48 protein-coding genes and 2 pseudogenes (2 of these 50 cut by a window edge) are annotated in these 57,098 nt (G+C 68.4%); 20 read left to right on the top strand and 30 right to left on the bottom strand.

The annotated features are described in order from the left end of the window. A protein-coding gene (locus ACQI5H_RS02925) for a TauD/TfdA dioxygenase family protein (protein WP_427077902.1) crosses the window boundary here: on the bottom strand, positions 1-76 show its 5' end (the start). It extends 818 nt beyond the left edge of the window; 76 of the gene's 894 nt are visible here — the first part of the coding sequence; its start codon is at positions 74-76; its stop codon lies off the left edge, out of view. 62 nt (positions 77-138) lie between these two features. Between ACQI5H_RS02925 and ACQI5H_RS02930 the strand changes: the two genes are divergently transcribed. After that, positions 139-705, top strand: a complete 567-nt coding sequence (locus ACQI5H_RS02930; protein WP_427077903.1) for a TetR/AcrR family transcriptional regulator — start codon at positions 139-141, stop codon at positions 703-705. A 3-nt stretch (positions 706-708) separates the two neighbouring features. Here ACQI5H_RS02930 and ACQI5H_RS02935 read toward each other — a convergent pair whose 3' ends face one another. The 10 genes and pseudogenes from ACQI5H_RS02935 to ACQI5H_RS02980 form a co-directional block, all read right to left on the bottom strand. Beyond that, positions 709-3,084 carry a glycoside hydrolase family 65 protein gene (locus ACQI5H_RS02935; protein ID WP_427077904.1) on the bottom strand — a complete coding sequence of 792 codons (2,376 nt, stop codon included), beginning with the start codon at positions 3,082-3,084 and terminating at the stop codon, positions 709-711. Continuing rightward, a pseudogene (locus ACQI5H_RS02940) lies at positions 3,081-3,867 on the bottom strand (beta-phosphoglucomutase family hydrolase). Before ACQI5H_RS02940 ends, ACQI5H_RS02935 begins: the two are co-directional and overlap by 4 nt. A 166-nt stretch (positions 3,868-4,033) precedes the next feature. Beyond that, a complete protein-coding gene (locus ACQI5H_RS02945) occupies positions 4,034-5,623 on the bottom strand; it encodes a PPE family protein (protein WP_427077905.1) in 1,590 nt (529 codons plus the stop codon). 246 nt (positions 5,624-5,869) lie between these two features. Next, on the bottom strand, positions 5,870-6,385 hold the full coding sequence (locus ACQI5H_RS02950; protein WP_427077906.1) for a DUF6632 domain-containing protein: 516 nt from the start codon (positions 6,383-6,385) through the stop codon (positions 5,870-5,872). 87 nt (positions 6,386-6,472) lie between these two features. Continuing rightward, positions 6,473-7,111 (bottom strand): NAD(P)-dependent oxidoreductase, encoded by a 639-nt coding sequence (locus ACQI5H_RS02955; protein ID WP_427077907.1) that lies wholly within the window; start codon positions 7,109-7,111, stop codon positions 6,473-6,475. A gap of 30 nt (positions 7,112-7,141) precedes the next feature. Then, entirely contained in the window at positions 7,142-7,567 is a 426-nt protein-coding gene (locus ACQI5H_RS02960) for a hypothetical protein (protein ID WP_427077908.1), read from the bottom strand. Continuing rightward, the gene (locus ACQI5H_RS02965) at positions 7,564-8,445 is read right to left on the bottom strand and encodes an alpha/beta fold hydrolase (RefSeq protein WP_427077909.1); all 882 of its coding nucleotides are present in this window, start codon (positions 8,443-8,445) and stop codon (positions 7,564-7,566) included. The genes ACQI5H_RS02960 and ACQI5H_RS02965 overlap by 4 nt, the downstream gene beginning before the upstream one ends. Positions 8,446-8,449: 4 nt before the next feature. Beyond that, a complete protein-coding gene (locus tag ACQI5H_RS02970) occupies positions 8,450-9,253 on the bottom strand; it encodes a class I SAM-dependent methyltransferase (RefSeq protein WP_427077910.1) in 804 nt (267 codons plus the stop codon). After that, positions 9,250-10,074, bottom strand: a complete 825-nt coding sequence (locus tag ACQI5H_RS02975) for a class I SAM-dependent methyltransferase (RefSeq protein ID WP_427077911.1) — start codon at positions 10,072-10,074, stop codon at positions 9,250-9,252. Before ACQI5H_RS02975 ends, ACQI5H_RS02970 begins: the two co-directional genes overlap by 4 nt. Positions 10,075-10,104: 30 nt before the next feature. Further along, positions 10,105-11,637: an MFS transporter gene (locus tag ACQI5H_RS02980; protein ID WP_427077912.1), complete on the bottom strand. Its 1,533-nt coding sequence runs from the start codon at positions 11,635-11,637 to the stop codon at positions 10,105-10,107. Positions 11,638-11,716: 79 nt separating this feature from the next. On the opposite strand from ACQI5H_RS02980, the gene ACQI5H_RS02985 reads away from it, so the two are divergent. After that, a complete protein-coding gene (locus ACQI5H_RS02985) occupies positions 11,717-12,358 on the top strand; it encodes a winged helix-turn-helix transcriptional regulator (protein WP_427077913.1) in 642 nt (213 codons plus the stop codon). Positions 12,359-12,362: 4 nt separating this feature from the next. Here ACQI5H_RS02985 and ACQI5H_RS02990 read toward each other — a convergent pair whose 3' ends face one another. Next, positions 12,363-13,472 (bottom strand): cytochrome P450, encoded by a 1,110-nt coding sequence (locus tag ACQI5H_RS02990; protein WP_427077914.1) that lies wholly within the window; start codon positions 13,470-13,472, stop codon positions 12,363-12,365. A 76-nt stretch (positions 13,473-13,548) separates the two neighbouring features. Here ACQI5H_RS02990 and ACQI5H_RS02995 point away from each other — a divergent pair, with 76 nt between their 5' ends. Further along, the gene (locus tag ACQI5H_RS02995) at positions 13,549-14,121 is read left to right on the top strand and encodes a TetR/AcrR family transcriptional regulator (protein WP_427077915.1); all 573 of its coding nucleotides are present in this window, start codon (positions 13,549-13,551) and stop codon (positions 14,119-14,121) included. A gap of 36 nt (positions 14,122-14,157) precedes the next feature. Next, positions 14,158-15,732 carry a glutamine-hydrolyzing GMP synthase gene (guaA, locus tag ACQI5H_RS03000; RefSeq protein WP_427077916.1) on the top strand — a complete coding sequence of 525 codons (1,575 nt, stop codon included), beginning with the start codon at positions 14,158-14,160 and terminating at the stop codon, positions 15,730-15,732. Positions 15,733-15,798: 66 nt separating this feature from the next. Here guaA and ACQI5H_RS03005 read toward each other — a convergent pair whose 3' ends face one another. Then, positions 15,799-16,407 (bottom strand): hypothetical protein, encoded by a 609-nt coding sequence (locus ACQI5H_RS03005; RefSeq protein WP_427077917.1) that lies wholly within the window; start codon positions 16,405-16,407, stop codon positions 15,799-15,801. An 84-nt stretch (positions 16,408-16,491) separates the two neighbouring features. Here ACQI5H_RS03005 and ACQI5H_RS03010 point away from each other — a divergent pair, with 84 nt between their 5' ends. Both ACQI5H_RS03010 and ACQI5H_RS03015 read left to right on the top strand, forming a co-directional pair. Next, positions 16,492-17,172 carry a hypothetical protein gene (locus tag ACQI5H_RS03010; protein WP_427077918.1) on the top strand — a complete coding sequence of 227 codons (681 nt, stop codon included), beginning with the start codon at positions 16,492-16,494 and terminating at the stop codon, positions 17,170-17,172. Between the two features lie 51 nt (positions 17,173-17,223). Beyond that, the gene (locus ACQI5H_RS03015) at positions 17,224-18,750 is read left to right on the top strand and encodes a DNA polymerase Y family protein (protein ID WP_427077999.1); all 1,527 of its coding nucleotides are present in this window, start codon (positions 17,224-17,226) and stop codon (positions 18,748-18,750) included. A 6-nt stretch (positions 18,751-18,756) separates the two neighbouring features. Here ACQI5H_RS03015 and ACQI5H_RS03020 read toward each other — a convergent pair whose 3' ends face one another. Together ACQI5H_RS03020 and ACQI5H_RS03025 are read right to left on the bottom strand one after the other, a co-directional pair. Further along, positions 18,757-19,911 carry an alpha-hydroxy-acid oxidizing protein gene (locus ACQI5H_RS03020; protein WP_427077919.1) on the bottom strand — a complete coding sequence of 385 codons (1,155 nt, stop codon included), beginning with the start codon at positions 19,909-19,911 and terminating at the stop codon, positions 18,757-18,759. 14 nt (positions 19,912-19,925) lie between these two features. Then, on the bottom strand, positions 19,926-23,075 hold the full coding sequence (locus tag ACQI5H_RS03025) for an FAD-binding and (Fe-S)-binding domain-containing protein (protein ID WP_427077920.1): 3,150 nt from the start codon (positions 23,073-23,075) through the stop codon (positions 19,926-19,928). 144 nt (positions 23,076-23,219) lie between these two features. On the opposite strand from ACQI5H_RS03025, the gene ACQI5H_RS03030 reads away from it, so the two are divergent. Continuing rightward, a complete protein-coding gene (locus ACQI5H_RS03030) occupies positions 23,220-24,332 on the top strand; it encodes an enolase C-terminal domain-like protein (RefSeq protein WP_427077921.1) in 1,113 nt (370 codons plus the stop codon). Here ACQI5H_RS03030 and ACQI5H_RS03035 read toward each other — a convergent pair. The 4 genes from ACQI5H_RS03035 to ACQI5H_RS03050 all read right to left on the bottom strand — a co-directional run bounded on the left by ACQI5H_RS03035 (position 24,295) and on the right by ACQI5H_RS03050 (position 28,944). Continuing rightward, positions 24,295-25,356: a nucleoside hydrolase gene (locus ACQI5H_RS03035; protein ID WP_427077922.1), complete on the bottom strand. Its 1,062-nt coding sequence runs from the start codon at positions 25,354-25,356 to the stop codon at positions 24,295-24,297. The two genes, ACQI5H_RS03030 and ACQI5H_RS03035, sit on opposite strands and share 38 nt — an antisense overlap. Positions 25,357-25,378: 22 nt before the next feature. After that, positions 25,379-26,119, bottom strand: coding sequence for a 2OG-Fe dioxygenase family protein (locus tag ACQI5H_RS03040; protein WP_427077923.1), 741 nt, complete (start codon positions 26,117-26,119; stop codon positions 25,379-25,381). A 47-nt stretch (positions 26,120-26,166) separates the two neighbouring features. Further along, positions 26,167-28,170, bottom strand: a complete 2,004-nt coding sequence (locus tag ACQI5H_RS03045) for an SDR family oxidoreductase (RefSeq protein ID WP_427077924.1) — start codon at positions 28,168-28,170, stop codon at positions 26,167-26,169. A gap of 72 nt (positions 28,171-28,242) precedes the next feature. Continuing rightward, positions 28,243-28,944, bottom strand: a complete 702-nt coding sequence (locus tag ACQI5H_RS03050) for a histidine phosphatase family protein (RefSeq protein WP_427077925.1) — start codon at positions 28,942-28,944, stop codon at positions 28,243-28,245. Between the two features lie 93 nt (positions 28,945-29,037). Between ACQI5H_RS03050 and ACQI5H_RS03055 the strand changes: the two genes are divergently transcribed. After that, entirely contained in the window at positions 29,038-29,922 is an 885-nt protein-coding gene (locus tag ACQI5H_RS03055; protein ID WP_427077926.1) for a MaoC/PaaZ C-terminal domain-containing protein, read from the top strand. A gap of 8 nt (positions 29,923-29,930) precedes the next feature. Here the strand turns inward: ACQI5H_RS03055 and otsB are convergent, their stop codons facing one another. After that, positions 29,931-31,187: a trehalose-phosphatase gene (gene otsB / locus ACQI5H_RS03060; protein WP_427077927.1), complete on the bottom strand. Its 1,257-nt coding sequence runs from the start codon at positions 31,185-31,187 to the stop codon at positions 29,931-29,933. A gap of 77 nt (positions 31,188-31,264) precedes the next feature. On the opposite strand from otsB, the gene ACQI5H_RS03065 reads away from it, so the two are divergent. Continuing rightward, the gene (locus tag ACQI5H_RS03065; protein WP_427077928.1) at positions 31,265-34,564 is read left to right on the top strand and encodes an error-prone DNA polymerase; all 3,300 of its coding nucleotides are present in this window, start codon (positions 31,265-31,267) and stop codon (positions 34,562-34,564) included. An 18-nt stretch (positions 34,565-34,582) separates the two neighbouring features. Here ACQI5H_RS03065 and ACQI5H_RS03070 read toward each other — a convergent pair whose 3' ends face one another. Then, entirely contained in the window at positions 34,583-34,993 is a 411-nt protein-coding gene (locus tag ACQI5H_RS03070; RefSeq protein WP_427077929.1) for a TIGR03667 family PPOX class F420-dependent oxidoreductase, read from the bottom strand. A gap of 33 nt (positions 34,994-35,026) precedes the next feature. On the opposite strand from ACQI5H_RS03070, the pseudogene ACQI5H_RS03075 reads away from it, so the two are divergent. Then, positions 35,027-35,673: pseudogene (locus ACQI5H_RS03075) on the top strand (nitroreductase family protein). 87 nt (positions 35,674-35,760) lie between these two features. Here the strand turns inward: ACQI5H_RS03075 and ACQI5H_RS03080 are convergent. Further along, a complete protein-coding gene (locus ACQI5H_RS03080; RefSeq protein WP_427077930.1) occupies positions 35,761-36,705 on the bottom strand; it encodes an NADP-dependent oxidoreductase in 945 nt (314 codons plus the stop codon). A 135-nt stretch (positions 36,706-36,840) separates the two neighbouring features. Between ACQI5H_RS03080 and ACQI5H_RS03085 the strand changes: the two genes are divergently transcribed. Beyond that, positions 36,841-37,326, top strand: coding sequence for a MarR family winged helix-turn-helix transcriptional regulator (locus ACQI5H_RS03085; protein ID WP_427077931.1), 486 nt, complete (start codon positions 36,841-36,843; stop codon positions 37,324-37,326). Positions 37,327-37,336: 10 nt separating this feature from the next. Here ACQI5H_RS03085 and ACQI5H_RS03090 read toward each other — a convergent pair whose 3' ends face one another. Further along, positions 37,337-37,801, bottom strand: a complete 465-nt coding sequence (locus ACQI5H_RS03090) for a tRNA (cytidine(34)-2'-O)-methyltransferase (protein WP_427077932.1) — start codon at positions 37,799-37,801, stop codon at positions 37,337-37,339. 277 nt (positions 37,802-38,078) lie between these two features. On the opposite strand from ACQI5H_RS03090, the gene ACQI5H_RS03095 reads away from it, so the two are divergent. From ACQI5H_RS03095 to ACQI5H_RS03115, 5 genes are read left to right on the top strand one after another with little or no spacing between them, the layout of a single operon-like run. Further along, the gene (locus tag ACQI5H_RS03095; RefSeq protein WP_427077933.1) at positions 38,079-41,030 is read left to right on the top strand and encodes an ATP-binding protein; all 2,952 of its coding nucleotides are present in this window, start codon (positions 38,079-38,081) and stop codon (positions 41,028-41,030) included. Next, positions 41,027-41,428, top strand: a complete 402-nt coding sequence (locus tag ACQI5H_RS03100) for a serine protease inhibitor (RefSeq protein ID WP_427077934.1) — start codon at positions 41,027-41,029, stop codon at positions 41,426-41,428. The genes ACQI5H_RS03095 and ACQI5H_RS03100 overlap by 4 nt, the downstream gene beginning before the upstream one ends. 6 nt (positions 41,429-41,434) lie before the next feature. Continuing rightward, positions 41,435-41,809, top strand: a complete 375-nt coding sequence (locus ACQI5H_RS03105) for a DUF742 domain-containing protein (protein ID WP_427077935.1) — start codon at positions 41,435-41,437, stop codon at positions 41,807-41,809. Then, on the top strand, positions 41,790-42,389 hold the full coding sequence (locus ACQI5H_RS03110; RefSeq protein WP_076122193.1) for a GTP-binding protein: 600 nt from the start codon (positions 41,790-41,792) through the stop codon (positions 42,387-42,389). The genes ACQI5H_RS03105 and ACQI5H_RS03110 overlap by 20 nt, the downstream gene beginning before the upstream one ends. A 5-nt stretch (positions 42,390-42,394) precedes the next feature. Continuing rightward, complete coding sequence (locus tag ACQI5H_RS03115) at positions 42,395-42,955, top strand: pentapeptide repeat-containing protein (protein ID WP_427077936.1); 561 nt, start codon at positions 42,395-42,397, stop codon at positions 42,953-42,955. 49 nt (positions 42,956-43,004) lie between these two features. Here ACQI5H_RS03115 and ACQI5H_RS03120 read toward each other — a convergent pair whose 3' ends face one another. Genes ACQI5H_RS03120 through ACQI5H_RS03130 form a run of 3 tightly spaced genes read right to left on the bottom strand, consistent with a single transcriptional unit; the run spans position 43,005 to position 49,391 of the window. Next, positions 43,005-45,518: an ATP-binding cassette domain-containing protein gene (locus ACQI5H_RS03120; protein ID WP_427077937.1), complete on the bottom strand. Its 2,514-nt coding sequence runs from the start codon at positions 45,516-45,518 to the stop codon at positions 43,005-43,007. A gap of 4 nt (positions 45,519-45,522) precedes the next feature. After that, a complete protein-coding gene (locus ACQI5H_RS03125) occupies positions 45,523-48,156 on the bottom strand; it encodes an FHA domain-containing protein (protein WP_427077938.1) in 2,634 nt (877 codons plus the stop codon). Between the two features lie 29 nt (positions 48,157-48,185). Next, positions 48,186-49,391 (bottom strand): NADH:flavin oxidoreductase, encoded by a 1,206-nt coding sequence (locus tag ACQI5H_RS03130; RefSeq protein ID WP_427077939.1) that lies wholly within the window; start codon positions 49,389-49,391, stop codon positions 48,186-48,188. 39 nt (positions 49,392-49,430) lie between these two features. Between ACQI5H_RS03130 and ACQI5H_RS03135 the strand changes: the two genes are divergently transcribed. Both ACQI5H_RS03135 and ACQI5H_RS03140 read left to right on the top strand, forming a co-directional pair. After that, positions 49,431-50,276 (top strand): bifunctional methylenetetrahydrofolate dehydrogenase/methenyltetrahydrofolate cyclohydrolase, encoded by an 846-nt coding sequence (locus ACQI5H_RS03135; RefSeq protein WP_427077940.1) that lies wholly within the window; start codon positions 49,431-49,433, stop codon positions 50,274-50,276. Continuing rightward, on the top strand, positions 50,273-50,566 hold the full coding sequence (locus ACQI5H_RS03140) for a DUF3017 domain-containing protein (protein ID WP_427077941.1): 294 nt from the start codon (positions 50,273-50,275) through the stop codon (positions 50,564-50,566). Before ACQI5H_RS03135 ends, ACQI5H_RS03140 begins: the two co-directional genes overlap by 4 nt. Positions 50,567-50,576: 10 nt before the next feature. Here ACQI5H_RS03140 and ACQI5H_RS03145 read toward each other — a convergent pair whose 3' ends face one another. After that, positions 50,577-51,083, bottom strand: a complete 507-nt coding sequence (locus tag ACQI5H_RS03145) for a DUF732 domain-containing protein (RefSeq protein ID WP_427078000.1) — start codon at positions 51,081-51,083, stop codon at positions 50,577-50,579. Positions 51,084-51,372: 289 nt separating this feature from the next. Between ACQI5H_RS03145 and ACQI5H_RS03150 the strand changes: the two genes are divergently transcribed. Together ACQI5H_RS03150 and ACQI5H_RS03155 are read left to right on the top strand one after the other, a co-directional pair. Then, a complete protein-coding gene (locus tag ACQI5H_RS03150) occupies positions 51,373-52,806 on the top strand; it encodes an FAD-binding protein (RefSeq protein ID WP_427078001.1) in 1,434 nt (477 codons plus the stop codon). A gap of 72 nt (positions 52,807-52,878) precedes the next feature. Beyond that, positions 52,879-54,255, top strand: a complete 1,377-nt coding sequence (locus ACQI5H_RS03155; RefSeq protein ID WP_427077942.1) for an HNH endonuclease signature motif containing protein — start codon at positions 52,879-52,881, stop codon at positions 54,253-54,255. Positions 54,256-54,282: 27 nt separating this feature from the next. Here the strand turns inward: ACQI5H_RS03155 and ACQI5H_RS03160 are convergent, their stop codons facing one another. The 3 genes in view from ACQI5H_RS03160 to metX (ACQI5H_RS03170) are tightly spaced (at most 28 nt apart) and all read right to left on the bottom strand, a layout consistent with a single transcriptional unit that may run on beyond the window. Then, positions 54,283-55,017: a class I SAM-dependent methyltransferase gene (locus tag ACQI5H_RS03160; protein WP_427078002.1), complete on the bottom strand. Its 735-nt coding sequence runs from the start codon at positions 55,015-55,017 to the stop codon at positions 54,283-54,285. Positions 55,018-55,033: 16 nt separating this feature from the next. Continuing rightward, on the bottom strand, positions 55,034-56,173 hold the full coding sequence (gene metX / locus ACQI5H_RS03165; RefSeq protein WP_427078003.1) for a homoserine O-acetyltransferase MetX: 1,140 nt from the start codon (positions 56,171-56,173) through the stop codon (positions 55,034-55,036). 28 nt (positions 56,174-56,201) lie between these two features. Next, a protein-coding gene (gene metX / locus ACQI5H_RS03170; RefSeq protein WP_427077943.1) for a homoserine O-acetyltransferase MetX crosses the window boundary here: on the bottom strand, positions 56,202-57,098 show its 3' portion. It continues 264 nt past the right edge of the window; the window shows 897 of its 1,161 coding nt (coding positions 265-1,161); its start codon lies off the right edge, out of view; it ends in the stop codon at positions 56,202-56,204.

Here is a 57,098-nt window from a genome sequence, read left to right on the forward strand (position 1 = left end):
CGCCGCCCAGGCGCACCCCGTCGACCCGGGCGCCGATGCGGCTGCCCAGCTTGGTAACGGTTACAGGCTGCGTCATTTTGTCGTCCTTTTGTGTCATCCTAGGTGTAGTCAACTGACTACATACGCTACTGTAGTCATATGACTACAGCTTCCGCAAGGGGCCGCTCGAAACCGCCCACCGGGCGGGAGGAGGTGGCGGCGGCGATCCTGGAAGCGGCCACCGACCTCTTCGCCGAGCGGGGCCCGGCGGCGACCTCGATCCGCGACATCGCCGCGCGATCGAGGGTCAACCACGGGCTGGTGTTTCGTCATTTCGGCACCAAGGAACAGCTCGTCGGCGCCGTGCTCGATCAGCTGGGGGCGAACCTGAAAGAGCGGCTGCAGTCCGGCTCGACACTCGACGTCTTGGACGACGTCCTGGACCGGCAGATGCGGGTCATGGCCCGTACCCTGCTGGACGGGTATCCGGCCGCCCAGTTGCAAAAGCACTTTCCGAACATCGCGGCCCTGCTGGACATGGTGCGGCCACTGCATGAGAAGGACACCGCCGCACGGTTAGCCGTGGCCAATGCCCTTGCGCTGCAATTCGGTTGGCGGTTGTTCGCGCCCATTCTGCGCTCGGCCACCGGGCTGGACGACATGCCCGAGCCCGACATCCGCGAGGCGGTCCGCGCCGAAGTGGCCCGGATCGTCCAGCCGCACTGACGCTCAGCTATCGGTCAGCTGCTGAAGCATGCTGCGCCGGTGCACGGGCTCGCGGCCCGGCGGCTGGGGTGGCGCCGGCAACAGCGGCTTGCGCCTGCGCACCGCGATGGTCGTCGGCTTCTCGGTGCTCAGCTCGAGGTCCTCGCCGGCATGCCGGATGGTCAGGTCGCCACCGGGCCCGTCGCGCAGGGTATAGGTGACATCGGAGTGGTTGGCGTCGATGGTCAACCGGAAATCCCGCCACCGCAACCGGAAACGAAGGCGCGAAATACCATCGGGCAGTTGGGGATCCAGGGCCAGGATGCCCTCGTCGTCGCGCAGGCCGCCGAAACCGTTGATCAGCGCCATCCACGCGCCGGCAAGGGAAGCCATGTGCAGTCCGTCGCGGGTGTTGCTGTGCAAGTCGCGCAGGTCGATCAGCGCGGCCTCGTACGCGTAGTCATGCGCGAGCTCCAGATGCCCGACCTCCGCGCACATCACCGCCTGGGTGCAGGCCGACAGCGACGAGTCGCGCACCATCCGGCGTTCGTAGTAGTCGACGTTGCGGGCCTTCTGTTCGGCGGTGAATGCGTGGCTCTGCAATTGCATCGCCAGCACCAGGTCGGCCTGCTTGATCACCTGCGCGGGGTAGAGCCGCACATACGCCTCGTGCAACAGCAGCGGATAGGTCGTGTTGGCTTCAAAGTCCCACTCCGCGAAGGTGGTAAAGCCTTCGCACTGCTGATGGACTCCCAGTTCTTCGTCGTAGGGAATGTTCACCGCCGCGGCCGCATCACGCCACGAGGCGGCCTCCTCGGTGGAGACGCCCAGTTCTGCTGCCTTCTCGGGATGGCGATTACACGCGTCGGCGGCGACGAGCAGATTGTGCGCGGCCATCAGGTTGGTGAACACGTTGTCGCGAACGATCGCCGTGTATTCGTCGGGACCGGTGACCCCGTCCAGGTGCCAGACGCCGTGGCGGTCGTGGTGCCCGAGCGACATCCACAACCGCGAGGTCTCGACCAGAACATTCAGACCGCACTCGGCCTCCAGCGATTGGTCGCCGGTGACCACGCGATACCGCTCGAAGGCCATCGCGATGTCGGCGTTGATATGCCAGGCCGCGGTGCCGGCCGGCCAGTACGCTGAGCACTCCTGGCCGCGAATGGTGCGCCACGGAAAGGCGACACCCTCCAGGCCGAGTTCGGCCGCCCGGTCCCGGGCCAGATCCATCGTCGAGGCCCGCCATCGCAGGGCATCGGCGACCGCGTGCGGCGCGGTATAGGTGAGCACCGGAAGCACGTATCCCTCGGTGTCCCAGAAGGCGTGGCCGTCGTAGCCGGTTCCGGTCAGCCCCTTGCTGGGAATCGCGCGGCGCTCGGCGCGCGCACTGGCCTGCAACAGGTGGAACAGTCCGAAGCGCACCGCCTGCTGCGATTCGGAGTCGCCCTCGACCTCGACGTCGGCGCTCTCCCAGAAGTTGTCCAGGTAGGCCCGCTGCGAGTCCAGCAGACCCTGCCACCCGGTGTAGCGCGCGCTGTGCAGCGCGGCGGCCGCCTGGTCGCGCAACGCCGGGCGCGAACGCAGACTCGACCAGCCGTAGGCCAGATATTTGACGATGCGCAGCTTTTGGCCCGGGCGCAGCCCGCAGATGACCGTGGTGCGCGCCAAGTCCTCACGCGCGTCGGTGGCGACCTCGACCCGCCCGGGCACGTCGATCTCGTGATCCATGGCGGCGGCCATCATCAGCGCGCTGCTGCGGGTCCGGTGCATGAGAAGCGCGCCGTACTCGGTCTTTTCGTGGTCGACGGCCTCCAGCGGGTTGTCCAGGATCGCCGCCACCCGCGGGTCGGCCGACGTCGTCGGCTGATCCTCGTTGGTGACCAGCTCGGACTGCACGGTCACGCGGACGAATTCGTCGACGGCCTCGACGACGTATTCGATGGCCGCGACGCTGCGTTGCGCCAGGGACACCAGCCGGGTGGACACCACCTTGACCTGCTTGCCAGAGGGCGAACACCAGTGCGCCCGGCGGGTCAGCGTCCCGGCGCGCAGGTCGAGGGTCCGCTCGTGGGATACCAGCTTGCCGTACCGGACGTCGAAGGGCTCGTCCCCGACGAGCAGGCGAAAGATCTTGCCGTTGGTCACGTCGACGACGGTCTGACCGGCCTCGGGGTAGCCGTATCCGGCCTCGGCGTAGGGCAGCGGCCGGATCTCGTAGAAGGAGTTCAAATAGGTGCCCGGCAGGCCGTGCGGTTCGCCCTCGTCGAGGTTGCCGCGCAACCCGATGTGCCCGTTGGACAGGGCGAACAGGGATTCCGACTGGGCGATCAGGTTCAGATCGAGCTTGGTCTCGCGGACCTGCCACGGTTCGACCGGGAACGCTTCCTGGGTGATCATGACTGCAGCAATTCGGCCAGATCGGTCACCACCACGTCGGCGCCGTTTCGCCGCAAATCCTCGGCCTGGCCCACTCGGTCGACGCCCACCACGAAGCCGAAGTTACCGGCACGACCGGCCTGCACGCCGGATAACGCGTCCTCGAATACGGCCGCCGCGTCGGCCGGGACGTCGAGCAGCTGTGCGGCCCGCAGGAAGGAGTCGGGGGCGGGCTTGCCGGCGATGTGCTCGTCGCGCAGCGTGATTCCGTCCACTCGCTGCTGGACGAACCGGTCGAGCCCGGTGATCTCCAGCACGTCGCGGGTGTTGGCGCTCGAGGACACCACCGCGATGCCGAGGCCCGCCGCCGAGGCCGCTTCCAGATAGCGGCGCGACCCTTCGAACACCTTGACCCCGTCGTCGTGCAGCACCTTCTGGAACATGTCGTTCTTGCGGTTGCCCAGGCCGTAGACGGTATCGGCGCCGTCGGGATCGTCGGGACTGCCTTCGGGCAGCTGGATTCCGCGGCTGCTCAGAAACGACCGGACTCCATCCTCACGTTTCTTGCCGTCCACGTACTGCCGGTAGTCCGCCGCCTCGTCGAAGGGGACGAACTTTTCGCCCGTGCTCTCGGCGCGTTGGGAAAGATAGGCGTCGAACATGGCCTTCCAGGCCTTGGTGTGCACGCTCGCGGTGTCGGTGAGCACACCGTCGAGGTCGAACAGGCAGGCACGCACCTTCTCTGGCAGACCCAGCACGGCGGATCCTCACTCTTGGGCTTGTCGGGCGATACCACTTCACCATGTCGACATGTTCGTCGCCACCGATCGGCGGGTATTGGGGTGGGGGACTGGACGCCGGTGTGCGCTGGCGGCGAGGATGCCGGAGTCGGCGACGAAGGCTTGCAGGCCCAGCGGCTTGGCGGCCGGGCCAGCATGACCGCATGAGTGCTGCCGCCGGATTGGTGACCTCAGCCCGCGCTGTCGTGCGCCCCTTTGCCGTCCTCCGGAGCCCAGGTGCGTGGGATCATCGGCATGCTGGGTCCGTCGCCGAATTCATCACCGGCCAGGGTGGTCAGGCCCGCCGGGGCGGCGGCTTTCTTGCGTGCCGTGCCGGCGAAGCCCTGGTTCCCGGCGCCGCGTTCTGACGCCGTCGTCGCCGGCTCATCCCATTCGGGATCGACGTCGACATTCATGTCCATGAACTCGGCGCCGTAACCACGCTGTCGCGCCCGCTGGCGCCGCCTGGTGCGCGCCGCTTCACGGACCGCCGCCGCGGAGAAGGCCGCAGCCGAATCGGGCTCCGGCGCCTTCTTTTTCGCACTGGCAGCAGCGCGCGCACTCATGTCCGAACCAAACCCGACACCGGGAGGCGCAACGGCATACGGAGGCACGGATGGGGCCGCACCCGAGGCCGCCGGCGCGGGCGGTGCCGGGCTGGCCGCCGTGGTCGCTGCGGGAGCAGGCGCAGGGGCGGGTGCCGACGCGGTGGCCGCGGCAGGCGCGCCGGCCGGGGTCGTGCCGAGCGCCGCCGGCGGGCTGGGCGCTGCAGCAGCGGGTGGGGCTGCCGGCGCCGGCACGGGCGCAGGCGGGGCCGAAATCCCCAGCCCCGCAAAACCGCCCAGCGCTCCGAAGGGGGCCACCGCGAGGAGCGCGGGAACCAAAAACAACTGTGGCTGCGTCGGGAGCCAACTACCGAGCTGGGCCAAGTGAGTCGGCCAGTCGAGCAGCACGAGGTTGGTGATGAACTCGAAAGCCGCCGCCGGGTTTTCCTGCAGCAACGCCCCAAACTGTTGAAAATCCGAAAAAAGTTCGAGGGCTCGAGCCACCCACCAGAGCAAGTCTCCCGGATTGGTATAGGCCTCGAAAGGCAGTCCGTTGAGCGTGCCCTCGACGGGATCCCAGTCGATTCCAAACACCCGCAGGATCTGGGCGACGAACTGATTGAGGGGGCTGTCGAACCCGTGGTCATGGTCATGGTGGTCATCGTCTTGCTCGTGGTCGTCTTCTACGGCGGCATCGGATTTCAGGATCTGCGGCGCCGGGGCTGTCGGCGGTGTGGCCGCCACCGCCGCCGTGGAGACGGCCTGATAAGTCGCCATCGTGGCGGCGGCCTGAACCCACATCCGCGCATAGTCGGCCTCGTTGACCGCGATCGGAATCGTATTGATACCAAAGAAATTCGTCGCCACCAGCGCGCCGTGGACGGCGTGGTTGGTGGCCAGCTCCGGCAGCGTCGGCATCGCTGCCAACGCGGCGGTGTAGGCCGTGCCCGCCGTCTCATGCTGTGCGGCCGCCGCGTCGCTGTGCGCGCTGGCCTGCGCCAACCACGCCAGATACGGGGCATGCGCGGCCACGTAGGACTCCGCGCTCGGACCCTGCCACGCCCCGGCCTGCGTCGAGGCCAACACCGCGCTGAGTTCTTCTGCCGCCGAAGCGTATTCGGCACTCATCGAGCTCCACGCGGCGGCCGCTGCGAACAGAGACGCCGGCCCCGGGCCGCTGCTCAGCAACCCCGAGTGCACCTCGGGCGGAAAGGCCATCCAAATCGGTGCGGTCATCGATGGACGCCCCCGCTGCGGGCGGCGATCAGCGGGGTGGTTGCGGCGGGCAACGTCATCACGGCAACTCCTGGGCTGGGCGCGCTTGCAGAATCATCGCGAAGGTAAGTGAAAATGATTGTCGTTATCAATGCCAGCCGCAAACCTCATACCAAAGGCATAAGCTCACCTCGGCCTCGACAATCCACAAGCGCTTCGGCGGAGGAAGCGCACCATCTCCGCCGGGCGCTCGAGAGCCGCCACAGATCACCTGCCGTTGCTCGGCTCATCCGTACCGAACGTGGACGGGACATCCCGGCCTGGCCGCTGGAGTTTCGCGCCGCGCGCCCACACAAAAATGCCCACAGCAAGAATCAGCACGAACGGTATGTCGGTGAGGAACTTGCTCCAGTATTTGTCCAATTCAGTGGCGGCCTGCACGATCATCAAGCCACCGTGTGCCAGGTTGGCCCACGCTGTGAAGCGCAGGAAGGACGCATAGCTGTATGGGTGTGCAGCGGCGATCAGGAGGAAAACACCCCAGACGATGTAGATCACCATCAGCATCGGCGGAACGTGCATATGCTCGCTGCCGCAACGAACGTCGTTCCAGATCGTCCAGTTCAAAGCCCCGCCGTGTTCGGCCAGCAGCGGGGATTGCGCGAGGAATCCCACGATGAGCAGACCGAAGATCGTCAGCGTCAATACACCGTAGACGCGCAGAAACACTTTGAATGCCAAGCCGTTTCCTGGCACGCGTTCGCTATTGATGTTTGCGCTCATCGAACTTCCCTTCATCCTCTATTTGTCGTGGTCTGGTGATTGGCAGATCAAGGCGTTGCCGCCACCTCCGCTGGTGCGCAACCGTGATCAGTACGCGGCGGTGAAGAGCGCTCGATGATGCCTCGGGTTGTCGATCTCGTCGACGAAGGCGATGGCGTAGTCGGCGCCGCCGAGGCGGGAGTTGCCGTCGGCGTCGACGAGGAGCACGTCCTCACCGACGCGGAAGATCCCGGTGCGCTCGCCGGGGTTGTCGGAGTTGTACTCCGCGGGTGGGGAAAGGCTGAACCAGTCCACGCCTTCGGGCAACGCGCGCAGCCGCGTCATCACCTCGGCATGCGCGATGCCATCTTCCCTGTACTCCTCGGGGAAGAGCGGCGTGTCCAGCGCGCGCGGCCCACCGGATGAAACGCGCAGGTTGCCGGCGCCGCCCACCATGCCGATGCGTACCGCGTTGTCGGTGGCAATTCGGCCCAGGATCGGGATGTATTCGGCCAGGCCGGTGCCATGCGCCGGCACGGCGACCACGACTACGTCCGCGTCGACCGCGACATCACGCACGAATCGCTCGTCGAACAATGAGCCTTGCCGGACGTCCAGGTCGGTGCGGCCGGCCAACGGGCTGGTGTCGCGGGCCACCGCGATCACCCGGTGCCCGCGGGACAGCGCCTCCGTGGCGATGTTCCCGCCGGAGTAGCCGGTCGCCCCGAAAATCGCAATTGTTGTCATGTCGATATGGAGGCGACGAGTCGCCGAAACTCATCGCAGAGAACGACGCCGGACCGGAAGCCAGCATGCCGCCAGCGGGATGGTGGTGAGCGCGCCGAGCACGAGGACCCCGGCGATGTGCTTGTGTTCGTCGTGCATGGCGACGGCCATGACGAGCATGGTCGCGAAGTGGGCGGCGTTCGCGGTGAGATTGAAGTCGAGGAACAGCCGGTTGGCGAGCGGGTCGCGCGCCGACGCGAACAGGAAGAGCGCCCAGACGATGTAGACGGTGGCGAACATGACGGCCACCGCATCCCCGCCGTCGCCCCAGTCGAAAAGCCGGGCGAAAAACGGCGGCAAGGCGCCGATGTGATGCGTGCTCGCGAGAACGAGGTCGGGCACGAAGAAGAGCAGGTAACCGATCGCGGTCAGCCGGATCACCAGCGGAAGCCAGGCCGAGGCGCGAGTTTGGTTCATGTGCGGGCGGTTTCGCGGATGATGCGGACCATGTCGGCCGGCCGCTCCAGCGCGGAGAAGTGACCCGCGCCGGCCACCGTGACGGGTCTGACGTTCAGCAGACGAGTGACCTGTTCGCGTTCGGCGGGGCGCGACCAGTCGCGTTCGGAATAGACCAGTGTCACGGGCACACTCACCTCCGGGTAGCGCGCCCGCGCGGCGATGAGCCCCGTGAGGCTGCGCATGATCGCGCGGCCCACCCGCGGGTAGCCGCGTCTGCGGCCGCTGCGGCGCAGCTCGACGAGGAAGTCCTTCGGCAGCGCGCCGCGGTCGGCGAAGCCGCCGGCCAGCACGCCTTTGAGGATGAGACGGTTTTCCAGTGCAGCGAAGATCGGTCCGGAGCCGGGAAGGCGGATGGCCGTCCCGATCACGCGGGCGAACCAGTTGCCGCGTTCCAGGCCGCCGGGATAGTCGTAGGGGTTGAACGCGATCACGTTGCGCACGTTGTCGGCCAGGTCGATGGAGGCCAGCAGCGCGATCGCGGCGCCCATCGATTCACCGGCCAGCGTGACGCCACGCAGGTCGAGCGTGCGCACGAATTCCACGACGGCGCTTCGCAGTTCGGGCTCGTCGTACTGGGCGTCCTTGGCGATGTCGGACCAGCCCATGCCGGGGAAGTCCAGGGCGTAGACCGTGAACTCGTCCCAGAGCGCGGGGATGACTCGCTGGAAGTAGTCCAGCTGCGTGCGGACCGTGTGCAGCAGGACCAGCGGCGGGCCGCTTCCCGCAGTGAAGTAACGCAGTCGCGACCCGTCCGAGCGGCGGAGGAACTTCACCTCGCCGCGGTCGCCGGCCCACACCCTCGTGTAGTCGTGGTCCGGAATCTCGTTGTGTTGCATGGTGTCAGCCTTCACTAACGGCCTGGATAGCTCGGAGCCGTCCGTCGGCCAGGGCTTGGGTGAGGTTCTCCGCCTTGCGCGCGAAGTCGGTGACGAAGGCGTGCAGGCCAAGGGGGTTGGCGGGCTGGGCCAGCACGGCCTGCATGAGCGCGGCCGCCTGATCGGTCAGATCGTTCCAGTGCTCGATCGAGAATCCGGCGGACTCGACGACGGCCCGCAATGCTTCGGGGGTGACGAGGTGGCTGTGGCCGGGCTGGTCGGCCCACGGCAGCGGATAGTCGAGCTCGCCCTGATCGCCAAGGGTGATGTCCCACATGGCAAGCCGGCCAGTGTCTTTCAGCACTCGTCGCGCCTCGGAGTACAGCCGTGCTTTGTCGGCGACGTTCATCTGGACGTGCTGGCTGATGAGGACGTCGAAGGTGCCGTCGGGGAACGGCAGTTCGGTGACGTCGGCCGGGCGGACGCCGATTAGATCATCGAGCCCGACGAGGCGATTGAGCCAACGGCTGGTGTCGCAGTATTCGTCGGTGAGATCGACGGCATCAACCGTGCAGCCGTAACGGTCGGCGACGTAGCGGGCGGTGCCGCCGACCCCGCTGCCGGCGTCGAGCACCCTACTGGCGCTGGTGATTCGCGCCAGCTCCACCAGCTGGCCGGTGGCGATGCGACCCATGGTGTGGAAGTCCTCCAGCAGGGCCAGGTCGGCGGGCGCGAGGTGGTCGAGGTCCTTGCCGGCGGCGAGCAGGGCCCGCTCGATGTTGTTGCGCGACAGGCCCGTCGAGTACTGCTGCTGGATCGTGTCGTTCATTTCCGCACCTGCGCCCACGCGGTGATGAGGGGAGGCATCGAGATGAGGGCGTTGACCGCTAGCGCCTCTTCGCGGTATCGCGGCACGAAGTCCTCGATGTCGGCCAGCCCGTCGATGGCGAGGCCGTTCTGTTCCGCTATCGGTGAGACCAAGCGCCACATCGCCGCGCCGTAGGCCAGCAGGTCGGAGTCGGCGGCCGTGCCGATCGGCGTGCCGAGAGTCAGCCGCGGCGCACCCAGGCCGGCGTCGGCGAACACTGTGTGCAATGTGGTGCCGAACCGCGCGGACAGTCCCATCGCCTCGAAGGCGTGGACGATGCCCGCGATCACGTGACCGAACAGCGGCATGTCGGGGACGCTGCGCGCAGCGGTGACGTCGATCTCGGAGAACGCGATCACGCCGCCGGGGCGTACCAACGAGCGCAGGTGTCGCAGCGTGGCCGCCGGGTCCGGCAGGTGCATGAGGATCAACCGGCCTATCACCGCGTCGACCGGTTCGTCGACGGCGATCGCGCCGATCGCGGCCGTCGTGAAATGAACTGTGGTCAAGCCCTTTTCGGCGGCGCGGGCGGTAGCCAGCTCGACCATGTCGGGTGCGGCGTCGACGCCCAGCACGGTCCCAGTCGGGCCGACCACCCGGGCCGCGGCGAACGAGACGTCGCCGGGTCCGCTGCCGACGTCGAGCACCCGCATGCCCGGTCGCAGCCCGGCCAGCCGCAGTGCATGCTCGGTATAGGGGTCGTACAGCCGTGCCTGCAGGAGCAGCCGCTGCACCTCCACGTCGGCGTGGCCCAGGACATACGTGCTCTCTGATGTACCCATTGGTTTCGTGCCTTTCTATACGGGAGCGGTTTAGGCGTTCGCCAGTTCGGGGGATGTCGGTCGCGCGGCCCGTGCCGGAAGCAGCCAACCAACGACGATCGCGGCGCCTAACGCGATGCCCGCGCAGACCAGCGAGCTCACCTGCAGGCCGTCCAGGAATGCGTTGTCGACGGTGGCCCGGACATAGCCGGCCTGGTGCGCCGGCAACTGCTCGATCACCTGGTGCGCGAACGCCATCGAGTGCCGCATCGCGTCGGCCGGCAGCCCGGTCAGCGAGGCAGACGAGAGATGTCCCGAGTACACCGACGCGAAGATGCTGCCGGCGATGGCCACGCCGAGGGTGCCGCCCAGCTCACGCGTGGTGTCGTTGACGGCCGAGCCGACGCCGGCCTTGTCGGCGGCCAGCGATCCCATGATGGCCTCGGTGGCCGGGGCGGTGGTCAGGCCGAGGCCGCCGCCGAGCAGCACCATCTGCAGCGCGATCTCGATGTAGGGCGTGGCGGCGTCCGCCGTGGACGCCCACGCCAGCCCGCCGGCGAACACGATGAGGCCGGTGGCGACGACTGCGGTGGTGCCGATTCGTTCGACCAGCCGGGGGCCCAGGATGCTCGCCAGCGCGATCAAGGCGGCAACCGGCAGCAATCGCACGCCGCTCTGAAATGCCGTGTAGCCCTTGATGAATTGGAAGTACTGGGTGATCACGAAGATGAAGCCGAACAACGTCAGAAAGCCGGCGGTCACCGCGAGGCTGCCACCGGAGAATCGGCGGTTGAAGAACACCGAGACGTCCAGCATCGGATGGGTGCTGCGCTGCTCCCACAGCGCGAACCCGGCGAGAACGGCCGCGGCGAGCGCGAACCCGGCCACGGTCCGGCCGTTGGTCCATCCCCACGTCGGCGCCTCGATGACGGTGTAGACCAGCGTCGTGATCCCGGCCGCGGACAGGACCAGGCCGGGCACGTCGACGCGCGGTGCCGCGGGGTCGCGTGAGGTGGGAACGAACAGGATGCCGCCGGCGATGGCCAGCGCCGCGATCGGAATGTTCACCATGAAGATCGAGCCCCACCAGAAGTGTTCGAGCAGCCAGCCGCCGCTGATCGGGCCCACGGCCACCCCGACGCCGACCATGGCCGCCCACAGCCCGATGGCCTTGGCGCGCGCCACCGGGTCGGTGAAGATGTTGGTGATCAGGCCCAGCGTGGTCGGAAAGATCACGGCCGCGCCCACCCCCATGGCGGCGCGGGCCGCGATCAGTGCGTCGGCCGAATTCGCTTGTGCCGCAACGGCGGATGTGAGCGCGAACACCGCGAGCCCGGAGTTGAGCCAGGCCCGCCGGCCGTAGCGGTCGGACAGGCTGCCGGCCGACAGCAGCAGGCCGGACATGACCAGGGTGTAGGCGTCGACGATCCATTGCAGCTGGGCGGTGTCGGCGCCGAGCTGACGCGACAGCGTGGGCAGCGCGACGTTGACGATGGTGGCGTCGACGCTGATGACGAAGACGCCCAGGCAGATGACGGCGAGTGCGGTAATCGGGTGGTTTCGGAGTATCGGTTCGGTACGCATGGACAAGAGACTAAACCCGATAGACAAATAAATCAAGTAATAACTTGAAAAAGATGTTCCGCGCAGGTAGGGTGGCGTTATGCCGTCCCGCAGGAACTACAACCAGAACTGCCCGATCGCTCGCGGCCTCGACATCCTCGGCGAGCGGTGGACGCTGCTGATCCTGCGCGAGCTGGTCGGCGGGCCGCGCCGCTACGGCGATCTGCGCGACCAGCTCCCCGGCATCGCGACCAACCTGTTGGCCGAGCGGCTCAAGGAACTGCAAGACGCCGGGCTCGTCGACCGCGCCGACCTACCCGCCCCGATCGGGCGCACCGTGTACACGCTCAGCGACCTGGGCTGGCAGCGGGTGCTGCCGATCCTGCGGAGCATCGCGTGGTTCGGGCTGGACTGGCTGGACCCGATCGGGGATGGGCCGGTATCGCCGCTGAACGGGTTCCTGGCGGGCATCCTGCTGGGCTTCGATTCGGGTGCCGCGGCCGGTTTGGAGGCGACGTGCCGCATCGACATCGACGGCCGTCGTTTCGAGTTCGCCGTCACGGAGGGTCGTCTCGCCGGGGCGCGCGGCGAGCCCGCGGTGATCATCACGGCCAGCGCGGCGGACCTTGTCAACGCCCGGCTCGGGTCGACCGACGCCAAGCGCAAGGCGGCGCTGCGGCACGTCGACTTCGCGGGCGACCCGGGCGCGGTCGACGCGGTGCGTCAGGCATTTTCGCTGTAGGGCCTCACCAGGACACCGGAAGTTCGACGAGGCCTCCGGCGAGCACGTCGTGGCGCATGGGCACCGTCGCGGGATCGACCGCTAGGCGCATCGACGGAAACCGCGGGATCAACTGAGAGAAAACCGCTTTCAGCTCGATGCGGGCGAGCGGGGCCCCGATGCAATAGTGCCCGCCGTATCCGAACGCGAGATGGGCGGCTTCCTTACGGGCGACGTCGACGCGTTGCGGGTCGGCGAACGTCGCCGGGTCGTGGTTGGCCGCTCCGACGTCCAGCAGTACCAGGTCTCCGGCGTGGATGGCGACACCGTCGATGTCGAAGTCCGTGCGCGCGTAGCGGGGAATGCCGCCCACCCCGCCCCCGGTTGTCGACGCTCGTAACAGTTCCTCTACGGCGTTGGGAATCAGCGCGGGGTTATCAACAAGCGCCTGCCATTGATCGCGGTTCGTCAGCAATTGCATTGTCCCCAGCCCGATCTGGACCACCGTGGTCTCGTGTCCGGCGAAGAGCAAGAGCATCGACATCGTCGCGGCGTCTTCGTCGGAGATGCCGTCGGTAGCGCACAGCCGCGACATCACGTCGTCGCCGGGGTGGGTGCGTTTGCGCTCGACCAGCCTGCGGCCGTAGTCGAACAGCTCGGCCAGCCCGCGCTCGGAGCGGTCGTGGTCGCGCACGTTGCCGGCGTCCTCCGCCCACGCGCGGAATTGGTCACGATCGGCATAGGGCACGCCGAGTAGCTCGCAGATCACCAGGATGGGCAGCGGCAGCGCCAACCGTGCGTGCAGATCGGCCGGGGGACCTTGCTTTTCGAGTTCGTCCAGCAGGCCGGTGGTGAGTGCCTCCACTCTCGGTATCAGCGAACGCAGGTGTTTGGGCGAGAAATGGGGTTGCAGGAGCGCCCGCATCCGTGCGTGGTCGGCAGCCTCGGTGTCGAAGTCGCCCAGCGGGCCACCGAACAACGCCGATTCCCCGGTACGCGCGGCCGTTTCGGGTTCGCGATGAGAACGGCCGAGGCGGTCGTCGTCGAGCAGCCGTCGCACCCGGGTGTAGTCGGTGACCAGCCAGGCCTCGTCGCCGACCGCGGTGCGGACCCGGGGCAGTCGGATGGATGTCATCGCATGTCATCGCCAAGTAGAAGAAGCCTTATACAAGGCTACTTGTATACTCAGCCATAGACAAGAGGAGGTTGGGGTGACGGTTGTCCAATCCGAGCCGACCCGGCGGATGCCCCGCGCCCAACGGCGCGAGCAGATCCTCGAGGCCGCGACGCGTGCCTTCGCCCGTGGCGGGTTCGCGAATACCGGGCTCGATGCCATCGCCGCGGAGGCCGGCGTTACCCCGGTGATCCTGTACCGGCATTTCGCTTCGAAGGCCGACCTGTATCGGGAGGTGATCGAGAGCGGCCACACTCGGCTGCGCGAGGCCACCGGCGGGCAAGACGTCGATGATGCCAGCATTCCCGCGTTCATCCGCGCAGCCGCGGCCGATCCGGACGCCTTCCGGCTGCTCTACCGTTATGTCGCGCGCGAGCCGGAGTTTCACGACATCATCGACACGCTCATCGAGAGTTCGACCGACCTCACCCGCCGCCACCTCGCGGGCATCGCCGACGATCGGTGGCGCAGTTGGGCGGCGCGGCTGCTACCCAGCCTGACGATCGACGCGGTCATCGCCTGGCTCGACGCGGGCCAGCCTGATCCCCATGAAGCCGCCACCCGGATCCGGAGCGTCGTCGATGCCGTGATCCAGGCGGCGTCGCACTGATCGGGGCCGTCGCCGGCAGCCACTAGACTTTCTGCCGTGGCCGAACCTGATGTCGATGGGCATGCCGCGCCGGCTCGACCGGTGCTGGTCGTCGACTTCGGTGCGCAGTATGCGCAGCTGATCGCCCGCCGGGTGCGGGAGGCGCGGGTCTTCTCGGAGGTGATCCCGCACACCGCCTCGGTCGAGGAGATCAAGGCCCGTGACCCGGTGGCGCTGGTCCTTTCCGGCGGGCCGGCCAGCGTCTACACCGAAGGCGCGCCGCAACTCGATCCGGCGGTGTTCGACCTCGGGCTGCCGGTGTTCGGCATCTGCTACGGGTTTCAGGCCATGGCGCAGGCGCTGGGCGGGACGGTCGCCCACACCGGCACCAGCGAGTACGGCCGCACCGAGCTGAAAGTTACTGGGGGCGAATTGCATTCGGGGCTGCCCGGTGTGCAGCCCGTCTGGATGAGTCACGGCGACGCCGTCACCGCCGCCCCGGACGGATTCGACGTGGTGGCCAGCAGCCCGGGTGCGGTGGTGGCCGCCTTCGAGAACCGCGAGCGGCGCCTGGCCGGGGTGCAGTACCACCCCGAGGTGATGCACACCCCGCACGGGCAACAGGTGCTCAGCCGGTTCCTGCATGACTTCGCCGGGCTCGGCGCCGAGTGGACGGCGGCCAACATCGCCGAGGCGCTCGTCGAGCAGGTGCGCGCGCAGATCGGCGACGGCCACGCGATCTGCGGGCTGTCCGGCGGCGTGGATTCCGCGGTGGCCGCGGCGCTGGTGCAGCGAGCCATCGGTGATCGGCTGACGTGCGTCTTCGTCGACCACGGGCTGCTGCGCGCGGGCGAGCGCGATCAGGTGCAGCGCGATTTCGTGGCCGCCACCGGCGCCAACCTGGTCACCGTCGACGCCGCGGAGACCTTCCTGCAGGCGCTGTCGGGGGTGACCAATCCCGAAGGCAAGCGCAAGATCATCGGCCGACAGTTCATCCGGGCGTTCGAGGGTGCGGTCCGGGATGTGTTGGGGGACAAGCCGGTTGAGTTCCTGGTGCAGGGCACGCTGTATCCCGACGTGGTGGAGTCCGGCGGGGGCAGCGGCACCGCCAACATCAAGAGCCACCACAACGTCGGCGGCCTGCCCGGCGACCTGAAGTTCAAACTCGTCGAGCCGCTGCGGCTGCTGTTCAAAGACGAGGTGCGCGCCGTCGGGCGGGAGTTGGGTCTGCCGGAGGAAATCGTTGCGCGCCAACCGTTTCCGGGACCAGGGCTGGGCATCCGGATCGTCGGCGAGGTCACCGCGAAGCGGCTGGACACGTTGCGGCGTGCCGACGCGATCGCGCGCGAGGAACTCACCGCCGCCGGGTTGGACAGCCAGATCTGGCAGTGCCCGGTGGTGCTGCTGGCCGACATCCGCTCGGTCGGCGTCCAGGGCGACAACCGCACCTACGGGCATCCGATCGTGCTGCGGCCGGTGTCCAGCGAGGACGCGATGACCGCGGACTGGACGCGGGTGCCCTACGAGGTGCTGGAGCGCATCTCCACCCGCATCACCAACGAGGTCGCCGAGGTCAACCGCGTGATCCTGGACATCACCAGCAAGCCGCCAGGCACCATCGAGTGGGAATAGGCTCGCGGGTTTCTGCGGGCTTGGCTTTCGCGGCGAACGTGCGGCCAGCCGCACACTCGCGGCTGGCTACTCCACGAATTCGCTTCTGCCATAAGCAATGCTGGCCGCGTTCCAGTTCCCGCCGGCCTCGGCGACGAGCCGACTTGCGATGTCTCGGTCGTCGTTCCCGGCCACCAGGATCAACGTGTGGTCGGTGGTGGTGACCGACCCGCCCCGGATGCGGTCGCGGGCGGCCGGGTCGGCCGCCAGCGCGTGGCCGAAGCGGGCGACGTCGACGTCCGGCACGGCGATGATGATCGCGTCCGCTTCTGGCGCGTGCTGCGGTAGGTAGTCGAAGGTCAGCACCGCTTCCTGATTGAACTGGCGGCGCAGCGCCTCGGCGGCGCTGCGCAACGAGTCCTCGGCCCCGCACAGGTGAAATTCGCGCGAGCGCTCATCGGTGATCTGATGCAGCGCCTTCGACCAGTACACCCCGTCGAGCGGGGTCGATCCCATCGCCGGCGCGCCGTTTAGCGCGAGCGTCACGTCGGCCTGCATCTCGAACAGGGGATCGGTGTCGTCGGTGGCGAACAGCTCCGCGGGTTGACAGGGCGCGGCATGGGTTGGCGCGGGAAAAGTGACGCAAAAAAGCACCATCAGCCCCACCAGTACCGAGCGCATAAAGCAGCCTCTCATGTTTCTTGACGGTTGTCGGGGGCTGGGTGTTTACTCCAAATATATCGAACATGCGTTCGAATCAGTGCTCAGTAGGAGGCAGTCATGATCGCGGCTTTGGCCTCCGACCAAACCCGGGAAAACCGCGCTGAGCAGCTGGAATCGCTGCGCCGGCGGATGGCAGAGATGTCGGGGCGGGCCGTCGCCACTGTCGATGACCTGCTGCCGGACTCCGAGTCCCGGCTGGTGACCCCACAGTGGCTGGCGGAGTTGCTGCAAGTCCAGTTGCCGAGGGGAACGGTGGCGGTGCTGTCGGGGGCCCGGTCACTGCTTTTGGGCATGGTCGCCGCGGTGACTGCGGCCGGGGGCAACGTGGCTATCGTCGGCCAGCCGGACATCGGACTGCTGGCCGCCGCGGAGATGGGGGCGGATCTGAGCCGGCTCGCGGTGATACCGGATCCCGGGACCGATCCGGTGGAGGTGGCCGCGGTGCTCATCGACGGCATGGATTTGGTGGTACTCGGTCTGGGCGGGCGCCGGGTGCCGCATACCCGCGCGCGGGCGGTGGTGGCGCGGGCCCGCAGCAAGGGGTGCACCCTGCTGGTCACCGACGGCGATTGGCAAGGGGCGCCGACGCGGCTTGCGGCCCGGGTCTGCGGCTACGAGATCACTTCGGCTTCTCCAGGGGCTCCCGCCCCTGGATTCGGACGCATCAGCGGGGTGCGGCTGCAGGTCAGTGGCGTATGTGCGGGCAGACGGGTGATCGGCCGAGCGCGAGCCGGGTGAAGTCGGGTGGTGTCTTCCGGTCCCGGGTCCCGGGTACTGGCGATCTGGTGCATGGACTGGCCCGCGGTCGCGGCGGCGGCGTCAGCGGACCTGCCCGCGACTGCTCCCATCGCGGTGACGTTGGCCAATCGGGTGATCGCCTGTTCGTCGGCCGCTCGTGCGGTGGGAGTGCGCCGAGGGCTGCGACGCCGCGAGGCCGCGGCCCGGTGTCCGCAACTGCACGTCGCGACCGCCGACGCCGACCGCGACGCCCGCTTCTTCGAAGGGGTGATCGCGGCGGTGGACGATCTGGTGCCCCGCGCCGAGGTGCTGCGGCCCGGCCTTCTGGTGTTGCCGGTGCGCGGCGCGGCCCGTTATTTCGGGTCCGAGGAGAAGGCCGCCGAGCGGCTGATCGACGCGGTGGCCGCGGCCGGCGCCGAGTGTCAGGTCGGGATCGCCGACCAGTTGTCCACCGCGGTCTTCGCCGCGCGCGCGGGTCGGATCGTGGAACCGGGAGGCGACGCGAAGTTCCTGTCGGTGCTCTCGATCAGGCAGCTGGCCACCGAGCCGAGCCTGTCGGGTCCGGGGCGAGAAGAGCTGACGGATCTGTTGTGGCGGATGGGGATTCGCACCATCGGGCAGTTCGCCGCGCTGTCCCGCACCGACGTGGCCTCCAGGTTCGGCGCCGACGGGGTGACCGCGCACCGCTTCGCCCGCGGTGAACCCGAGCGGGGCCCGTCCGGGCGGGAGCCGCCACCGGAACTCGAGGCCGTCCTGGACTGCGATCCACCGATCGACCGGGTCGATGCCGCGGCATTCGCCGGACGCTCGCTGGCCGGCACACTGCACCAGATGCTGATGGCCGCCGGAGTGGGCTGCACCCGGCTGGCCATCCACGCCGTCACCGCCAACGACGAAGAGCTGCAACGGGTGTGGCGGTGCGCCGAGCCGCTGACCGAGGACGCCACCGCCGACCGGGTGCGCTGGCAGCTGGACGGGTGGTTGAGCAATCGGACCGCGCAGGACCGGCCCACGGCGGCGGTGACGTTGTTGCGGCTGCAGGCGGTGGAGGTGGTGTCCGCCGAGGCGCTGCAATTGCCGCTATGGGGCGGTCTCGGCGAGGAGGACCGGCTGCGGGCCCGCCGGGCGCTGGTGCGGGTGCAGGGCCTGCTCGGCCCGGAGGCGGTGCGGGTTCCGGTGCTCTCCGGCGGCCGCGGGCCCGCCGAACGCATCACGCTGACACCGCTGGGCGACGAGCCGGTGCCGAGCGCCGACCCCGGCCTGCCGTGGCCCGGGCAACTGCCCGAGCCGTCGCCCGCGGTCCTGCTCGACGACCCGGTGGAATTGCTTGATGCCCAAGGCAATCCGATACGGGTGACCGGACGGGGGCTGTTCTCGGCCGACCCCGTCCGGCTGACCGTGCACGCTCGAGACGAGCGGCTGAGCTGGTGGGCCGGGCCGTGGCCGGTCGACGAGCGGTGGTGGGATCCTGACGCCAAGGGCCGCGCCGCCCGCGCCCAGGTCTTGCTGGAGGACGAGCGAGCGTTTCTGCTGTGCTACCGCCAGCGGCGCTGGTATCTCGAGGGGAGTTACGAGTGACGGTGCTTATCCGGTGGGCCGCAATGCGTCCGGCGTCAGGTCCTTCAGCGAGGGATAGCCGTCGACGGCCATGATCAGATCCGCTTCGGCCAGCAGGGAGCGCAGCACGTGCACCACACCGTCGACACCGCCGAGCGCCAGGCCGTAGGCGTAGGGGCGGCCGATCCCCACCGCGGTCGCGCCCATCGCCAGGGCTTTGATGATGTCGGCGCCGCTGCGCACGCCCGAGTCGAACAGCACCGGCATCCCGTCGGCGGCTTCCAGCACGCCGGGCAGGCAATCCAGGCAGGGCAGCCCGCCGTTGGCCTGCCGGCCGCCGTGGTTGGAACAGTAAATGTCGTCCACGCCAATGTCTTTGGCGCGACGGACATCGTCGGGATGGCAGATGCCCTTCACCATCAGCGGCAGCGCGGTCTCCGACCGCAGCCACTCCAGGTCGCTCCACCGGAACGGGCCACCGAAAATCGGCAACTTGCGCACCGCCGCCTCGGTGGCGTCCTCGCCCGGTTGCAGGCCGGCGCGGAAGACCGGATCGGAGGTGTAGTTGGCCAGACACCCACTGGGCACCTGAGGGTAGTTCCCGGCGCTCAGGTCGCGCGGGCGCCACCCGGTGACCCAGGTGTCCAGGGTGACCGCGATGGCCTTGAAGCCGCACGCCTCGGCGCGATGCACCAGGCTGGCCGCCATCTCACGGTCGGGCGGCGTATAGAGCTGGAAAAAGCTTGGGGTATCGCCGAGTTCGCGCACGACGTCTTCCATGGGGTCGGACGTGAGCGTGCCCACAAAGAACGGCACACTCGTGCGGGCGGACGCCCGGGCCGCGGCCAGGTCGCCGTGCCCGTCCTGGGCGCAGACCCCGAGGACCCCGATCGGCGCCATGAAGATCGGGGACGGCAGGGTGATGCCGAACAATTCGACGGACATGTCGCGCTCCTCGGGGGCGATGCCCATGCGGGGGAACAGGCCCCAGCGTTTGAAGGCCTCGGCGTTTGCCCGCTGGGTGTGCTCGTCGCCGGCGCCACCGGCAACGTACCCCAGCACCTTCGGGGGCATCGCAGCGGCCGCCTTGGCCTCCAGGTCGGCGAACTTGATGGGGTAGGGCGGCTGGCGGCCCGCCTGGCCTTGTTCGTAAAGTTCGTTCTGATACTCGGCGAAAGCCATGGGCGGATTCCTTCCTAATCGCTTGTGGGCCAGATCTTTCGCGTCAACAGCGCGCCGGCCGCCGCGGCCGCGCCCAAGGCCGCCGCCGGAATGGCCACCCGGGCAACACGCGTCCGCGGGTCCGGTCGGGGCCGGTCCGGGGGAGCGGCCGAGCGGATGTCGGCCGAGCCGTTGGCCATGGCCATGACCTGACCCAGGTGCACGGCGCTGGCCGCGCCGGAGTCGCCGATCTGGGTCTGGCAGGAAAACCCGTTGGCCACCACCAGGGCGTCCGGATTCTTCCGGATCGCCGGCAACAGCGCCTGCTCGCCGCAGTCGAGCGAAATCTGGTACTTGCCCTGCTCAAATCCCCACGAGCCGGCCAGCCCGCAGCACCCACCGGAGACCGGTTCGACGTCGAGGCCCATTTTCTCGAGCACCTTTTCGTCGGCGTCGACACCGCCGGTGGCGCGCTGGTGGCAGTGACCCCACAACAGGACCCGCCCGCCGCGTACCTTGGGTGGTTCGATGTCGAACGAGGTGAGGAACTCAGCGAAGTGATAGCTGTTGCGGGCCAACCGGTCCGCGTCATCGTCGTACGACATCAGCTTCTTGAGCTCGTCCTTGAAGACGGCCAGGCAGCTCGGTTCCATCCCGACAACCGGTGTGCCGGCGCGTATTTCGTTGCGCAACCGGTCCAGGACATGGGTCAGGTAGTGCTGCGCGGCGTCGAGGAAGCCGTAGTCGTACAGTGGGCGACCGCAGCAGATGTGGCCCATGGGCATGACGACCCGCCAGCCCGCGGCCTCGATCGCTTCGACGCAGGCCACGCCGACGTCGGTGTGCAGGCGGTTGTTGAAGGTATCGGGGAACAGGATCACCCGCCGGCCGCCGGCGTTGACGACCGGACGCGCGGCGAACCACTGCTGCAGCGTCATCGGTGCGAAGGTGGGTAGCGGCCGGCGCCGGTCAATTCCGCCCAGCGCCTTGGCTATTCGCGAGAGGCCCGGCGTCTGGGTGGCGAGGTTTGCCAGCTCCGGCATCGCGCTGGCCAACCGGGCGGCCTGGTCGATGAACCCGAACGCGTAGGCATAGCGCGGCCGCCAGCGGCGCAGCGACCGGAAGTGGTGGTAGAGGAATTCGGCCTTGTAGGTGGGAATGTCCACGTTGACCGGGCAGTCGCTGGTGCAGCCCTTGCACGCCAGGCAAAGATCCAGCGCGTCGGCCACCTCGTTGGACTGCCAGCCGTCGGTGATCACCTCGCCGCGCAGCATTTCGAACAGCAGCCGCGCCCGACCCCGGGTCGAGTGCATCTCCTCCCGAGTGACCTGGTAGCTGGGACACATGGTGGACGTCGCCTCGGGCACTCGGCACTCGCCGACCCCGACGCAGCGCAGCGCCGCGTGCGAGAAGTCGCCGTCATCCTCGGAGTAGGCGAATTTCACCTGCGGCCGCGGCGGGTTGTAGTCGGTGCCCAGCTTGAGGTTCTCGTCGAAGCGATACGCGTCGATCACCTTGCCCGGGTTCATCTTCCACTCGGGGTCCCAGATCAGCTTGAACTTGCGCATCGCCTCGATCAACCGCGGACTGTACTGCTTGCCGAGCAACTCGGCGCGCTGTTGACCGTCGCCGTGTTCGCCGGACATCGAGCCGCCGTAGGACGCCACCAGGTCCCCGGCCGCTTCGAGGAAGTGCCGGTAGGTGCGCAGCCCATCGGTGTGCCGCAGGTCGAAACTGATCCGGGAGTGAATGCAGCCCTCGCCCAGGTGCCCGTACATGGCGCCACGCAGGTCGTGGTCGGCGTAGAGGCGCTGTAGATCGCGCAGGTAGTCGCCGACCCGCGCGGGCGGCACGGCCGAGTCCTCCCACCCGGGCCAGTGATCGCCGCTATCGGCGGGGAACGCCGTCGACCCCAGGCCGGCCTCGCGGATCGCCCACAGTTCCTCGCTGTTCCCGCCGTCCTGCTTGCTTCGCGACAGCACGATGCGATCGTCGTCGTAGCCCTGCTTCTTGCGCAGCCAGCCCGCGAATTCCTCGGCGCGGCGCAGTGATTCGCCCGGCTCGTCGGACCCGAACTGCACGAACAACCACGCCCCGGTGGACTTGGGCCGAGGCAGCGCCGCTCGACCCGCGGAATTGACGCCGGTCAGCTCCTGGTTGTGGACCAGCAGGTGGTCGACCGCCTCGAGACCGATCGGCTTCCATGCCATGATCTCCGGCACCACGTCGCCGGCCTCGCCGATCGAGTCGTACTGGACGACAACCAGGGTGCGGTGGTCCATCGCCGGGGTGAGCATGACGGTGGCCGTCAGCGCGACCGCGCAGGTGCTCTCCGTCCCCACCAAGGCCCGCGCGACGTTGAAGCCGTTCTCGGGCAGCAGCTCGTCGAGGTTGTAGCCGGACACCCGCCGCGGCAGCTCGTCGACGGACGGAAAGCCTTTGCGGATGTCCTCGGCGTACTCGTCGCGCAAATCCCGTAGCGCAGCATAGATTTCGCCCTTGCGGCCGCCGGCGGCGATGATGGCGTCGAGGTTTTTCTCCTCGTCGACGCCGACCGTGAACCGCGCCCCGTCATAGGTGACGATGTCCAGCTCCTGGGTGTTGTCGGAGGTGCGCGGTCCGGGGCCGTACAGGTGCGACTGGATCGAGTGCACCCCGCACGAGTTGTTGCCGATGTTGCCGCCCAGCGTGCACCGCGAGTGCGACGACGGGTCGGGGCCGAACACCAACCCGTGTTCGCCGGTGGCCTTGTTGAGTTGTTCGTTGATCACGCCGGTCTGCACCGTGGCGAGCCGGCGTGCCGGGTCGATGTCGATGATGTCGGTGAGGTACTTCGAAAAGTCGATCACCACAGCCACGTTGACGGTTTCGCCCGACAGGCTGGTGCCGCCGCCGCGGCACAGGACCGGGGCGTGGTAGGCGTGGGCCGCCCGGACCGTCTGCACGACGTCCTCCAGCGTTTTGGGCACCACCACCCCGATCGGCACCTGCCTGAAATTGGACGCGTCGTTGGCGTACATCGCCAGCGTGGCGGTGTCGAACCGCACTTCGCCGGTGACGTGCCGGCGCAGCTGGTTCTCCAGGCCGGTGACGTTGATCTTGTCGACGGCGGCCATTCCGGCGACGAAGCGCGTGTCCGGGCGGGCGGGGATCGTCCGCACCTCGTCGGCCCTGAGCAGGTTCATAATCGCTCCCTTCGGTCCGGACAGCTACCCATAGCAACGATTGCCGGAGGCCACAATTCGTCGGCTACCCGCGGATATGGCCGTCAAACGGCGCAGACGCTGGTTATCGGGTGTGTCCGGTGGGTGCGCGGGTAGTCATCCAGCATGGCTTTGCGTGCGAGTTCACCGATCCCCGTCGAATCCGTCGAGGCCTCGGCCTACTCGATCCCGACCGACGCGCCGGAGTCCGACGGCACCCTGGAGTGGGACTCGACGACCCTCGTCCTGACGAGCGTGCGCGCCGGCGGACAGGTCGGGGTCGGCTACACCTACGCGGGCACGCCCGTCGTCGGCGTCGTGTGCTCCAAGCTGGCCGACGTACTCACGGGCGCGGACGCGCTGCAACCGCCGGCGCGGTGGGCGCAGATGCAGGACGCGGTCCGCAACCTCGGCAAGCCGGGGGTGGTCGCCGAGGCGATTTCGGCGCTCGACATCGCGCTGTGGGACTTACGCGCTCGCCTGTTGGAGGAACCGTTGGTCGTCGCGCTCGGTGCCGTGCACGACGCCACCCCGATCTACGGCAGCGGCGGGTTCACGTCGTACGACAACGATGCCCTGCGCGCGCAGCTGAGCGGCTGGGTCGAGGCCGGCATTCCCCGGGTCAAGATGAAGGTGGGCCGCGACCCGGACGCCGACGCCGGTCGCGTCGCGGCCGCCCGGGCGGCAATCGGCGACGACACCGAGCTGTTCGTCGACGCCAACGGGGCCTATCACCGCAAGCAGGCGCTGCAGTGGGCCGAATGCTACGCCGAGTACGACGTGCGGTGGTTCGAAGAACCGGTGTCCTCCGACGATCTCGACGGATTACGCCAGTTGTGCGAGCGCGGTCCGGCCGGCATGGACATCGCGGCCGGCGAATATGGGTATCACCTGCCCTACTTCCATCAGATGCTCGCCGCGGGCGCGGTCGACTGCCTGCAGGCCGACGTCACCAGGGCCCTCGGCATCACCGGCGTGCTCAAGGTTGCCGCGTTGTGCGACGCGCGGGGCATGGACCTCTCGCTGCATTGCGCGCCGCAGATCAGCGCCCAGGTCGGCACCGCCATCTGGCACCTGCGCCACCTCGAGTATTTCCACGACCATGTGCGGATCGAACGGCTCGCGTTCGACGGGACCATCGATCCCGAGCCGGGCGGCCTACTGCGCCCGGACCGCACCGCGCCCGGACACGGGTTGACCGTCAAGGACGCGGATCTCGAGCAATTCCGCGTCGCCTGAACTCATCGGTCTCGCGCGCGAACCTCCCAACCCGTGCGATGAACCGGTCGAAGAACGCTGCGGGATCCACGCCAATACCGATGTGCGCGTTGGGTTCCCGGCCCCAGCGCCCCGACCAGTCGACGACGGTCATGCCGCGGGTCAGGGTCCCGGCCAGCTCGACGTCGACCGTCGCCGCCCGGGTCGTCACCAGCTCCAGCTCCAGCGCCACGGCGGCGGCCAGCGGATCGTGCAGATGTGCCACGTATCCGTGGGTGTGGTCGTGGTGGACCTCGCAGTAGTACCGCAGCGCATCCTCGATCACCCGGATCAGCGGATTCGATGCCGTCGAGCGGGTGCCGCGTTCGTCGTCGGCGCTCAGCGGCGTGGTGGTCGAGTTGGCCGCGGCCGCCAGCCGCGCCAGCATCTCCGGCGTCATCGCGATGTGCTGGGTGAGATCCAGCCCGCACAGGATCGGAAGTCGTTGGGGGTCAAGTGCTTTAGACCAGGCCGCGAACACCTCGGCGGCGGCCTCGGGGTCCACGCTGATGTTCCATTCGGCGACCGGATTGGTGTTGCCCCGGTAGTCGTAGGCGCCGCCCATGATCACCAGCCGGCGCAGCAGCGTCGGAAGCGCGGGCTCGGCGCGCAGCGCCAGCGCCAGGTTGGTCAGCGGCGCGGTGGCCACGCCGATCAACTCCCCGGGGTGGGCGTGCGCCGCACGCACCCAGGCGGTCGCGGAATCGTAGTCGGTGAGCAGGCGGCCGGTGGGCGGCAAGTCGGCGTACCCCATGCCCTTCGGGCCGTGCGCCTTCCCGGAGCGCAACGGACAACTCAACGGCTGCTGGGCTCCCTTGGACACGGGTATGTCTGTGGCCCCGCACAATTCGAGCAGACCCAGGTTGTTCTCGCACACCTGATCCACCGCGACGTTGCCGGCCGTCGAGGCGATGCCGACCACGTCCGCGTCCGGGCTGGCCAGCATGTATATCAGCGCCAGCGCGTCGTCGACACCGGTGTCGACGTCGACGAAAACGGGCTTCACCGCGGCAAGATTACCGGGCCGCTCAGGGCCAGCGGGACGCGAACGTGATCACCAGGACATCGCGCTGCGCCGGCGCGGGGCCGTCAATGGGCCGGACCGGGGTGACACCGTGCAGGGTCCGGCGGTCGTCGCCCAGCAGCAACGTCCCGGGCTCGGCCAGCGTGGTCGTCAGCAACCGGCGACCGTCCAGGTCGCACACCGAACTCTCGCCGCCGATGGCGTTGCGGCGTCCGATCATCAGCGCGCTGACCAGGGTGACGCCGTCGCGGTGCATGCCCTCGGGCGTCGGATGGCCGCCGTCGCCGGTGGATCGGACGCGGAACGGATGCACCTTGACGTTCCAGTTGACCGCGTCGTCCAGGGCTTCCGCAAAGCGGGCCAGCAGCTTGATCACCTTGTGCAGCAAGGGATCTTGGCCGAACGCGTCGGTCAGCGGCTCGAAGTCGCGACCCCGGTTGATGTAGAGGGGATTGGAGTCGTCCGGCTGCGCGAAGGTGTTGGCGGGCATCCGTCGCGCAACCCCGTCGCGAAACAGGTACTGGCCGTAGCGGCGCAGCCGCACCACGCCCAGCTCCGCGGCGTAGGGGTCGGGCACCAGGTCCTGCCAGTGCCGGCCAAAGCGCGTCCACGCTTCACGGCCCACCCCGAGGCTCCGGGTCACATCGAACGACGGAATCAGGGCCGCGCCCGTGCCGGTGAGCTGCTCCGCCGCGACGGCCACCGGGTCGGCGTGCGTGCGCCGGTCGGAAGTAATCCGGGCCATCGGTCGGGAATACCGCGATCCAGTGCGGCCAAACGCAACTAGCGGATTTACCAGTGCACTCCGGGCACCAATCGCACCAGTCGCTTGACGGGGCGGGGTGTCCGGATCCCGCGGGTGACGGTTCGCGCCGGACGCTTCGGCTTACGGCGTGCTGGCGCCGCCGCGCCCGCGTCGGTGGGCAGCCCGCGGGCCGCGGCCGAATCCGGGTAGCCCAGGTAGAGCTGATGCAGGATCCGCCGCGACAGCCTCGGCGTGAAGTAGTTGCCGACCTCGGCCAGCGTGCCCATCGGGGTATCGATGCGGGCCGGTTTCTCCACGAGCCCGCGCACCACCATGGCGGCGGCGCGCTCGGGGCTGATCGCCGGGACCGGGTTGAGCCGTTGCGACGGCACGATCATGGGCGTGCGGACCAGCGGCATATGGATGTTGGTGAACGTGATGTGGTCGGACAGCGTCTCCGTCGCGACGACGTCGGCGAACGCATCCAGCGCGGCCTTGGTGGGCAGGTACGAACTGTATTTCGGATTGCGGGCCTGCACCCCGGCGCTGGACACGTTGACGACGTGCCCGAACCGGCGCTCGCGCCAGTGCGGCAACAGCGCCAGCACCATCCGCACCGCGCCGAAGTAGTTGACCGCCATCACCCGTTCGTAGTCGTGCATGCGGTCAGTCGCGTTGACCACCGAGCGCCGGATCGACCGGCCGGCGTTGTTCACCAGGTAGTCGACGTGGTCGAAGCGACCGAGGATGTCCTTGACGGTGTGTTCCACCGAGGTGGAGTCGGTGACGTCGCAGGTGAACGCGAACGCCTGGCCGCCGTTGGCGCGGATCTCGGCCACCAGCTGATCCAGCGCGTCGGCGTTGCGGGCCAGCGCGAAAACCGTCGCGCCCTTTTCCGCGACGGCAATGGCCGACGCGCGGCCGATGCCGCTCGATGCGCCGGTGATGATGACGTGCCGGCCCTGCAGCGGTCCCGTCGGGTCGTCGCGCCGCGCGCGGTCGGGGTCGAGGTGCTCGGCCCAGTACCGCCACAGCTTGGGGGCGTAGCTCGCGAACTCGGGAACCTCGATGCCGGTGCCGCGCAACGCTTTCCGGGTCTCGTCGCTGACGAATGCGGGTTTCAGGTCGACGACGTCGAGGATCTCGGCGGGAATCCCCAGCTGGGTGGCCGCCATGTTGCGCATCCATTTGGCGCGCCCACTGGCCTTCAGCACCGGCGTCGCCACCGAGCGGGGCAGTGACCCACGCAGCGGGGGCAGCCCGGCCGCCTTCGCGACACCGCGGTAGATGCCGCGCAGCCCAATGGTTTTCGGCGCGGTGAGGTGGAAGGTCTGCCCATCTCGACCCTCGGCGTGCATGAGGGCGACCAGCGCGTCGGCCACGTAGTCGACCGGGACGATGTTGGTGCGCCCCGTGTCGGGCAGCAGGATCGGTGTCAACTTGGGAAGGCGGGCCAGCACGGACAATATTCCGAAGAAGTAGTAGGGCCCGTCGACCTTGTCCATCTCGCCGGTGCGTGAATCGCCGACCACGACCGCGGGGCGGTAGACGCGGTAGCGCAGCCCGGGCGCCGACCGCACCAGCGACTCGGCCTCGAACTTGGTCTGGTGATACGGCGTCGGCAACTGCTGGCCGACGTCGAAGTCGTCCTCGGTGTACTCGCCGGCGAAGTCACCGGCCACGGCGATCGACGACACGTGATGAAGCGTGGCGCCCAGCCGCTGCGCCAGCTCGATGACGGCGCGGGTTCCCTCCACGTTGGCGGCCCGCTGCTCGGCCTCGCCGGCGGTGAGGTCGTAGATCGCCGCGCAGTGCACGACGTGGGCGACTCGACCCAGCTCCGCCACGGTCTCGTCGCTGAGCGCCAGCTCCGGGAGCTCGCCGACCAGTGGTTTCGCCCGTTCCCCCCACTCGGCGGCGAGGCGTTCGAAGCGGCCCAGCGACTGGCGGCGGACCAGCACCCACACCTCGGCGTCGGCGCGTGCTTCCAACAGGCGAGCTACGACGCGGCGACCAATAAACCCGGTACCGCCGGTAACGACATACCGCATGCAGCCATGGTGGCGGTTGGTGCCGCGCACGTCAACCGTGATCTGTACCGCTTTCGGGCGGCCCGGTGCCGCTCAGGTGAAGTTGCGGATGCCGTCCCAGTCCACCAGCGTCCAGCCGTCCGCCGGGTTGCCGGTGACGACCACGCGGCCGATGTTCGGCAGGGGATGGCTGCTCAGCAGGCTGGTCTTGGCGTTCTTCGTGTTCATCAACGTCCACACCATGATCGCCGTGCCCTGCGAGAAAACCGCCGGATTGTGGTGGCCGCTGTTGTAGATCTTCTGGATCGCAGCGGTGAACTGGTCGTTGAACTGTTTGCCGCTGACCGACCCCGGAATGCTGTTCTGGAGGTCGCCGTTGATCCAGTCCGCGGGCGCCAGCATGTACGTCGAGCTCGACATCGTTTCGGGTTTGCCGTTGTACCAGCCGGCATTGATCGACCGCAGGCCGTTCAGCACCTCGACCTGCTTGCCTAGTTCACTGGCCAGCGGCCCGGCGGTCTGCTGGGCTTCCGCCATCTCCGAGGCGTAGACGCTGTCGTACTGGTTGTGGCCGGCCTGGTGTACCACCTGCTGGGCCTGCCCCTTGCCTTCGGCGGTGAGGCTGGGGCCCGGGATACCGGTATCGATGACCCCGTCCGCATTCGCCTGGGACTGCGCGTTCCGGATGAAGGTCAGGGTGATGCTGTGCGCCTGCGCCGACCCGCCGCAGGCACCGACGATTACCGTTGCGGCAAGCACGCTGGCCGCCTTCCAGATCATGCTGCGATTGCGCATGGCGATAGCCTGCCCTGCCCACCGTGTCGGTGGGAAGGGTTTGCGATGGTTGAGTGCAGAAAAAGCCGAATTTCCACGGGAGAGGATGCTCGTATGGCGATTGATCCGAGTGCCGTCGGTGCGGTGACCGAACCGATGACCTTCGAATGGACCGACCGGGACACGCTGCTGTATGCCCTCGGCGTCGGTTGCGGGATCGACGACTTGTCGTTCACCACCGAGAACAGCCACGACACCCCCCAACAAGTGCTACCCACCTATGCGGTGATCTGCTGCCCCGCGTTCGGGGCGGCGGGCAAGATCGGAAAGTTCAACTGGGCCATGCTGTTACACGGATCGCAGGGCATCCGGCTGCATGCGCCGCTGCCGGCGGCGGGAAAGCTTTCGGTGGTCTCCGAGGTCACCGACATTCAGGACAAGGGCGAGGGCAAGAACGCCGTCGTGATGCTGCGCTCTCGCGGCACGGACCCGGACTCGGGGCAGCTGATCGCCGAAGCGTCGACCACCTTCGTCATCCGGGGCGCGGGCGGATTCGGGGGGCAGCCGGGTCAGCGGCCGGTCGCGCCGGAATTTCCGGACCGCGAGCCCGACGTCCGGATCCCGCTGCCCACCCGCGAGGACCAGGCGCTGATCTACCGGCTGTCCGGTGACCGCAACCCCCTGCACAGCGACCCGTGGTTCGCGCGGGAGCTCGCCGGGTTCCCCAAGCCGATCCTGCACGGGCTGTGCAGCTACGGAGTGTCGGGCCGGGCGCTGGTCGCAGAGCTCGGCAAGGGTGTCGCCGCCAACGTCACCTCGATCGATGCGCGGTTCAGCTCGCCGGTGTTTCCCGGCGAGACGCTGACGACGCTGATCTGGCGGACCGAGCCGGGCAAGGCGGTGTTCCGCACCGAGGCGTCTTCTGCCGCCAACGGCGGCGAGGATGGGGCTACCCGGGTGGTGCTGGACGACGGCGCGGCGGAATACGTGGACGGCTAGCTGGACGGCTAGCCCACGTGCGCGTCGCTTAGCTGACGCGCCAGCCGGTCGGTGAACTCGGTGACCCGCGCGGGGCTGTCCAGCGCGAACAGCGCCGCGGTGGCACGGTCACCATCGTCGGTGTGCCGCACCACAATTGGGACGCCGTCGTGGCGCACCGCGTCGAACGCATCCTCGTCGGTGATGTCGTCGCCGAGGTAGATGGGCGTCAGGCTCGCGCCCGCCGGAGGGCCGGCATCGCGCAGGTGGTCGATCACCCACCGAAGGGTTTTTCCCTTGTCCCAGTCGATATCCGGACGCAACTCGATGACTTCGCGGCCGGTGGTGACGCGAAGCGCATGACGCTGACCCGCCGCGCGCACCGCCGCCGCCGCCTCGCCGACGCGATCGCGGGCGGCATTGCGATAGTGCACGGCTACACCGAATCGCTTGTGCTCCACCACAACGCCGGGAATCGGCCCGAGCTGGTCGCGCAGCTCGCCGGCGACGCGCTCCAGCACCGGTATGGCCGCCGCCGCGGCGTCGTTTTGGTGGTGCGTCCCGTCGGGTGCGGTCAGCTCGAAACCGTGGCTGCCCGCATACCAGATGCCGGGCAGGCCGACCCGCTCGGTGACGTCGGCGAGGTCGCGGCCGGACAGCACCGCGACCGGGCAGTGCGCGGCCAATTTCCGCAGCGCCTCGGCCGCGCCGGCGGCCGGCCTGGCCGTGTCCGGATCGTCGACGATGTCCGACAGCGTGCCGTCGAAGTCGAAGAACACCGCCGGCTGCCGGGCGGTCAGGCCCGCGGCCAGGCCGAGGGACTGCAATGCGTCCGGAAGTTGCGAGAGCCGTCGGTCCCCGGTCCGCACGGTCACTTCCTGCAACCCGGCGACGACCGCGTCGGCGCCGAACCCGCGCAGCTCGTCGCGGTGACCCGTGGGGTCGACCCCGATGACCAACGCGAATCCACCGTCGCGCCCGGCCGTGACTCCGGCTGCGTCGTGCGCGACGACGACGCACCGACCGGGTCGCGCACCCAGCTCGCCGGCCGTCTCGACGGGGCCGCCCACGTGTACGTCACCCAGATCGCCGGCCTTAGCCAGCGCGTCTCGGCGGGCGGGGTCGTGGGTAAAAATGGCGGTGCGGGCACCGATCTCGTGCAGCAGCCGGATCAGCGTCACCGCCGAGTCGGCCGCGCCGCCCTCGGCCGTCACCACCGCGTCGAGGTCGAACAGCACCGCGTCATGGCGGCGCGGGTCGATGATGACCGGCCCCAACTTGCGCACGACCAACCTTCTCACGGTGATCGACGCGGCCAAGGGTCAGCACGCGGAATCGAACATACATTCGATATACTCGAGGCGTGGGCTGGTTCAACGGGCCGCCAAGCTGGTCGGAAATGGAGCGGGTGCTCGATGGCAAGCCGCGCCGTGCGGGGGGCCCGGCCCCGGTCGCCCCGGCTTTCGAAGCCGGGGGAGACGTCCCCACCTCGCGCAAGCGCGGGGCGTATGAGCCGCCGGACGACAACCGGAGGGTCCGCTCGTCCGTCGCCTACGCCGAGCTGCACGCGCATTCGGCGTACAGCTTCCTCGACGGGGCCAGCACTCCGGAGGAGCTGGTCGAGGAGGCGGCCCGACTGGATCTGCGCGCTCTGGCATTGACCGACCACAACGGGCTCTACGGGGCGGTGCGGTTCGCCGAAGCGGCCGCGGAACTCGACGTGCGTACCGTCTTCGGCGCCGAACTGTCTTTCGCGCCCGTCGCCCGCACCGAGGAGCCCGATCCGCCCGGCCCGCATCTGCTGGTGCTGGCCCGTGGCCCGGAAGGCTACCGCCGGCTGTCGCGGCAGCTGGCCGCGGCGCATCTGGCCGGCGGTGAGAAGGGCAAGCTGCGCTACGACTTCGATGCGCTGACCGAGGCAGCGGGCGGGCACTGGCACATCCTGACCGGGTGCCGCAAAGGCCATGTGCGCCAAGCGCTTTCCGACGGCGGTCCGGACGCGGCGGCCCGCGCGCTGGCCGACCTGGTGGACCGGTTCGGCGCCGCGCGGGTCAGCATCGAGTTGACCCATCACGGTCATCCGCTCGACGACGAACGCAACGAGGCGCTGGCCGCCCTCGCGCCGCGGTTCGGTGTCGGTGTCGTCGCCACCACCGGCGCGCACTTCGCGGGGCCGTCGCGGCGCCGACTGGCCATGGCGATGGGGGCGATCCGGGCCCGGCAGTCGCTGGATTCCGCCGCCGGATGGCTGGCGCCGCTGGGCGGTTCGCATCTGCGCTCCGGCGAGGAGATGGCCCGGCTGTTCGCCCAGCGGCCCGAGGCGGTGACCGCCGCGGCCGAGCTTGGCGAGCAGTGCGCGTTCGGGCTGGCGCTCATCGCCCCGCAGCTGCCGCCGTTCGACGTGCCCGACGGGCACACCGAGGACAGCTGGCTGCGGCAGCTGGTGATGGCCGGGGCGCGCGATCGTTACGGACCGGCCGAGGCCGCGCCGCGGGCCTACTCCCAGATCGAGCATGAGCTGAAAGTCATTGCGCAACTGCAGTTTCCGGGATACTTCCTGGTGGTACACGACATCGCCCGGTTCTGCCGGGACAACAACATCCTGTGCCAGGGCAGGGGATCGGCGGCCAACTCCGCGGTCTGTTATGCCCTCGGCGTCACCGCCGTGGACCCGGTGACCAACGAGCTGTTGTTCGAGCGCTTCCTGTCGCCCGCCCGTGACGGTCCGCCCGACATCGACATGGACATCGAATCCGACCAGCGCGAAAAGGCCATCCAGTACGTCTACGACAAATACGGCCGGGACTACGCCGCACAGGTCGCCAACGTCATCACCTACCGGGGGCGAATCGCGGTGCGCGACATGGCCCGCGCCCTGGGCTTCTCGCAGGGGCAGCAGGACGCGTGGAGCAAGCAGGTCAGCAGCTGGAACGGGTTAGCCGACTCGCCGGACATCGAAGACATTCCCGAGCGGGTGATCGACCTTGCCACCCAGATCCGGAACCTGCCGCGGCACATGGGCATCCACTCCGGGGGGATGGTGATCTGCGACCGCCCGATCGCCGACGTGTGCCCGGTGGAGTGGGCCCGCATGGAGAACCGCAGCGTTCTGCAATGGGACAAAGACGACTGCGCGGCAATCGGTTTGGTGAAGTTCGACCTGCTCGGGCTGGGCATGCTCTCGGCGCTGCACTATGCGAAGGACCTGGTGGCCGAACACGAGGGCATCGAGGTCGACCTGGCCAGGCTCGATCTGTCCGAACCGGCGGTGTACGAGATGCTGGCGCGCGCCGATTCCGTCGGCGTGTTCCAGGTGGAGTCGCGGGCGCAGATGGCCACGTTGCCGCGGCTGCGGCCCCGGGAGTTCTACGACCTGGTGGTGGAGGTGGCGCTGATCCGTCCCGGGCCCATCCAGGGCGGGTCGGTACACCCTTACATCCGGCGGCGCAACGGCATCGACCCGGTCGTCTACGACCACCCCTCCATGGAACCGGCGCTGCGAAAGACGCTGGGAGTTCCGCTCTTTCAAGAGCAGCTGATGCAGCTGGCGGTCGACTGCGCCGGCTTCTCGGCCGCCGAGGCCGACCAGCTGCGGCGCGCCATGGGATCCAAGCGTTCGGCCGAGCGCATGCGACGCCTGCGCGGCCGGTTCTACGACGGCATGCGCGCGCTGCACGGCGCCACCGACGAAGTGATCGAGCGAACCTACGAAAAGCTAGAGGCATTCGCCAATTTCGGCTTCCCGGAAAGTCACGCGCTGTCCTTCGCGTCGCTGGTGTTCTACTCGTCGTGGTTCAAGCTGCACCACCCGGCGGCGTTCTGTGCCGCGCTGCTGCGCGCACAGCCGATGGGTTTTTATTCCCCGCAGTCGCTGGTGGCCGATGCGCGCAGGCACGGGGTGGTGGTGCACGGTCCGTGTGTCAACGCCAGCCTGGCGCACGCCACTCTCGAGAACGCCGGCACGGAGGTGCGGCTGGGTCTGGGCGCCGTCCGTCATATCGGCGACGATCTCGCCGAACAGCTGGTCGAGGAGCGAAAAGCCCACGGCCCGTTCGCTTCTCTGCTGGATCTGACCGCCCGGCTACAGCTATCCGTGCCGCAGACCGAAGCGCTGGCGACCGCCGGGGCTTTCGCGTGCTTCGAGATGTCCCGCCGCGAGGGTTTGTGGGCGGCCGGGGCGGCGGCCACTCAGCGGCCCGACCGGTTACCCGGCGTGGGATCGTCGTCGCACATTCCGGCGCTGCCGGGGATGAGCGAGCTGGAACTGGCCGCCGCCGACGTGTGGGCCACCGGGATCTCGCCGGACAGCTATCCGACGCAGTTCCTGCGCGACGACCTCGACGCGTTGGGCGTGGTTCCCGCCGAGAAGCTGCTGAGCGTGCCCGACGGCGACCGCGTGCTGATCGCCGGCGCGGTGACCCACCGGCAGCGACCCGCGACGGCCCAAGGGGTGACCTTCCTCAATCTCGAGGACGAGACCGGGATGGTCAACGTGCTCTGCACGCCGGGAGTGTGGGCCCGGCACCGCAAGCTGGCCAACACGGCGCCGGCGCTGCTGGTCCGCGGTCAGGTCCAAAATGCCAGCGGCGCAGTCACTGTCGTGGCCGAGCGGTTGGGCCGCATCACCTTGGCGGTCGGCTCGCGCTCGCGTGACTTCCGCTGACGACCGGTAAGCGGTGGGCTATCCGGTTGGCGTCGTCCATACCTTGGTCGGGGTGATCGACAGCCGGGTGCTGTAGGAACCCATCGCCTCGGTCAGGCCGAACTTCGCGGCCTCCTCGCTGTACTTCGCCCAGTAGGGCTCGTCGTCGCGGCAGTCGACGTCGGTGGCGTCCACCGCGGCGACCCCGCCGACCACGATGATGCCGCCGCCGTTGCCGTCGGAATCCAGATTGACGCTCACCTTGGGGTGGGATTTGATGTGCGCCACCTTGGCCGCCTGCGGCATGGAGTACACCGTCAGTCTGGCCCCGTCGAAGTAGAACCAGATCAACCGCGGGACCGGTTGCCCCGATTTTGCGACGGTGGTCAGCCACCCATAGTGGTCGGACATAAGCCTGCCGGAAACCTCTTGTGTCAGTTCGACGCTCATGGCACGAATCTAGCCCGCAGGTAGTCTCCACACATGACCCTCAACTTGTCCGTCGACGACGTTCTCACCACCACCCGCTCGGTCCGCAAGCGCCTCGATTTCGCCAAGCCGGTATCCCGCGAAGTGTTGATGGAATGCCTCGACTTGGCGCTGCAGGCGCCAACCGGGTCCAACTCGCAGGGCTGGCAGTGGGTCTTCGTCGAGGACGCCGAGAAGAAGAAGGCGATCGGCGACATCTACCTGAACAATGCCCGCGGCTACCTCGCCTCGCGCCGTCGCCCGAGTACGCCGAGGGGGACACCCGCGGCGAGCGGATGGGCAAGGTCCGGGATTCCGCGACCTATCTCGCCGAGCACATGCACGAGGCGCCGGTGCTAATGATTCCCTGCATCCAAGGCCGCGAGGACAAGACGCCGCTGGGCGGCGTGTCGTTCTGGGCGTCGCTATTTCCCGCGGTGTGGAGCTTCTGCCTGGGGCTGCGTTCCCGCGGCCTGGGCTCCTGCTGGACGACGCTGCACCTACTGCGCGACGGCGAAAAGCAGGCCGCCGAGGTGCTCGGCATTCCCTACGACGAGTACAGCCAGGGCGGGCTGTTCCCGATCGCCTACACCAAAGGCACCGACTTCCGGCGGGCCAAGCGGTTGCCCGCCGAGAGCCTCACGCACTGGAACACCTGGTAGCCGCTAGGTCGTCAGCGGCCACACCTCGACGATCCCGCGCGCGTGGGCGGCCTTGCGGCAGTCGTCGCTCACGCGGTCGTACCCGGGTTACGGGTCGACCGGCAGGAGGATGGTCTTCCCGTGCAGGCGGCCGGCGTCGGAGTCGGTATGGACGGCCGCGGCCTGGTCGAGCGGGCGCCGGTCGGCGACTTCGATGCGCAGTTGCCCGGCGTCGACGCGGCTGACGAGCCCGGCCAGCTGCGCGGCATCACTGCGGACAAAGACCCGTTGCGTGCGGACCCGGCGGCCGGGGTTTTCCGGGCCGGACGTCATGGTGCCTACGTGGCAGCCGCCGTCGGCGACGACGCCGATGAGGGCTTTGGTCTGCTCGTCGGAGGTGCTGACCAGGTTGAGCACCACGTCGAACGGTGCACCATCGACGTCGATCGGCGAGCGCGTGTAGTCGATGTAATCGACGATCCGGTCGGCGCCCAAGCCGCGCAGACGCTCGGCGTCACGCGCCTTGGCGGTCGCGGTCACGACGGCACCGGCCTGCTTGGCTAACTGAATCGCATAGCCGCCGACCGCGCCTGACGCGCCGTTGATCAGGATTGTCTGGCCGGCCGTCAAGCCGGCGATCTCGAACAGGGCCTGCCACGCCGTCAATGCGGGCTCCGGCAGTGCAGCCGCGTCCGTTAGATCCACCGACTGCGGTGCGGCGGCCAGCGACTCGGCCGGCGCTATCGCGTACTCCGCGGCGGCGCCATCGGCATCCAGCGGCAGAAACGCCACCACCGCATCGCCGACATTCCATCCCTGAACCCCGTCACCGAGTTCGGCGATCGTGCCCGCTACGTCGACGCCGGGGATGTGCGGGAAGCTGATTTCGTACGCCTCGGCCAGGTAGCCGCCGCGCATGCCGGCATCCACCGGGTTGAACGAGGTGGCGGCCACCTTCACCAGCACCTGCCGCGGGCCCGGCACCGGTCGCGGCGCCTCCTCGTACCGCAGAACGTCGCTATCGCCGTAACGGTGGTATCGCACAGCCTTCATGACTTTCTCCTTCCTTGATTGCTTCGATGTTGAAGCAGTTATGCCTGGAGTAACTTGCTTCAATATCGAAGCAATTCCGAGGACGGCTGTGACGGTCGTCTCATTGCTTCGATGTTGAAACATTAAGATGGCGGAATGGCCGAAGGCCTCAAGCCCGTGCAGTTGCGCACTTACTTCGCCCTGACCGAGGCGAACAGCTTGCTCCAGTACGCCGTGCGCCAACAGCTGCAGGCCGAGGGCGGCCTCAGCTATGTGCAGTTCGAGGTCTTGGCCAAACTGGTCGACGCCGGCCGCCCGCTCACCATGACCGAGCTCGCCGACGGTGTGGTCTACAGCCGCAGCGGCCTGACCCATCAGGCCGGCCTATTGGAAAAAGCGGGCCTTATCACCCGCGAAGGCAGTACCGATGACAAGCGCGCCACGGTAGTCGACATCACTGAGGCGGGCCGAGCCCGTGTCGCCAAGGTCTTACCCGGCCACATCCAGGTCGTACGCGACCTGCTGTACGGCGCACTTTCTGATCAGGACGCCCAGACCCTCGGCGACCTGATGAGTCGCGTCCGCGACCACATGCGTGATCGGCCACCCCGTTCGGCCGCCCCGCGCAAACGCACCGGCTGATCGACCGCGGCTAGACCGCGCCCGAATAGCCGTGCTGGCGCCAGGCCTCGTACACGGCGATCGCCGCAGCGTTGGCAAGGTTCAGGGAGCGCCGGCCGGCCAGCATGGGGATGCGCACCTGCTGAGTGACGTGGGGGTCGGCCAGGGTCGCCGCGTCCAGCCCGTCGGGTTCCGGCCCGAACATCAGCACGTCGCCGGCCCGGTAACTGATGTCGGCGAACGAGGTGTTCGCGTGCGCGGTGAACGCCACCACCCGCGCCGGCGACAGCGCGTTCCACGCCGCCGGCAGCGACGGGTGCACGGTGACCGACGCAAGGTCGTGGTAGTCCAGCCCGGCCCGCCGCAGCTTGGGCTCGGACAGATCGAAACCCAGCGGCTCGACCAGGTGCAATTCGGCGCCGGTGGCGGCCGCCGTCCTGATGGCATTGCCGGTGTTGGGGGCGATGCGCGGGCTATAGAACAGCAGCCGAAACATCTGCCGATCATTGCAAAACCGTCCACACCGGTGACCCGCCGTGTTTGCCAGATTTGCTCGTCGGTGTAGGCAGAAACCTTGAAGGGCTCTGTCTGCTCAGTAGCAATTCTGGTGACCTGAGGCTTGGGCTGTCATACTCGTCGGATTGCCAGGCGTTTTCCGCTCGCGCCTTTCTGCGCGGGGTGGGTGCGAATAAAGCAGGAAGTTTCATGAGGCTCTTTTGTTCAGCGCTGAATGCCAGCGCAGCGGCCCGTCACGCGGCCGCGACCGCGTGACCATGTTCGCCCGCCCGGCCGACTCGGTTGAGGCGGTTCCCCCCGAGTTCGCCGATGCCCCCGCCGCCCCGGCGCCGGTCAAGCGTCCGCCGGCCTGGTCGCTGACCAACTGGCCGGTGCGGTGGAAAGTCCTCGCGATCGTGCTGGTCCCGCTGGTTTTGGCGTCGCTTTTCGCCGCGTTGCGCGTGAACGCCGCCATGGCCAACTCCAGCGGCCTGCGGCTGGCCGCGGCCCGTGCCGACGTCCTACCGGCGATCACCAAGTACATGTCCGCGCTCGACGTGGCGCTGATGGCGAGCTCCGCCAACCGCGACCAGGAAGGCGCGAAGAAGAACTTCGAGGCCCGCAAGGGCGAGCTGGCGGCGCGGCTGGCCGACACCGACGTGACCCCCGACGTCCGGTCGGCGGTGACCAACCTGCTCAACGGGGGGCAGGCGCTGTTGAGCAAGGTGGCCGACAACAGCATCGGTTTGCGGGAGCGGGTGACGACCTATGCGCCGCTGCTGTTGACGGCCGAAGACGTCATCAACGCGTCGGTCCGGGTCGACGACGAGAAGATCCGCGCCGAGGCGCAGGGGCTGAGCCGCGCGGTCGGGGCCCGCGGACAGATGACGATGCAGGAGATCCTGGTGACCCGGGGCGCGGACCTGCCCGAGCCGCAACTGCGCACCTCGATGATCACGCTGGCCGGTACCGAGCCGTCGACGCTGTTCGGGATGAGCGAAGTGCTGGGCGCGGGCTCGCCCGAAGCCAAGACCCTGCAGCAGCAGATGGTGACCCGGATGGCGATGATGTCGGACCCGGCCAGCCCGCTCGTCGACAATCCCGAGCTGCTGCGCTCGATACGGACCACCGACGGGATCGCCGAACAGGTCATCAAGGACGCCACCGCGTCGGTGACCAAGTCGGTGCACGCCCAGGCCGACGACCGCCGCCGCGCCGCCATCCTCGACAGCATCCTGGTGCTGGCCGCCATCGTGGTCGCTCTGGCGATCGTCTTGCTGGTGGCGCGCGCGCTCGTCGTGCCGCTGCGGGTGCTGCGCGACGCCGCGCTCAAAGTCGCGCACACCGACCTCGAGGAAGAGGTCGCGCTGGTCAAAGGCGGTGGCGCCGAGCCGATTCCGCAGCCGTTGCCGGTGTACACCACCGAGGAAATCGGCCAGGTTGCCCACGCCGTCGACGAACTGCACACCCAGGCCCTGCTGCTCGCCGGCGACGAGGCGCGGCTGCGGCTGCTCGTCAACGACATGTTCGAGACGATGTCGCGGCGCAGCCGGTCGCTGGTCGACCAGCAGCTGCAGCTCATCGACCGGCTGGAACGCAACGAGGAGGATCCCGACCGCCTGGACAGCCTCTTCCGGCTGGACCACCTGGCGGCCCGGCTGCGCCGCAACAGTGCCAACCTGCTGGTGCTGGCGGGCGCGCAGCTGGCGCGCGACCAGCGCGAGCCGGTGCCGCTCGCGACGGTGATCAATGCCGCCGTCTCCGAGGTCGAGGACTACCGCCGCGTCGAAATCGCCCGGGTACCCGAGTCCACGCTGATTGGTGCGGCCGCCGGTGGTGCCATCCATCTGTTCGCCGAGCTGATCGACAACGCCCTGCGCTACTCGCCGCCGACGACGTCCGTGCGGATCTCCGGGGCGCCTGGCGGCGACGGCGGGGTGCTGGTGCGGATCGCCGACGCCGGCTTGGGCATGAACGACGCGGATCGGCGCATCGCCAACATGCGGCTGCAGGCCGGCGGCGAGGTCACCCCCGACAATGCCCGCCACATGGGGCTTTTCGTGGTCGGCCGGATCGCCGCCCGGCACGGTATCCGCGTCGGGCTGCGCGGTCCGGGCCCCAACGAGGCGGCCACCGGTACGACGGCCGAGATCTACCTACCGGCGACGGTGCTCGTGGGCGCCGCCTCGCGGGCGGCGGCGGCGCGGGCACGGGCACGGGGCGTGTCCTCGCCGAGCACCCAACTCGCCAACGCGATGGCGACGACGGACCCCGGCGGCGAGGCCGCCCTGCGGGACGCCGACGTGGCCACGTCGTCCGCGTCGTCCACCCACAACGGTGCTCACACGGCTGCCCCACCGGCTTCCCAAACGCCGGTTCCGCCGATCACCCTGTTGCCGCGCCGCGACCCGGGTTCCAGCGGCATCACCGAAGTGCCCGCCCAAGAACCCGCGCGGCCGCGCCGGCACCGGCGCGAGCTGGCCACGCCCTGGTGGGAGACCCAGAAGCAGCCCGAGCCGAAACCGGCGCCGCCCCCGGAGCCCGAAACCCCCGCAACGGCGGTCTCGGACACCTCGGCATTCTTCGCCGCCCGGTCCCGGGATGCCGTAGAGCCCGCGGAGACGCCGGCCGCCGAACCGGCCAACGCGGACGCCGACGTGCCGGTCAGCGAGGAAGCCGACGCGTCGGTCACCCCGATCCGGTCCGTCCCGTCGATCGCATCGATCCCGTCGATCCCCGAGGCGCCGGAGGCTCCGGAGGCCGTGGAGACCCCGAGCGAGGACGACGTGATCTACCGGCGGATGCTCTCGGAGATGCTGGGCGACCCGCACGACCTGGTCAACAGCGCCGACCTGGATTGGCAATCGGTGTGGGACCGTGGCTGGTCGCTGGCCGCCGAGGCCGAGGACAAGCCCGTCGAGTCGCACACCGCCGAGCACGGCCTGCCGGTGCGCACGCCCGGCGCCCGGCTGGTGCCCGGCGCGGCCAACGGTGTCGGCCTCTCCGCGCACGACCGGCCCGACGAGGACGGCCCCGACCAGGATGAAGAAGGCTCCCTCGTAGGATCGAATGGCGGATCCGGTTCCAGCCGGTCCGAGCGGCGGCCGCAGCACGCGGCGGCGGTGCGCGACCCCGACGCGGTTCGCGCCTCCTTCAGCAGCCATTTCGGCGGCGTGCGCACCGGACGCTCCCATGCCCGCGAATCGAATCAAGGACCCGATCAGGAATGACGTCAGCGGATAACTCACTGGACTGGTTGGTGACGAACTTCGCCCGCGAGGTCCCCGGGGTGGCGCACGCGCTGCTGGTGTCCGTCGACGGGCTGCCCATCGCCGCCAGCGAGCATCTGCCCCGCGAACGGGCCGACCAGTTGGCCGCGGTGGCCTCCGGGCTCGCGAGCCTCGCGACCGGCGCCGCGCAGCTGTTCGAGGGCGGGCAGGTGCTGCAATCCGTGGTCGAGATGCAGAACGGCTATCTCTTGCTGATGCGCGTCGGCGACGGCTCACACCTGGCCACGCTGGCGGTGACGTCGTGTGACATCGGTCAGATCGGTTACGAGATGGCCATCCTTGTCGAACGGGTGGGCGGCGTCGTGCAGTCCTCTCGCCGGTCCGCTGCACACTCGTGAGTCGCGATGGACAAACGCGAGTCCTGGCCGCCCTCACGTGAGGCGAGCCTCGTCCGTCCCTACACCCTGACGTCCGGACGGACCGGAACCAAAGTCGACCTTCCGCTGGAAGCGCCGATTCAGGCGTTACAAGCCGGACTGGCGCACCGATGGCCGCCCAACGATGCGAGAGGCAAAATCATCCAACTGTGCGTCAAAAGCCCGTCCGTCGCGGAAATCTCGGCCCGGCTCGATTTGCCGGTCGGTGTCACGCGCGTCTTGATCGGCGATCTGGTGCTCTCCGAATACGTTCGAGTGCATCGAACGTTGACCGAGCGTTCGACCCGCGATGAGCGCCACGAACTCATAGGAAGGACGCTGCGTGCCCTACGCGCACTCTGAGCCGCACCCCGATGCGCACTCCGATGAAGGAGCCACCGCCTCGACGAAAATCGTCATCGCGGGTGGGTTCGGTGCCGGCAAGACCACGTTCGTCGGGGCGGTTTCGGAGATCATGCCGCTGCGCACCGAGGAGATGGTCACCGACGCCTCGGCCGGCGTCGACATGCTCGAGGCGACCCCCAACAAGCGGACCACCACGGTCGCTATGGACTTCGGCCGGATCACCCTGGAAGAGGACCTGGTGCTCTACCTGTTCGGCACCCCGGGCCAGCGCAGGTTCTGGTTCATGTGGGACGACCTGGTCCGCGGCGCCATCGGGGCGATCGTCCTGGTCGACTGCCGACGGCTGCAGGACAGCTTCGCCGCGGTCGACTTCTTCGAGCACCGCAACCTGCCTTTCTTGATCGCGGTCAACGAATTCGAAGGCGCGCCACGCTATCCCGTCGACGAGGTGCGCGAAGCGCTGACCCTGCCCCGCCACATCCCGGTCATCTCCGTCGACGCACGGGATCGCAGATCGGCGACCGACGCGCTGATCGCGGTCAGCGAGTACGCACTGGAAACGCTGGCCGCGAGCTGACCGCTTTGCAGCACTGGGTCGATTGCGAGTTTTACGGCAGGGATTTTCGCGACGAGGACCTCAGCCGGTTGCGCACTGAACGTGCCGTGTTCACCGAATGCAATTTCAACGGCGCCAACCTGGCCGAATCGCAGCACCTCGGATCCGCTTTTCGCAACTGCACATTCGAGCGAACGCTGTTGTGGCACAGCACGTTTGCGCAGTGCAGCATGCTGGGTTCGGTCTTTGTGCAATGCCGGCTGCGGCCCACGACCTTCGACGAGGTGGACTTCACGCTCGCGGTGCTCGGCGGCAACGACCTGCGCGGTGTCGAGCTGAGCGGCTGCCGGCTGCGCGAGACCAGCCTGGTGGAAACCGACCTGCGCAAGGCCGTGCTGCGTGGCGCCGACCTGTCCGGTGCGCGGACCGTCGGCACCCGGCTCGACGACGCCGACCTGCGCGGCGCGACCGTCGACCCGTCGTTGTGGCGAACCGCCACGCTGATCGGTGCGCGCGTCGACGTCGGCCAGGCCGTCGCCTTCGCGGCCGCCCATGGGCTGCGGTTGGACGGCGGCCCGGACGCCTGAGACGCAATCGCTTGAGCCGCTATCGCGTGAGGGGCTATCGCTTGAGGCGCTATCGCTTGAGCCGCATGCGCCACCACACGACGCCGGTGTAGAACACCGACAATGCCGCGAGCATGGCCATATCGAAAAGCCAGGTGCCGGACGTGTGCTGGAAGTGGCGGTCACGGGGACTCTGCGGGCCGGGTGCCACCGTCCACAAATCCACCGTCGATCCCGACGCCGCATATCCCCACCGCGAGGGCACCACCCAGGACAGCTGATCGAGAAAGATCCGGTTCGTGATGGGAACCATGCCGCCGGACAGCACCATCTGCATCATCAACGACACCACCAGCAGCGGCATGATCTGCTCATTGGAGCGAGCCAGCGACGACAGCAGCAGGCCGAGCATCGCCGAGGCCACGCAGGTCGCCGCGACGGTGACGTACAGCTCGAAGGTGGCTGCGGAAGTAGAGTGGCCGAGCAGCACGGCCGGCCGCGTCGGCGCGCCCTTGCCCACTATCACGATGGTGGTCGCGATCACCGCCTGGACGATGGCGAACACGCAGAACACGACGACCTTCGCGCCCAGATAGGCCCCGGTCGACAGACCGACCGCCTGCTCTCGCCGGAAGATGGCGCGCTCGCCGATGAGGTCACGCAGCGTCAGTGCGGTGCCCATGAAGGCGGCGGCCATGGTCAGCAGCATCAAGATCGTCGCGGCCTCGCCGGCGGAGGCACTCGTCGGGTCGGCGATGCCGAAACCGGTGTCGCCGGGAACGGTCAGTGACAGCGCACCCATGACGAACGGCAACAGCGCCAGGAACACGAAATATGCACGGTCGGAGACGATCAGGCGAACCTGGCGCCGCGCGATCGTGGAGAACTGTCGACGCACGCTGGTGTGCGCCGCGTCGCCCAGTTCGGCCGCGGGCGCTTCGGCCTCCGGGGGCGGCGGGGGTTTGTTCTGGGCCAGGAACCGGCGGTTGGCCTCGTCCGGGTCGGCGCCCACCTTCGCGAAGATGTGGGCCCAGTTGGTGGTCCCCATGACTTCACCGATCTGGTCGGGTGCGCCCAGGAACGCGGTCTTGCCGCCGGGGGCCATCAGCAGCACCTGATCGCAGATGTCCAGATACGTCAGCGAGTGGGTGACCACCAACACCACGCGGCCGGCATCGGCGAGTTGCCGCAGCATCGTCATGACTTGCAGGTCCAGTGCGGGGTCCAGGCCCGAGGTCGGTTCGTCGAGGATCAGCAGCGACGGCCCGGTGAGCAACTCGAGCGCGACAGAGGCGCGTTTGCGCTGGCCGCCGGAGAGCTTGTCGACCCGGGTGTCCGCGTGCTGGGTCAGCCCCAGCTCGTCGAGGACCTGCGCGACGACCTCTTCGCGGTCGGCCTTGCTGGTGTCCGGTGGCAGGCGCAGCTCGGCGGCGTAGCCGAGCGCCTGGTTGACGGTCAGCTGGCGGTGCACGACGTCGTCCTGGGGCACCATCCCGATCCTGGTCCGCAGCGTGGCGTAGGCGGTGTGGATGTTGTGGCCCTCGAAGGTGACCGTGCCGGCCGTCGGGGTGGCGTAGCCGGCAATCAGCCGCGACAGCGTGCTCTTGCCGGCGCCGGAGCCGCCGATGATGGCGGTCAGCGTGCCGGGCCTGGCCGTCATCGAGATCTTCTCGAGCAGGTTCTTGCCGTCGACGCTGAAGTCGACGTGGCGGACCTCAAGGCCGCCGGTGCGCGTCGCTGCCTCCTGGCGGCGCAGCAGGACGCCGCCGGTGAAGACCAGGTCGACGTTGCCGATCGTGACGACGTCGCCCTCGGACAGCAGCGCGGACCCGACCCGGAGCCCGTTGACGAACGTCCCGTTGATGCTGTGGGCGTCGCGGATCTCGGTGCCGAGCGGCGTCGGGGCCAGGAACGCGTGGTAGCGCGACGCCAGCACGTCGTGGATGACGATGTCGTTGTCGATCGCGCGGCCGATCCGCGCGGCGCCGGCGACCGGTGCCGCCCCCGATTCGGGTCCCAGGGGTTTGATCGTTCTGGTCGGGGCGTCGGGCCCGGACGCGGCCGCGGGTGGCACCTGCTGTGTCTGTGCTTTGGGCGCGACGATCGGAACCGGCTGCGGCGAGCCGGGCAGATAGCGGCGCGCCGCGGGTGATTGGCGGGGCACGGGCTGCGAGCGCGACGCCGGGCTGCGAATGGCACCCGACGGTGGCCCCTCGGGTGGCGCGATCGTCGGGATCACCTGCGTCGTCCGTGGTAGCGAGCCGACGCTGCCCCGGTGGTGTCCGACCTCGAAGGTGATCCGCGGTCCGTCGGGCTTGCCGATGTTGATGCTCTGCCCGTCCTGAATGTCGACGTTGGGCACGCGCTGGCCGTTGACGAACACACCGTTGAGCGAGTTGTTGTCCACCGCCACCCAGCGGCCCTGGTCGAAGCGCAACAGCACGTGCGCGCGGGCGACGAGCGGATGGGCCACCCGCAGGTCGGCGCGCAGGTCGCTACCGACTACCACGTCGCCGCCGGGGGCGAAGCTGCCCTGGGATCGGTTGGACCGAACCGTCAGCACGGGTTGCGCGGGCCGATTCATTTATTCAGTGCCGCTTGAGCCGGATCTTCCACCACACGATGGCGCTGTAGACCACGCTCAACACTCCGAGCATCACCATGTCGAACAGCAGAATGTGTTTGGAGTGCTGCCAGACCGGGTCGTTGGTCGGGATCTGTTTGACCTTCACCAGTGACGGAAAGTCGATCGAGGACGCACCGCCGGCGTAGCCCCACCTGGCGGGTGTCAGCCATGCGAGCTGCTCGAGGCCGACGCGTTGGTAGACCGGGATCATCCCGCCGGATAGCACCAGCTGCGACATGATCGACACCACGAGCAGCGGCATGATCTGCTCGTTGGACTGCGCCAGGGCGGACAACAGCAGGCCGAGCATCGCGGAAGCAACACAGGTGCCGGCGACGGTGACGAACAGCGAGAACGTCGAGTTGCCGAAGAAAGGCGGGTCTGCGGTCGGCGCGCCCTTGCCCAGCCGCACGATGAACGTTGCGATCGCTGCTTGCGCGGTCGCGAAGACGCAGAACACCACGATTTTGGCCAGCAGGTACGCCGTGGTGGACAGGCCGACGGCCTGCTCCCGGCGGAAGATGGCGCGCTCGCCGATGAGGTCGCGGATGGTCAGCGCGGTGCCCATGAAGACGGCGCCGATGTTCAACAGCACCATGATGTACTGCGGCTGCGTGGGCGCGAGACCGAGCGGGTCGGCGGGACCGAGGCCGGGCTTTGGACCCTTCACGGTCAGCGACAACGCGCCGATGAGGAACGGCAAGATCGCCAGGAAGATCGTGTAACCGCGGTCGGACACGACGAGGCGAACCTGACGGCGGGCGATCGTCGATAGCTGCCGCCACAGGTCGGTTTGGGGTGGTTCGCCCAGATCCGCCGGGCTCTCGGGAGCCGGCGCCTGCGACGACGGCTGGTTGCGTTCCTTGAAGCGGCGGTTGGCCTCGTCGGGATCGGCGCCCACCTTGGCGAAGATGTCGGCCCAGTTGCGAGTCCCCATAGCGGCCTCGACCTGGTCGGGCGGCCCGCAGAATGCGGTCTTACCGCCGGGCGCGACCAGCAGGATCTGATCGCAGACGTCGAGATAGGACACGGAGTGGGTCACCACCAACACCACGCGGCCGGCGTCGGCGAGCTGGCGCAGCATCAGCATGACCTGACGGTCCAGCGCCGGGTCCAGACCGGAGGTGGGCTCGTCGAGAAGCAGCAGCGATGGTTGGGTCAGTAGCTCGAGTGCCACCGAAGCGCGTTTGCGCTGGCCGCCGGAGAGCTTGTCGACCCGCGTGTCGGCGTGTTTGGTCAGCTCGAGTTCCTCGAGCACCTGAGCGACGACCTGGGCGCGTTCCTCTTTGCTGGTGTCGGGCGGCAGGCGCAGCTCGGCGGCGTAGCCAAGGGCCTGGTTGACGGTCAGCTGGCGGTGCACCACGTCGTCCTGCGGGACCATCCCGATCCTGCTGCGCATGGACGCATATTCGGTATGGATGTTGTGACCCTCGAAGGTCACCGAGCCCGAAGTCGGCGTGGTGTAGCCGACGATCAGCCGCGACAGGGTCGTCTTGCCGGCGCCGGAACCACCGATGATGGCGGTCAGCGTGCCGGGCCGGGCGGTCAGCGAGATGTGGTCCAGAAGTTGCTTGCCGTGGTCGACGGTGAAGCAGACCGAGTTCACCTCCAGGCCGCCGGTGCGCGTCGCCGCTTCCGTGCGGCGGACCAGCGTGTCGCCGGTGAACACGAGGTCGACGTTGCCGATCGTGACCACGTCGCCCTGGGTGAGCACAGCGGACCCGACCCGCACACCGTTGACGAAGGTCCCGTTGACACTGTGCGCGTCGCGGATTTCCGTGCCCAGCGGCGTCTGGGTCAGAAACGCGTGATGGCGAGACGCCAGCACGTCCTGGATCACGATGTCGTTGTCGGTGGCACGGCCGATCGTGAGCGAGCCGACCGGCTTCTGTATCGCCCCGGACCGCGACGGCAGCAACGCCTGGAACATCTTCGTTGCCAGGTTGCCCACCTCGGGTTGTTTGGGGGCGGTGCGCGACATCTCGGTGTGCGGTGCGGCCGGCGCCGACGCCGGAATCTGCGGCGGCGGGAAGTTGGGTGGCGGTGGCGGCGCGCCTGGCGGAAACGCAGTCGGCCGCGCCGGTGGTGGTCCCGGCGGTGGGCCCGGATGCGGTCGACGCAGTGGGGGCGCGGCGCGATTCGGCGGGCGCCCCGGCGGGCCGGGTGGCGCGGGTGGAGGGACCGGCTGACCCGGGGCCGGCGAGGGCGGCCACGCCGTTCCCGCCGCGTGTGCCGCCACGGGGATGCCCATCGACTCGGTGCGGGGTGGGCGACCCGCCATCCCTTGGTAGTGGCCGATTTCGAAGGTCAGCTGCGGCCCGTCGGGATTGCCGATGTTGACGGTCTGGCCGTCGTGGATGTCGACCACCGGCACCCGGCGGCCGTTGACGAAAGTCCCGTTCAGCGAACCGTTGTCGATCGCCAGCCACCTGCCCTGGTCGAAGCGCAGCAGCAGATGGGCACGCGAGATCAGTGGGTGCGTGATGCGCATGTCGGCGCGCAGATCGCGACCGACCACCACGTCGTGGCCCGCCGCGAAAGTCCGTTCCGACCCATCGTGTCGAACGGTTAGCGCTGGCGGTGCTGCTGCGGTCATCGCCACAACTCTAGCTGGTGCAGGCGCCGTCAACGGGTAGCGTCTGGCGCCCCGGTGACCACGCAGTGCGTCCGGCTGTAGACCGTGGGCATGCAGCGATTGCAGTGCGTGCACGCCGAATGCACGCCGTGCGCGGCGCCGTCGGCGGCGATCCGATTGATCAGGTCCGGCTCGGCCAGCAGGGCCCGGGCCATCGCGACGAATTGGAATCCCTCCGCCATCGCCAGGTCCATCGTCTCCCGGTTGGTGATGCCGCCGAGCAGGATCAGCGGCATCGTCAGCTCGGCGCGGAACAGCTTGGCGTGGCGCAAAAGATAGGCCTCGCGGTAGGTGTACTCGCGAAGGAATTTCTTGCCGGTCATGCGGATGCCCCAGCGCAGCGGCGGCTTGAAAGCGCCGGCGAACTCCTTGACCGGTGCGTCGCCATGGAACAGATACATCGGGTTGACTAGCGAGCTGCCGGCGGTGAGTTCGATCGCGTCCAGCCCGCCGTCGTCCTGCAGCCATTTGGCGGTGGTCAGCGATTCCTCGGTGCTGATGCCGCCGCGCACACCGTCGGCCATGTTCAGCTTGGCGGTCACCGCGATCGGCGTCCCCTCTTTCTCCACCGCGCGCCGGACGGCCATCACCATGCCGCGGGCCAGCTTGGCACGGTTCTCCAGCGATCCGCCGAACTCGTCGTCGCGACGGTTGATCAGCGGCGACAGGAATGAGCTCGCCAAATAGTTGTGACCCAAATGGATTTCGACCGCGTCGAAGCCCGCCTCGATGGCCAGCCGCGCGGCGTTGGCGTGTCCTTCGATGACGTCGTCGATGTCCTCGCGGGTCGCCTTCTTCGCGAATCGCATCCCGATCGGGTTGAAGAACCGCACCGGCGCCAGGGCGGTGGCCTTGTTGGAGCGGGCGTTGGCCACCGGGCCGGCGTGGCCGATCTGCGCGCTCACCGCCGCGCCCTCGGCATGGATCGCGTCGGTGAGTCGCCGCAGTCCCGGCACCGCCTCGGGGCGCATCCAGAGTCCGTTGCCCTCCGTGCGGCCGCCGGGCGAGACCGCGCAGTAGGCGACGGTGGTCATGCCCACCCCGCCGGCGGCCGGCAGCCGGTGGTATTCGATCAAGTCGTCGCTCACCAGCGCGCCGGGCGTGCGTGCCTCGAACGTCGCGGCCTTGATGATCCGGTTGCGCAGCGTGACGGGGCCCAGCTTGGCCGGCGAGAACACGTCTGGGGTCTCGGGCATGTGGGCAGCGTAATCCTTGGCCATGGAACACTGTCAGGCGTGGGCGCAATCACGCTGGACGGCAAGGCCACCCGTGACGAGATCTTCGTTGACCTCAAGAAGCGCGTCGCCGAGTTGACGGCCGCGGGTCGCACACCCGGGCTGGGCACCATCCTGGTCGGGGACGACCCGGGCTCGCAGGCCTACGTCCGCGGCAAGCACGCCGATTGTGCCAAGGTGGGCATCAACTCGATCCGCCGCGACCTGCCCGCCGACATCAGCGCGGCCGTGCTCGACGAGACGATCGACGAGCTGAACGGCAATCCCGACTGCACCGGTTACATCGTGCAATTGCCGCTGCCCAAGCACCTCGACGAGAACGCGGCGCTGGAGCGCGTCGACCCCGACAAGGACGCCGACGGGCTGCACCCGACGAACCTGGGCCGGCTGGTGCTGAACAAGTCCGCCCCGCTGCCGTGCACCCCGCGCGGCATCGTGCATTTGTTGCGGCGCTACGACGTCGAGATCGCCGGGGCGCACGTGGTCGTCATCGGCCGGGGTGTCACGGTGGGCCGCCCGCTGGGCCTGCTGCTGACCCGCCGCTCCGAGAACGCCACGGTGACGTTGTGCCACACCGGAACTCGCGACCTGCCCGCGTTGACCAAGCAGGCGGACATCATCGTGGCCGCGGTAGGAGTGCCGCACCTGCTGACCGCCGACATGGTGCGGCCCGGCGTCGCAGTGCTCGACGTCGGCGTCAGCCGGGTGGACGGCAAGCTCGTCGGCGACGTGCATCCGGACGTGTGGGACGTCGCCGGTCACGTGTCACCGAATCCCGGCGGCGTCGGCCCGCTGACCCGGGCGTTCCTGCTGACCAACGTCGTCGAGTTGGCCGAGCAGCGATGACCGCCAGGTCCCTCCTGCGGGCGCTGGTGCGAGCCCAGTGGCCGATTCTGTCGGTCGGGCTGATCTTCGCCGTGGCTTTGGTGTTGGTCGGGGCCAACTTCTGGCGCCGCGGCTCGCTGCTGATCGGCATCGGCGTCGGGGTGGCGGCGGCGCTGCGGCTGGTCTTGTCCGAAGACCGTGCCGGGCTGCTGGTGGTGCGCAGCAAGGGCACCGACTTCGTGACGACCGCGATGGTCGGGGCGGCGATGATCTACATCGCGTCGACCATCGACCCGCTGGGAACGCGTTAGATCCCCGGCTTTAGATCCCCGGTGTGCCTGGGATGCCGGGCATGCCCCCAGGCACACCCGGCATCCCTCCCGGCATGCCCGGCATCCCCCCCGGCATGCCCGGGACCTGCGGCACACCAGATAGGTTGCCGTTGGCTATGTTTCCGTTGGCTAGGGTTGCCATCTCGGTCGGGCAGTACGTCTGTATCGCGATCGTGGTGAACATCTGAGCCATTCCCGGCGACAGGCCGGCGCCCCGCACGCGCTGCACGGCTGCGGCCATGCTCCCGCCCGGCTGGGCGAGCATCGGGCAGATGGATTCGCCGACGGCCATCGCGTTGCCGGGTTGGCCGAAGTCGACGCCGGCGTGGTTCAGCGCGTCGATGAAGGCGTCGTCGGTCGCCGGGTCCGCCTCGGCGGGCGCCGAAAAGGCCGCTGCCACCGTGAGCAGGGCGGCTACCGCCGCCAGCAGGCGGATTGTCAGGGGCTGACGACGAAACAGCCACAGCCAGTCCTGAGTTCGTGCCAGAGCCTTCAACAGTTTCCCCATCTGTCCCGAGTGCACTCACAGCACTCAAATCACTCTAGGAACTTTGATCTACTACTGTCACATTTACAACACGGGGAGATAAAGGTTTGCACACTATGCGTTTCGTGAACGCGACGTGCCCGCGACATCAGTTATTGGGGCGGTTATTGGGGCGGTTATTGGAGCGGTTATTGGAGCGGCTGCATCCGGCCCGCGCGTCGACACCGGACTTTCCCGGCGAAATGGTCCAGAATCTCGGCGCATGACGACGAATCGCAGCCGTCCGTCTGACCCCGCGATCTCCGGTGCGATCTCCCGGCAGACGTTTCTTCGCGGCGCCGTCGCATTGGCGAGCGGGGCGGTGTTCGGCGGTCCGCGTGCCGCGGCCGACCCGGATCCCGGCTGGGGTGGTCTGGCCTCGTCGATCGGCGGCACTGTTCTGTTGCCGGCCAACGGAACTCAGTTCGCGACGGGCAAGCAAGTCTTCAATTCGTTCTACGACAACTCCAATCCCGCTGCGGTGGTGAGGGTTTCGTCGCAGGCCGATGTGCAGAAGGCCTTGTCGTTCGCCACGGCGCACAACCTGAAGGTCGCGCCGCGCGGGGGAGGCCATTCCTACGTCGGCGCGTCCAGCGCTCCCGGCACGATGGTGCTCGACCTGCGCGGGCTACCGGGGGGCGCGAATTTCGACGGCGTTAGCGGCAACGTCACGGTGACGCCGGCGACGAATCTGTATGCGGTCCACCAGGCGTGCGCCGCGGCGGGCCGCGCGATCCCCACCGGGAGCTGTCCGACGGTCGGCGTCGCGGGGCTGGCGCTCGGCGGCGGTATTGGGGCCGATTCCCGGCACGCGGGCCTGACGTGCGACGCACTGAAGTCCGCCACCGTGGTGCTGCCGAGCGGCGATGTGGTCACCGCCTCGGCTAGTGACCATCCGGATCTGTTCTGGGCCCTTTGCGGCGGTGGCGGTGGCAATTTCGGTGTGATCACGTCGATGACGTTCGGGACCTTCGCCACCGCCGACAGCGACGTGGTCCGGCTCGATTTCCCGCCGGCGTCGGCCGTTCAGGTGCTCGTCGGCTGGCAGTCCTGGCTGACCGCCGCGGACCGAAACACCGGCGGAATCGTCGATCTCGCCATCGGCGCGACTCCGAGGTGCCACATTCTGGCGATTTGTCCGGCGGGCGCGGGAGCCGGGGTGGCCGATGCCACCAAATCGGCGGTCGGCGTGGCGCCCACCGCGGTGCAGAACAAGACGATGAGCCATATGGATCTGGTGATGTTTCTGGCCGGCGGTAGCGCGGCACCTCCGCCCCGTGGGTTCGTCGCCGGATCCGACGTCATCGGCCCCGTGGATTCGGCTGCGGCCCATGCCATTGCCACCGCGATCGGGCAGTGGCCCGCCTCGGCGGGACAAGCGTCGGTGCTCGTCGACCCGTTGGGCGGGGCGGTGGGCGATGTGGCCGCCGGAGACACCGCGTTTCCCTGGCGTCAGCAGTCCGCGGTGCTGCAATGGTATGTGGAGCCGGCCGGGAGCCAGGTCTCCGCTGCGAATCAGTGGCTGAATTCCGCGCATCAAGCGGTGCAACAGTTTTCGGCCGGCGGTTACGTCAACTACCTGGAGGCCAACACCGAGGCGGCCCGCTACTTCGGACCGAATCTGCCACGGCTGACGACCGTCCGGCAGAAGTACGACCCGAACCGGATCATGTTCTCCGGATTGAATTTCTGACGAACTTTTTCAGTGTGCGTCAGTGGTTTTCTTGACGGCGTTTTTGTCGGTGGGTCGGGCTAGTTTCGCAATATGAGTTCCGGCGCAGCTGTCGACCGCGAGGCGATGGCGGCTGCTTTTGATGCGTTGGACGCCGCACTCGACGTGGTCGCCGCGCTGGACTTCGATCCGTTGACCACGCCCGAACGCTTCCGCTTCTTGGAGCGCTGCGAACGGGCGCGTCGCCGGTTACCGGCGGTGGAGCATCCGCTGATCAATCAGCTTGGCCGCCAAGCCACTCCGGAGGAGATGGGCGGCAAGCTCTCGCATGCTATGGCCGAGTGGACGCTGATCAGTCGCGCCGAGGCTTCCCGGCGCATCCGCGAAGCCGCCGATCTGGGTCCCCGGCAAGCATTGACGGGAGAACCCCTCCCTCCTGTGCTGCCGGGCACCGCCGCCGCACAACGGGAAGGCAAGCTCGGCGCTGGGCAGGTCGCGGTCATCCGCCGCTTCCATCACCAGCTGCCGGGCTGGATCGATGACTCCACCCGAGAGCAGGCCGAAGCCGAATTGACCAAGCAGGGCAGCCAGTTTCGTCCGGAACAACTGGCCGGGCTCGCCGACACGCTGGCTGACTGCCTCAACCCCGACGGCACCTACACCCACGAGGATCGCGCGCGCCGCCGCGGACTGACGCTGGGCAGCCAGGGCTTGGATGGGATGTCGCAGCTGCGAGGCTGGTTGACACCGGAGGCCCGCGCCACACTGGAGGCGGTGCTGGCCAAGCTGGCCGCGCCCGGGATGTGCAACCCCGAAGACCAGGCCCCGTGTGTCGACGGCGCGCCCGCTCAAGAGGCTATCGACAGAGACGCCCGCTCGGCGGGCCAGCGCAATCACGATGGGCTCAATGCCGCGCTGCGCGCTCTACTCGCGTCGGGAAAGCTCGGTCAGCACAATGGGTTACCGGCGTCCATCGTCGTCACCACTACCCTCACCGAGCTGGAAGCCGCCGCCGGCACGGGCCTCACCGGTGGCGGCACCATCCTGCCCATGAGCGACGTGATCCGCCTGGCCCGGCATGCCCGTCACTACCTCGCCATCTTCGACAAGGGCAAGGCGCTGGCGCTCTATCACACGAAACGGCTCGCCAACCCCGCCCAGCGGATTGTGTTGTACGCCAAGGACCGCGGCTGCTCGGCGCCGGGCTGCGACGTGCCCGGGTATTACAGCGAAGTCCATCACGTCACCGATTACGCGAAGTGCCGCACTACCGACGTCAATGAGCTCACCTTCGGCTGCGGCCCCCACCACCGGCTGCTGCAACCCGGCGGATGGACAACTCGAAAACGCACGAACGGCGACACCGAATGGATCCCGCCCCCACACTTGGATCGCGGCCAACCGCGAACCAACACCTTCCATCACCCCGAGAAACTGTTGCGCTACGACGAGGACGACGACGAGTGGTAACTGCTGGCGTCCGCCCTATAACCGGCCCTACTCGGCCAGGGTCGCGCGGATGCACACGGTGACGTAAGGCATCGCCAGGCCGGTGGAATTCGCGAGCGCCGGATGGGTGGCCAGCAACTCGCGCACCTGGTCGAGCGTCCTGGTGCGGACCTCGGTCGGGGAAGTGATGCAGTAACTACGCGAAGCCACCAGGTCGATCAAGGCTTGCGGGGTAAGGTAATTCGTCCATTCGACTTGATGGCGCTGCGGCTCGGCGAACGGCGCGGGCAATCCGACGTCGAAGCGACCCCTGTCGCCATCGCTGCCGATGATCTCGCCCAGTTCGCGTACCCAGCCGAGCCTTTCGTCACGGGTGTTCCAGACCAGACCCAACCGGCCGCCCGGCCGCAGCACGCGGGCCACCTCGGGAACAGCGCGCTCGGAATCCACCCAGTGCCACGCCTGGGCGACCAGGACCGCGTCAACGCTGTTGTCCTCCAACGGAATCTCCTCGGCGGTGCCCAGCACCGCGCGAGTCTCCGGCAGCGAACTGCGCAGCACCTCCAGCATGTCCGGAATGGGGTCGACGGCCACCACGTCCAGGCCGCGCTCCACCAGGCGCGTGGTCAGCTTGCCGGTACCCGCACCGAGGTCGAGCACTTGACGCGCGCCACGCGGCAACAACCAGTCGATCGCTTCGGGCGGATACGACGGACGCCCACGCTCGTACGCAGCGGCCGCGGAACCGAACGACAGCGAGCGGTCGTGCCTGGGGCGGGTCACCTTGGTCATGTGCTTGTCACGCGCCTTCGTTCCCGGCCAATTCCAGGGTCTTGCGGATCAAGTCGTTGACCGCCTCGGCTTCGATCAGGAAGCCGTCGTGACCGTACGGGGATTCGAGCACATGCAGGCCGGTGCAGCCCGGCAGCAGCTCGGCCAGTTCCTCCTGGAACCGCAGCGGGTACAGCCGGTCACTGGTGATGCCGCCGACGACGACGGGTACCGGGCACCCGCGCAGCGCTTTTCGCACCCCGCCGCGGCCGCGGCCGACGTCGTGGCTGCTACACGATGCGCTCAACGCCACGTAGGTACCAGCGTCAAAGCGGTCCACCAGCTTGTCGCCCTGGTGCTCCAGGTAGCTCTGCACCGCGTAGCGGCCGCCGTTCAACGGGTCCTCATCGCCCTGGCTGCCGTTGGCGAACCGGGTGTCGAGCTCGGCCTCGCCGCGGTAGGTCAGGTGGGCGAAGCGACGGGCGATGGACATCCCGAAATCGGGCTTGCGCCCGGTGCCGTAGTAGTCGCCGCCCTGCCAGTCGGGGTCGCCCTTGATGACCGAAATCTGGGTCTCCAGATGGCCGATCAGGTCAGCGGAGCTGCGGGCGCTCATCGCCAACAGCAGTGCGGCCCGGACCTGGTCCGGGCGACCCACCATCCACTCCAAAGCCCTTAGACCGCCCATCGATCCGCCGATGACGGCGGCGACCTGCTTGATGCCCAGTGCGGCGAGCGCGGCGACGTCCGCCTCAACCTGATCCCGCACGGAAATGCGCGGAAACCTGGAGCCCCACGGCTTGCCGTCCGGCGCATACGAGCTGGGCCCGGTGGAGCCACGACAACCGCCCAGCACGTTGGTGGCCACCGCGCACCAGCGGTTGGTGTCGATCGGGGCGCCCGGCCCGGCCACCCCGTCCCACCAGCCGGCCGTGGGATGCTCGGGTCCTGCGGGTCCCGTGATGTGCGAATCGCCGGTGAGCGCGTGCATCACCACAACCACGTTGTCACGCGTTGGCGACAATTCGCCCCAGCGCTGAACGGCTATCCGGACATCGTCGATCACCGCACCGCTTTCGAGCGTGAGTGAGCCGATGTCGACCAGGCCGATTTCGCCTTCGGGGGGCAGCGTCTGGGCGGGAGTCTGGCGTGGAATGTCGGACGTCATCATCTCAGAGTTCATCACAACGCTGCCGTCACGCGCTTTCGTTCTGGGCCAATTCGTCGTGGGCCAATTCGAGCCGGGCCAATTCGAGGGTCTTACTGATCATGTCGCTGACCGCCTCAAATTCCAGTAGGAAGCCGTCGTGCCCGTAGGGAGAGTCGACCACCTGCAGGCCGGTGCAGCCGGGCAGCAGCTCGGCCAGTTCCTCCTGCAACCGCAGCGGGTACAGCCGGTCACTGGTGATACCGCCGACTACCACCGGCACCGGGCACCTGCGCAGCGCCTCGCGAACCCCGCCGCGGCCACGGCCGACGTCGTGGCTGTTGAGCGTCTCGGTCAGGACAACGTAGCTACCGGCATCGAACCGGTCCACCAGCTTGTCGCCCTGGTATTCCAGATAGCTCTGCACTGCGTAGCGGCCGCCGTTCAATGGGTCCTCATCGCCCTGGCCGCCGTTGGCGAACCGGGTGTCGAGCTCGACCTCGCCGCGGTAGGTCAGGTGCGCGAAGCGGCGGGCAATCGCCAGGCCGGCATCCGGTGTTCGGCCGCTGTCGTAGTAATCGCCGCCCTGCCAGTTCGGGTCGGTCTTGATGGCGGCGATCTGAGTGGATTGGGTTCCGATCTGGTTGGCGGTGGCGCGCGCACCGACGGCCAGCAGTAGCCCGGCCCCAACATCGTCGGGGTGGCTGACTATCCATTCCAAAGCCCTTGCGCCGCCCATGGATCCGCCCACGACAGCGGCAACCCGTTCGATACCCAGCGCCGCCAGCGCGGCGACGTCCGCTTCCACCTGATCCCGCACGGAAATGTGCGGAAACCTCGAGCCCCACGGCTTTCCGTCCCTGGCAAGGGAACTCGGCCCCGTAGAGCCGCTGCAACCACCCAGCACATTGGTGGCCACAGCGCACCAGCGGTTGGTGTCGATCGG

This window comes from Mycobacterium heidelbergense, assembly GCF_050205645.1.
GTDB classification, from domain to species: Bacteria; Actinomycetota; Actinomycetes; order Mycobacteriales; family Mycobacteriaceae; genus Mycobacterium; species Mycobacterium heidelbergense_A.

Bases quoted from the DNA above. Each gene is read 5' to 3' on its own strand.
- ACQI5H_RS02930 (WP_427077903.1), top strand. From the start codon at position 139: ATGACTACAGCTTCCGCAAGGGGCCGCTCGAAACCGCCCACCGGGCGG.
- ACQI5H_RS02935 (WP_427077904.1), bottom strand. From the start codon at position 3,084: ATGATCACCCAGGAAGCGTTCCCGGTCGAACCGTGGCAGGTCCGCGAG.
- ACQI5H_RS02945 (WP_427077905.1), bottom strand. From the start codon at position 5,623: ATGACCGCACCGATTTGGATGGCCTTTCCGCCCGAGGTGCACTCGGGG.
- ACQI5H_RS02950 (WP_427077906.1), bottom strand. From the start codon at position 6,385: ATGAGCGCAAACATCAATAGCGAACGCGTGCCAGGAAACGGCTTGGCA.
- ACQI5H_RS02955 (WP_427077907.1), bottom strand. From the start codon at position 7,111: ATGACAACAATTGCGATTTTCGGGGCGACCGGCTACTCCGGCGGGAAC.
- ACQI5H_RS02960 (WP_427077908.1), bottom strand. From the start codon at position 7,567: ATGAACCAAACTCGCGCCTCGGCCTGGCTTCCGCTGGTGATCCGGCTG.
- ACQI5H_RS02965 (WP_427077909.1), bottom strand. From the start codon at position 8,445: ATGCAACACAACGAGATTCCGGACCACGACTACACGAGGGTGTGGGCC.
- ACQI5H_RS02970 (WP_427077910.1), bottom strand. From the start codon at position 9,253: ATGAACGACACGATCCAGCAGCAGTACTCGACGGGCCTGTCGCGCAAC.
- ACQI5H_RS02975 (WP_427077911.1), bottom strand. From the start codon at position 10,074: ATGGGTACATCAGAGAGCACGTATGTCCTGGGCCACGCCGACGTGGAG.
- ACQI5H_RS02980 (WP_427077912.1), bottom strand. From the start codon at position 11,637: ATGCGTACCGAACCGATACTCCGAAACCACCCGATTACCGCACTCGCC.
- ACQI5H_RS02985 (WP_427077913.1), top strand. From the start codon at position 11,717: ATGCCGTCCCGCAGGAACTACAACCAGAACTGCCCGATCGCTCGCGGC.
- ACQI5H_RS02990 (WP_427077914.1), bottom strand. From the start codon at position 13,472: ATGACATCCATCCGACTGCCCCGGGTCCGCACCGCGGTCGGCGACGAG.
- ACQI5H_RS03005 (WP_427077917.1), bottom strand. From the start codon at position 16,407: ATGAGAGGCTGCTTTATGCGCTCGGTACTGGTGGGGCTGATGGTGCTT.
- ACQI5H_RS03010 (WP_427077918.1), top strand. From the start codon at position 16,492: ATGATCGCGGCTTTGGCCTCCGACCAAACCCGGGAAAACCGCGCTGAG.
- ACQI5H_RS03015 (WP_427077999.1), top strand. From the start codon at position 17,224: ATGGACTGGCCCGCGGTCGCGGCGGCGGCGTCAGCGGACCTGCCCGCG.
- ACQI5H_RS03020 (WP_427077919.1), bottom strand. From the start codon at position 19,911: ATGGCTTTCGCCGAGTATCAGAACGAACTTTACGAACAAGGCCAGGCG.
- ACQI5H_RS03025 (WP_427077920.1), bottom strand. From the start codon at position 23,075: ATGAACCTGCTCAGGGCCGACGAGGTGCGGACGATCCCCGCCCGCCCG.
- ACQI5H_RS03030 (WP_427077921.1), top strand. From the start codon at position 23,220: ATGGCTTTGCGTGCGAGTTCACCGATCCCCGTCGAATCCGTCGAGGCC.
- ACQI5H_RS03040 (WP_427077923.1), bottom strand. From the start codon at position 26,119: ATGGCCCGGATTACTTCCGACCGGCGCACGCACGCCGACCCGGTGGCC.
- ACQI5H_RS03045 (WP_427077924.1), bottom strand. From the start codon at position 28,170: ATGCGGTATGTCGTTACCGGCGGTACCGGGTTTATTGGTCGCCGCGTC.
- ACQI5H_RS03050 (WP_427077925.1), bottom strand. From the start codon at position 28,944: ATGCGCAATCGCAGCATGATCTGGAAGGCGGCCAGCGTGCTTGCCGCA.
- ACQI5H_RS03055 (WP_427077926.1), top strand. From the start codon at position 29,038: ATGGCGATTGATCCGAGTGCCGTCGGTGCGGTGACCGAACCGATGACC.
- ACQI5H_RS03070 (WP_427077929.1), bottom strand. From the start codon at position 34,993: ATGAGCGTCGAACTGACACAAGAGGTTTCCGGCAGGCTTATGTCCGAC.
- ACQI5H_RS03080 (WP_427077930.1), bottom strand. From the start codon at position 36,705: ATGAAGGCTGTGCGATACCACCGTTACGGCGATAGCGACGTTCTGCGG.
- ACQI5H_RS03085 (WP_427077931.1), top strand. From the start codon at position 36,841: ATGGCCGAAGGCCTCAAGCCCGTGCAGTTGCGCACTTACTTCGCCCTG.
- ACQI5H_RS03090 (WP_427077932.1), bottom strand. From the start codon at position 37,801: ATGTTTCGGCTGCTGTTCTATAGCCCGCGCATCGCCCCCAACACCGGC.
- ACQI5H_RS03095 (WP_427077933.1), top strand. From the start codon at position 38,079: ATGTTCGCCCGCCCGGCCGACTCGGTTGAGGCGGTTCCCCCCGAGTTC.
- ACQI5H_RS03100 (WP_427077934.1), top strand. From the start codon at position 41,027: ATGACGTCAGCGGATAACTCACTGGACTGGTTGGTGACGAACTTCGCC.
- ACQI5H_RS03105 (WP_427077935.1), top strand. From the start codon at position 41,435: ATGGACAAACGCGAGTCCTGGCCGCCCTCACGTGAGGCGAGCCTCGTC.
- ACQI5H_RS03120 (WP_427077937.1), bottom strand. From the start codon at position 45,518: ATGAATCGGCCCGCGCAACCCGTGCTGACGGTTCGGTCCAACCGATCC.
- ACQI5H_RS03125 (WP_427077938.1), bottom strand. From the start codon at position 48,156: ATGACCGCAGCAGCACCGCCAGCGCTAACCGTTCGACACGATGGGTCG.
- ACQI5H_RS03130 (WP_427077939.1), bottom strand. From the start codon at position 49,391: ATGCCCGAGACCCCAGACGTGTTCTCGCCGGCCAAGCTGGGCCCCGTC.
- ACQI5H_RS03140 (WP_427077941.1), top strand. From the start codon at position 50,273: ATGACCGCCAGGTCCCTCCTGCGGGCGCTGGTGCGAGCCCAGTGGCCG.
- ACQI5H_RS03155 (WP_427077942.1), top strand. From the start codon at position 52,879: ATGAGTTCCGGCGCAGCTGTCGACCGCGAGGCGATGGCGGCTGCTTTT.
- metX (WP_427078003.1), bottom strand. From the start codon at position 56,173: ATGACGTCCGACATTCCACGCCAGACTCCCGCCCAGACGCTGCCCCCC.